This window comes from Deltaproteobacteria bacterium (genome assembly GCA_009692615.1).
GTDB lineage: Bacteria > Desulfobacterota > Binatia > UBA9968 > UBA9968 > DP-20.
Genome location: SHYW01000036.1, coordinates 1 through 43,130 on the forward strand (window position 1 = coordinate 1; position 43,130 = coordinate 43,130).

43 protein-coding genes and 1 pseudogene are annotated in these 43,130 nt (G+C 55.4%); 29 read left to right on the top strand and 15 right to left on the bottom strand.

Going from position 1 to position 43,130, the window contains the following annotated elements; translation table 11 throughout:
• The first annotated feature begins 735 nt into the window (after positions 1–735).
• The 3 genes from EXR70_10720 to EXR70_10730 all read left to right on the top strand — a co-directional run bounded on the left by EXR70_10720 (position 736) and on the right by EXR70_10730 (position 4,651).
• Positions 736–2,844, top strand: a complete 2,109-nt coding sequence (locus tag EXR70_10720; GenBank protein ID MSP38951.1) for a hypothetical protein — start codon at positions 736–738, stop codon at positions 2,842–2,844.
• Positions 2,845–2,873: 29 nt separating this feature from the next.
• Positions 2,874–3,272 (top strand): response regulator, encoded by a 399-nt coding sequence (locus tag EXR70_10725; GenBank protein MSP38952.1) that lies wholly within the window; start codon positions 2,874–2,876, stop codon positions 3,270–3,272.
• Positions 3,273–3,352: 80 nt separating this feature from the next.
• The gene (locus EXR70_10730) at positions 3,353–4,651 is read left to right on the top strand and encodes a nucleotide sugar dehydrogenase (protein ID MSP38953.1); all 1,299 of its coding nucleotides are present in this window, start codon (positions 3,353–3,355) and stop codon (positions 4,649–4,651) included.
• A 137-nt stretch (positions 4,652–4,788) separates the two neighbouring features.
• Here EXR70_10730 and secA read toward each other — a convergent pair whose 3' ends face one another.
• From secA to EXR70_10760, 6 genes are all read right to left on the bottom strand, one after another.
• A complete protein-coding gene (secA, locus tag EXR70_10735) occupies positions 4,789–8,376 on the bottom strand; it encodes a preprotein translocase subunit SecA (protein MSP38954.1) in 3,588 nt (1,195 codons plus the stop codon).
• A 142-nt stretch (positions 8,377–8,518) separates the two neighbouring features.
• Positions 8,519–9,319, bottom strand: coding sequence for a glutamate racemase (locus EXR70_10740; protein MSP38955.1), 801 nt, complete (start codon positions 9,317–9,319; stop codon positions 8,519–8,521).
• The gene (locus EXR70_10745) at positions 9,316–10,419 is read right to left on the bottom strand and encodes a radical SAM protein (GenBank protein MSP38956.1); all 1,104 of its coding nucleotides are present in this window, start codon (positions 10,417–10,419) and stop codon (positions 9,316–9,318) included. Before EXR70_10745 ends, EXR70_10740 begins: the two co-directional genes overlap by 4 nt.
• Before the next feature lie 12 nt (positions 10,420–10,431).
• Positions 10,432–10,971: a hypothetical protein gene (locus tag EXR70_10750; GenBank protein ID MSP38957.1), complete on the bottom strand. Its 540-nt coding sequence runs from the start codon at positions 10,969–10,971 to the stop codon at positions 10,432–10,434.
• Positions 10,910–11,875: a glycosyltransferase family 2 protein gene (locus EXR70_10755; protein MSP38958.1), complete on the bottom strand. Its 966-nt coding sequence runs from the start codon at positions 11,873–11,875 to the stop codon at positions 10,910–10,912. Before EXR70_10755 ends, EXR70_10750 begins: the two co-directional genes overlap by 62 nt.
• Positions 11,876–11,937: 62 nt before the next feature.
• A complete protein-coding gene (locus EXR70_10760) occupies positions 11,938–12,402 on the bottom strand; it encodes a carbon monoxide dehydrogenase (protein MSP38959.1) in 465 nt (154 codons plus the stop codon).
• Between the two features lie 111 nt (positions 12,403–12,513).
• On the opposite strand from EXR70_10760, the gene EXR70_10765 reads away from it, so the two are divergent.
• From EXR70_10765 to EXR70_10800, 8 genes are all read left to right on the top strand, one after another.
• Complete coding sequence (locus EXR70_10765) at positions 12,514–14,568, top strand: tetratricopeptide repeat protein (protein MSP38960.1); 2,055 nt, start codon at positions 12,514–12,516, stop codon at positions 14,566–14,568.
• The gene (locus EXR70_10770; GenBank protein MSP38961.1) at positions 14,565–15,308 is read left to right on the top strand and encodes a gamma-glutamyl-gamma-aminobutyrate hydrolase family protein; all 744 of its coding nucleotides are present in this window, start codon (positions 14,565–14,567) and stop codon (positions 15,306–15,308) included. Before EXR70_10765 ends, EXR70_10770 begins: the two co-directional genes overlap by 4 nt.
• A 161-nt stretch (positions 15,309–15,469) precedes the next feature.
• Positions 15,470–16,606, top strand: coding sequence for an alpha/beta hydrolase (locus EXR70_10775; protein MSP38962.1), 1,137 nt, complete (start codon positions 15,470–15,472; stop codon positions 16,604–16,606).
• Between the two features lie 47 nt (positions 16,607–16,653).
• Positions 16,654–17,484, top strand: a complete 831-nt coding sequence (locus EXR70_10780; GenBank protein MSP38963.1) for a hypothetical protein — start codon at positions 16,654–16,656, stop codon at positions 17,482–17,484.
• A gap of 9 nt (positions 17,485–17,493) precedes the next feature.
• Positions 17,494–18,330, top strand: coding sequence for a hypothetical protein (locus EXR70_10785; GenBank protein ID MSP38964.1), 837 nt, complete (start codon positions 17,494–17,496; stop codon positions 18,328–18,330).
• 18 nt (positions 18,331–18,348) lie between these two features.
• Positions 18,349–18,849: a flavin reductase family protein gene (locus EXR70_10790; protein ID MSP38965.1), complete on the top strand. Its 501-nt coding sequence runs from the start codon at positions 18,349–18,351 to the stop codon at positions 18,847–18,849.
• 27 nt (positions 18,850–18,876) lie between these two features.
• On the top strand, positions 18,877–20,091 hold the full coding sequence (locus tag EXR70_10795) for an extracellular solute-binding protein (protein ID MSP38966.1): 1,215 nt from the start codon (positions 18,877–18,879) through the stop codon (positions 20,089–20,091).
• Positions 20,092–20,289: 198 nt separating this feature from the next.
• The gene (locus tag EXR70_10800) at positions 20,290–20,652 is read left to right on the top strand and encodes a hypothetical protein (protein MSP38967.1); all 363 of its coding nucleotides are present in this window, start codon (positions 20,290–20,292) and stop codon (positions 20,650–20,652) included.
• Positions 20,653–20,723: 71 nt separating this feature from the next.
• Here EXR70_10800 and EXR70_10805 read toward each other — a convergent pair whose 3' ends face one another.
• Positions 20,724–21,020 (bottom strand): hypothetical protein, encoded by a 297-nt coding sequence (locus EXR70_10805; protein MSP38968.1) that lies wholly within the window; start codon positions 21,018–21,020, stop codon positions 20,724–20,726.
• Positions 21,021–21,058: 38 nt separating this feature from the next.
• On the bottom strand, positions 21,059–21,325 hold the full coding sequence (locus EXR70_10810; protein ID MSP38969.1) for a hypothetical protein: 267 nt from the start codon (positions 21,323–21,325) through the stop codon (positions 21,059–21,061).
• 420 nt (positions 21,326–21,745) lie between these two features.
• Here EXR70_10810 and EXR70_10815 point away from each other — a divergent pair, with 420 nt between their 5' ends.
• The 5 genes from EXR70_10815 to EXR70_10835 all read left to right on the top strand — a co-directional run bounded on the left by EXR70_10815 (position 21,746) and on the right by EXR70_10835 (position 26,727).
• The gene (locus EXR70_10815) at positions 21,746–22,804 is read left to right on the top strand and encodes a hypothetical protein (GenBank protein ID MSP38970.1); all 1,059 of its coding nucleotides are present in this window, start codon (positions 21,746–21,748) and stop codon (positions 22,802–22,804) included.
• Between the two features lie 57 nt (positions 22,805–22,861).
• Positions 22,862–24,070, top strand: coding sequence for a hypothetical protein (locus tag EXR70_10820; GenBank protein ID MSP38971.1), 1,209 nt, complete (start codon positions 22,862–22,864; stop codon positions 24,068–24,070).
• 872 nt (positions 24,071–24,942) lie between these two features.
• Positions 24,943–25,206 (top strand): AbrB/MazE/SpoVT family DNA-binding domain-containing protein, encoded by a 264-nt coding sequence (locus EXR70_10825; GenBank protein MSP38972.1) that lies wholly within the window; start codon positions 24,943–24,945, stop codon positions 25,204–25,206.
• Positions 25,193–25,573, top strand: a complete 381-nt coding sequence (locus tag EXR70_10830; protein ID MSP38973.1) for a PIN domain-containing protein — start codon at positions 25,193–25,195, stop codon at positions 25,571–25,573. Before EXR70_10825 ends, EXR70_10830 begins: the two co-directional genes overlap by 14 nt.
• A gap of 326 nt (positions 25,574–25,899) precedes the next feature.
• Complete coding sequence (locus EXR70_10835) at positions 25,900–26,727, top strand: hypothetical protein (GenBank protein ID MSP38974.1); 828 nt, start codon at positions 25,900–25,902, stop codon at positions 26,725–26,727.
• A gap of 76 nt (positions 26,728–26,803) precedes the next feature.
• Here EXR70_10835 and EXR70_10840 read toward each other — a convergent pair whose 3' ends face one another.
• Entirely contained in the window at positions 26,804–27,823 is a 1,020-nt protein-coding gene (locus EXR70_10840; GenBank protein ID MSP38975.1) for a hypothetical protein, read from the bottom strand.
• Between EXR70_10840 and EXR70_10845 the strand changes: the two genes are divergently transcribed.
• Positions 27,801–28,934 (top strand): transporter substrate-binding domain-containing protein, encoded by a 1,134-nt coding sequence (locus EXR70_10845; GenBank protein ID MSP38976.1) that lies wholly within the window; start codon positions 27,801–27,803, stop codon positions 28,932–28,934. The two genes, EXR70_10840 and EXR70_10845, sit on opposite strands and share 23 nt — an antisense overlap.
• Positions 28,935–29,118: 184 nt before the next feature.
• Here the strand turns inward: EXR70_10845 and EXR70_10850 are convergent, their stop codons facing one another.
• From EXR70_10850 to EXR70_10870, 5 genes are all read right to left on the bottom strand, one after another.
• Positions 29,119–30,192, bottom strand: coding sequence for a HAMP domain-containing protein (locus EXR70_10850; GenBank protein ID MSP38977.1), 1,074 nt, complete (start codon positions 30,190–30,192; stop codon positions 29,119–29,121).
• Between the two features lie 204 nt (positions 30,193–30,396).
• Positions 30,397–30,606, bottom strand: a complete 210-nt coding sequence (locus EXR70_10855; GenBank protein MSP38978.1) for a hypothetical protein — start codon at positions 30,604–30,606, stop codon at positions 30,397–30,399.
• Positions 30,607–30,633: 27 nt separating this feature from the next.
• Positions 30,634–31,674: a glycine/betaine/sarcosine/D-proline family reductase selenoprotein B gene (locus EXR70_10860; protein MSP38979.1), complete on the bottom strand. Its 1,041-nt coding sequence runs from the start codon at positions 31,672–31,674 to the stop codon at positions 30,634–30,636.
• A gap of 87 nt (positions 31,675–31,761) precedes the next feature.
• Positions 31,762–33,036, bottom strand: a complete 1,275-nt coding sequence (locus EXR70_10865; GenBank protein MSP38980.1) for a hypothetical protein — start codon at positions 33,034–33,036, stop codon at positions 31,762–31,764.
• Positions 33,037–33,212: 176 nt separating this feature from the next.
• Positions 33,213–34,199: a hypothetical protein gene (locus EXR70_10870; protein ID MSP38981.1), complete on the bottom strand. Its 987-nt coding sequence runs from the start codon at positions 34,197–34,199 to the stop codon at positions 33,213–33,215.
• Between the two features lie 331 nt (positions 34,200–34,530).
• Here EXR70_10870 and EXR70_10875 point away from each other — a divergent pair, with 331 nt between their 5' ends.
• From EXR70_10875 to EXR70_10930, 12 genes and pseudogenes are all read left to right on the top strand, one after another.
• Complete coding sequence (locus EXR70_10875) at positions 34,531–34,899, top strand: hypothetical protein (GenBank protein MSP38982.1); 369 nt, start codon at positions 34,531–34,533, stop codon at positions 34,897–34,899.
• Between the two features lie 11 nt (positions 34,900–34,910).
• Positions 34,911–35,018, top strand: a pseudogene (locus EXR70_10880) (cold shock domain-containing protein).
• A 129-nt stretch (positions 35,019–35,147) separates the two neighbouring features.
• Complete coding sequence (locus EXR70_10885; GenBank protein MSP38983.1) at positions 35,148–35,642, top strand: hypothetical protein; 495 nt, start codon at positions 35,148–35,150, stop codon at positions 35,640–35,642.
• A 53-nt stretch (positions 35,643–35,695) separates the two neighbouring features.
• Positions 35,696–35,923 (top strand): hypothetical protein, encoded by a 228-nt coding sequence (locus EXR70_10890; GenBank protein MSP38984.1) that lies wholly within the window; start codon positions 35,696–35,698, stop codon positions 35,921–35,923.
• A 70-nt stretch (positions 35,924–35,993) separates the two neighbouring features.
• On the top strand, positions 35,994–36,677 hold the full coding sequence (locus tag EXR70_10895) for a Crp/Fnr family transcriptional regulator (protein MSP38985.1): 684 nt from the start codon (positions 35,994–35,996) through the stop codon (positions 36,675–36,677).
• Positions 36,678–36,913: 236 nt separating this feature from the next.
• Complete coding sequence (locus tag EXR70_10900; GenBank protein MSP38986.1) at positions 36,914–37,804, top strand: fatty acid desaturase; 891 nt, start codon at positions 36,914–36,916, stop codon at positions 37,802–37,804.
• Positions 37,805–38,151: 347 nt separating this feature from the next.
• Entirely contained in the window at positions 38,152–38,379 is a 228-nt protein-coding gene (locus EXR70_10905; protein MSP38987.1) for a hypothetical protein, read from the top strand.
• A 275-nt stretch (positions 38,380–38,654) separates the two neighbouring features.
• Entirely contained in the window at positions 38,655–38,855 is a 201-nt protein-coding gene (locus EXR70_10910) for a hypothetical protein (GenBank protein MSP38988.1), read from the top strand.
• Positions 38,856–38,900: 45 nt separating this feature from the next.
• Positions 38,901–40,559: a phosphomannomutase gene (locus tag EXR70_10915; GenBank protein ID MSP38989.1), complete on the top strand. Its 1,659-nt coding sequence runs from the start codon at positions 38,901–38,903 to the stop codon at positions 40,557–40,559.
• Between the two features lie 169 nt (positions 40,560–40,728).
• Positions 40,729–41,049, top strand: a complete 321-nt coding sequence (locus tag EXR70_10920; GenBank protein ID MSP38990.1) for a hypothetical protein — start codon at positions 40,729–40,731, stop codon at positions 41,047–41,049.
• A 357-nt stretch (positions 41,050–41,406) separates the two neighbouring features.
• Complete coding sequence (locus tag EXR70_10925) at positions 41,407–41,757, top strand: hypothetical protein (GenBank protein MSP38991.1); 351 nt, start codon at positions 41,407–41,409, stop codon at positions 41,755–41,757.
• 198 nt (positions 41,758–41,955) lie between these two features.
• Entirely contained in the window at positions 41,956–42,309 is a 354-nt protein-coding gene (locus EXR70_10930; protein ID MSP38992.1) for a hypothetical protein, read from the top strand.
• A gap of 111 nt (positions 42,310–42,420) precedes the next feature.
• Here the strand turns inward: EXR70_10930 and EXR70_10935 are convergent, their stop codons facing one another.
• A complete protein-coding gene (locus EXR70_10935) occupies positions 42,421–42,738 on the bottom strand; it encodes an RNA-binding protein (GenBank protein ID MSP38993.1) in 318 nt (105 codons plus the stop codon).
• Positions 42,739–43,130: the final 392 nt, after the last annotated feature.

Consider the following 43,130-nt stretch of genomic DNA (forward strand, 5'->3'; position numbering starts at 1 on the left):
TTGCTCTGCTTTTTCTTTCTCGCCCACGCCAAACTCGCAAACGTTGTCTGCTCCCCCACGCTCTTTCCTCCCGCCTCACCTTGTCGGTCTTTCTGCTCTTCGTTATTAGACGACTTGCTAGATGACTTGTTCAGAGATTCCTAAAATGTCACAAGCAATTTTTGCTTAAAGAGTCTGCGGGAAATTAATAGCACAAAGCCGGCAGGCTGGAAACTTTGGGCGAGTTTTTGGCAACGATTGGTCGGCAGGCTTCCGCCATGGCTGCATCAGCAGCTACCAGCACCGGCCAATTTTGCTGAATCAATCCCACTCACACTGTACCTAACAGCGCACATGCCTGACGGCTCGTGACACTATTTGGCAGACCACCACGGCTGCATGGCGGTAACGCCTACCAATTCGCGGTAAAACAGACCCAAACTACCTTTGCTCATGCAGCCAAGGACAACCCTAAGACTTGATAGAATGGAGAAATAAGCTAAGATATCAAGATTAAAGGATAAAGCTAAAAAATTCCTTCCTATGCCAAAAAATGCCCAAGGATTACTGTAAACTCTGTTTACAGAGTGAAGTGAAGTGAACGCTAGGATGATCGCAGCTGTGTGGATTTTATTCAATCGGGCAAAGTTACCGGGAGAACGTAGACGACCGTATTGGAATTACGAGAGCATTTACGATTTATCCCCATGTAATAACAATTGCTTCCAATTTCTCACTTTCGCCTTCTAAATTCACATGGTCCAGCTAGTCACACCACAAGTCTTAATCGGGTTTAATCTGGCGCTCCTGCTTGGCCTACTCGTCTATTTGACAGCCAAAGCCAAACAGCATCCCAATATAATCCATTTAGAACTCGGCCTCACGCCACTAATCCTTTTTCAATCCGGCGCCTATATATTTGGCCAGTCAACGGGATCGGTCTCTGCCGCAGCGTTGATTGCTTGTGGTATTCTGCTCACACCCTTAGCCTTTGTTCCACTGAGCCGCTGCCTCAGCCGCGCCAACGCCCTGCCCAGAGAACCTCTTTGGATTTTTTTCTACGCCGTTCAGTTGGTCCTGCTAGCGTTCGCATGTCGCGAAATTTTTGCAGGGCGAATGATCGAATGGGTCACAGGAATTCTAGACCAGCCAATCATTATGATTGGCAGCAACTGGCGCTATTACTTTGCGAACGTCGTGGGCTCGAACGTTCTCGCCCTGCTACTTTTTGACCGGACAATTCAGCAAGCGGGAAATTCTGAAAAGGAAAAACTCAAATATCTTTTCATCGCAATTCTCGGCCTCACAGCTTACTTTAGCTACTTGTCAGCCAACATTTTCCTGAGCTCTTATTTATCGCAATCGATGCTCAATAGCGGCGCGGCGGTAATCTTCTGCGCCCTCGTCCTACTCGCGTACAGCTTTTTTAGGTATCCATTATGGCATGTCAAGGTTGGCATCTCGCGCAACCTGGTGTTTGGGATGCTTTCTCTTAGTGCCGGCTTGTTTTACCTAGTGGTCTCCGGAAGCATCTTCGATGTTTTGCGAGTGACGCATCCGGTGGGATCTCCGGCGCTGCTACCTCTGATTGCTTTTGTCTTGGTGGGGCTTTTTCTAATTTTTTGGCTGTCGGCAGAAATTCGCATTAAGGTCCGCAGTTTCATCGCCAAGAACCTCTTTCGAAACAAGTATGACTATCGCGACCTGTGGATGAAGTTTTCCGACAAGTCGGGGGCTTCGCTAAATTTGCACGAGGCGCTGCCACGAGTTGCCGAACTGATCGCCGAGGCGATGTTCGTCAGACAAGTGGCGATTTGGCTTCGTTCACCGGCAACTGGCAATTTCCACCTAACCTACTGTCTCGATCCGGCCACGTCAGCGGAAGCAGACGCATCCACTCTCAAATTGGACAACTCGAAATTGGCCGACGACGAGAGCCAAATCTTTGCAATCGTTCATCCAGAAAATGCCGGCAAGGCCCAGCCAAGTCCGGTGGACAAAGCTGCGCAACTCGGTTTCCTTGGGATTGAGCACATGGCGCGCATCGAAAAAGGCCACGAGGTCCTGGCCCTCCTGGGAATTGGCCGAGAGCTGCGCGACGAGAAATTTTCCGCCGAAGATGAACAGCTGCTCACTAGCATCAGCAACCAGCTCGGCAATTTCCTTTCAACCCACAAGCTTTCCGAAGAGCTCCTGCGATCGCGTGAATGGGATTCATTTAACCGCTTTGCCTCCTTCATTCTGCACGATTTGAAAAACTTGGCGACACTGCAGGGCATGACGTTGGAGAACGCCAAGCATCTTAGCCACAACCCCAAATTCATGGAAGACGCATTCGCGACCTTTCACCAGACCACCGACAAGATGATCAATCTTATCGCCAGCCTGTCGGTTCAACGGGGCCAGCTGTCGCTCAAACAACAGCCGGTGAACATTCTCCAAGTGCTGTCGCAAACCTTCGACGACCTCAAAATCAACCAGCGCAACGGCGTGAAAATCAGCACTTCGTTTCCGGCGAACAAAACACCGATGATCTCCGGCGACCCGGAACTGCTCCAAAAAGCATTTACCAACTTGCTGCTCAATGCGATTCAAAGCCTACCCCAAGGTAAAGGCGCCGTGGAGGTGACCGTATCGGACGGTATGAGCGGCAGAGTCACCGCTGCCATTCGCGACACAAGCTGCGGCATCTCGCCCGAGAGGCTACAAAACCTATTTCGTCCATTTCAAACCACCAAGGAAAAAGGCCTGGGCATTGGACTATGCCACACTCGTTCGATCATTGAAGTCCATGGCGGCCAGATTCGCATTGAAAGCGAAGTCGATGCCGGAACCAAAGTCGAAGTCGATTTGCCGGTTGCGTAACGATTGCACATGAGAAAGGGAAGATAGCCGTGAAATCAAAAATCCTGTTGGTCGATGATGAGGAAAACATCCTCAAACAAATGCGCTGGGCTCTCGAGCCGGACTACGAAGTCTTCACCACTTCCGACGAGGGCGAAGCCATGACCATATTCGAGCAAGAGAAGCCGCCCGTCGTTACCCTGGACCTTTCGTTGAACCCGCAAAACCCCGCGGATCTGGGCGGTATGCGCTTGCTCGATCAAATGCTCTCCATGGCGCCGGTCACCCGCGCCATCGTCATCACCGGCAACAGTGACGATGTCAACGCCATGAACGCCGTGCGTCTCGGCGCTCTGGATTATTACGCCAAGCCGATTCGCCTGGAAGAACTAAAGGTAATGATCAGCCGGAAAATTACAACTCAAACGACGGGAGGTTATTTAACTTGAACGCATTAAAAACCAAACTGGAGAACCGCCAGGCCACCGCCGCAGTCATCGGGCTCGGCTACGTCGGGCTGCCGTTGGCGATGGAAATCGCCGCGGCGGGATTTCAGGTCATTGGCATCGATCTCGACCACAATAAGATTAACACGCTGAAACAAGGCAAGTCCTACATTCAGGACGTGCCGGAAAAAACCATTGCCGAAACGGTGCGCAGCGGCAAGTTTACGCCGACCTCCGATTTCAGCGCGCTGGCCAACGCCGACACAGTGAGCATTTGCGTACCCACGCCGCTGAGCAAGAGCCGCGATCCCGACATCTCGTTCATCCTTTCGGCCACCGAAGAGATTCGCAAATATCTTCACGCCGGCCAATTGATCGTCTTGGAGAGCACGACGTATCCAGGCACCACCGACGAGCTGATCGTGCCGGAACTCGAGACCACGGGACTGAAAGTCGGCAGCGACTTCTTCGTCGCCTTCTCACCGGAACGGATCGATCCTGGCAACGTCTCCTTCAACACCCACAATACGCCGAAGATCGTCGGCGGTATCACCGCCGACTGCACCGAGATCGCTAGACTGTTTTACTCGGCGTTCATCCAAAAGGTGATCCCGGTGAGCAGCACCAAGTGCGCCGAAATGGTCAAGCTGCTGGAAAACACTTTTCGCAGCGTCAACATCGGCATGGTCAATGAGTTGGCGATGATGTGCGATTTGCTTGGCGTCGACGTTTACGAAGTCATCGATGCCGCGGCGACCAAACCTTTCGGTTTCAGCGCCTTCTATCCGGGTCCGGGACTGGGCGGCCATTGCATTCCCATCGATCCCCATTACTTGGCGTGGAAACTCAAAGCGCTCAACTTTCAGGCCCGCTTCATCGGCCTCGCCGCCGAGATCAACGGCATGATGCCGTCGGTGGTCGCCACCATGGTGGCCGACGGTCTGAACCGCAACTCGAAAAGCATCCGCGGCTCGAAGATCATGATCCTCGGCGTCGCCTACAAGAGAGACGTCAGCGACTGCCGTGAGTCTCCTGCTCTCGACGTCATGCGCTTGCTCAGCGACAAAGGCGCGCTGCTTTCCTATAACGATCCGATGGTGCCAACACTGCGGCTTGGCGGCAGCGTGCTCAACTCCGTCGAGGCATCCGCGGCGGAGATCGCCAAACAAGACTGCGTGATCATCATCACCGATCACACGGTTTACAACGTCGAGCAGATCGTCGAAGCGGCGAAGCTAGTGATCGACACGAGAAATTCGACGAAACATTTGCATGGCTATAAAGATCGCATTATCAAATTGGGCGCCGGCAATAATGTGCCGTCGAGTTCCGCCCATGACGATGAGCATGACGTCATGCCGGCCCGTGCCGTCGCGCGTTGAACGCGATCATTGACATGAATTGATCGGCTCAAGTTGGACAATGCAAAAGGCCGGTTATCGCCATCCCAGGATGCAGCGATAGCCAGCCTTTTTGTTATTGAAGAATTAAAACCGATTGAAAGAATTAACCCGCGGCGTCACTTGCCGTGACAGCGTTTGTACTTCTTACCGCTGCCGCAGGGGCACGAATCGTTGCGGCCAACCTTTTCGTTGTCGCGCTTTTGCGGCGCCGTGGCGGCCGACGCGATGGGATCGCTACCATGGCTGAGTACCACTCGTTGCGGCCGCGGCTGTTCTACTTGAAGTTCGGGCGCGGCGCCCTCTCTGGCGATTTCAACGGTGAATAGCTTTTGTACGACGTCTTCTTGAACCCGCTGGTTCATCTCCTCGAACATGTCGTACCCTTCCTTCTGGTACTCTTGCAGCGGATTTTTTTGGCCGTAACCGCGCAGGCCGATGCCTTCTTTCAAATGATCCATATTGAGCAAGTGGTCTTTCCACAGGGTATCGATGGTCTGGAGCAAAATAATCTTTTCCAGCTGGCGCAGCATCGGCGCGCCGAAGCGCCGCTCCTTGTCGTCGTAGACCGCCACCGCGCGCTCAAGCGCCAGATCCGACAGCCCTTCCGGTCGCATCCCTTCGAGTTCCTCGCTCTTCAAATCCAAGCGCAAATTGAACTGGTGATTGAAACCTTCGCCGAGGCCCGCCAGATCCCAATCGCTCGGATGGCTTTCCTTGTCGGCGTAGCGGGCGACGACTTCTTCGACCAGCTGGGCGGTCATGTCGAACACTTCTTCTTTTAAATTTTCACCTTTGAGAAATTCGCGCCGCTTGCTGTAGATTACTTCGCGCTGCTTGTTGAGCACGTCGTCATATTCGAGCAAATGTTTGCGGATGTCGAAGTTGTGGCCTTCGACTTTCTTCTGGGCGTTTTCAATCGCCCGGGTAACCAAGCCGTGCTCGATGGGCTCGCCGTCCTCCATGCCGAGGCGCGCCATGATGCCTTGAATCCGGTCGGCGCCAAAGATGCGCATCAAATCGTCTTCCAGCGACAGATAAAAGCGCGACGAGCCGGGATCGCCCTGACGGCCTGCGCGGCCGCGCAACTGGTTATCGATGCGCCGGCTTTCGTGCCGCTCGGTGCCGAGAATATGCAGGCCGCCGGCGGCCACGACTTTTTCTTTTTCCTCGGCGCAAACCCGATTGTAGTTGGCCAAGATTTCGTCGAAGCGCTGGCGGTATTCGTCGGGAGCCTTGTCCAGTTGCTCGCGGATATCTTCGACCATGCGCAAATATTCTTGGCGCTTGGTTTCGTAAGTTTGCTGCGCCTGCTGAATCGCTTCTTCGTAGGGCGCGCGCACTTCCTCGCAGCGCAACTCGGCTTCATTGAAAGCCGCATGGGCCGCATCGTATTCGCGCACCATCGCAGCGTGCTCGCCATTGGCGAGCGCCTCGAGAGTGCTGGTGAATTCGAAATCGAGTAAACGCTGTTCATAGGAGCGGCGCTTCTCGTCGAGGACTTCCATCAAACCCTCGCGCTCGCCGCGCTGCTCTTGCCAGCGTTCCAGCGTCGCGCTGAAATCTTCCTTGGCTTCGGCGAACTCCGCGCCATTGCCATTTTGGGAATGGAACAGCGCGGTTTCAAAATCTTCCTTGGCGCGTAGATAGCCCATGGGTAGCGGCCGCAGATTGTGCAAAGCTTCGATTAGTTCGGTGGCGGAGATATCTTCATAGCGTTCCCGCGCCGCGAGAAAAGGCGAGACCGCGCGAAGTTCCCGTTGCAAGTCGGTGGTCCGTTTGAGCGCGTCGCCGCGCTGCCGCTCGAACGCTTCGCCGTCCTTGAGTCGTTTCTTCTCGGCGCGCTGCACCTCTTCGTCGTACTTCTCGCGCAACTCGCGTAGCGCGTCTTCGTAGCGCGCCGCGCCTTGGATCGGCAGCTTGGAGGCGCGGTTGATCCACTCATTCTCCATGTCCGAGCGCGAGAGAAACTCGGGATTGCCGCCGAGTAAAATATCCGTGCCGCGGCCCGCCATATTGGTGGCAATAGTGACCGCGTTAAATCGGCCCGCTTGGGCGATGATGCTCGCCTCAGCCTCGTGATTGACGGCGTTCAAAACGTTGTGCTTGACGTTCTTCTGCTTGAGTAGTCTCGATAGTTTTTCCGATTTGGCGACCGAAGTCGTGCCGACAAGAATCGGCTGGCCCTTCTTCGTTCTCTCTTCTATCTCCTGCACCACCGCCGCGTATTTTTCATTGTCGCTACGATAAACCACATCGGCCAGATCGTCGCGCACCATGCCGGCATTGGTCGGGATCACCGTGACATCCAGTTTGTAGATTTTTTTAAACTCCGGCGCTTCGGTATCGGCGGTGCCGGTCATGCCCGCCAACTTTTTGTACATGCGGAAATAATTTTGAATCGTGATCGTCGCCAGGGTCTGGTTTTCCTCGCGAATATGAACGCGCTCCTTGGCCTCCACCGCTTGATGCAGACCGTCGGACCAACGCCGCCCCGACATCAATCGGCCGGTGAACTCGTCGACGATGATCACCTCGCCTTCTTTGACGACGTAATCGACGTCGCGCTTGAAGATCGCATGGGCCTTAAGCGCCTGCTGCACATGGTGCAGCGTGTCGATCTGACGCGGATCGTAGAGATTGTGCACGCCGAGCAAACGCTCGACTTTGGCGACGCCGCCTTCGGTGAGCGTCACCGAACGGCTCTTCTCGTCGACGGTGTAATCGCCCTTGGCGTCGATGGCGGCGCGGTCTTCCTGGGACGGATCGCCTTGAATCACCGCGCCGCGCTGCAGTTTGGGAATGATCCGGTCGATGTTGTAATACTTGTCCGTCGATTCTTCCGCCGGGCCGGAGATGATCAGCGGCGTGCGCGCTTCGTCGATCAGAATGTTATCGACTTCGTCGACCACCGCGTAATTGAGTTCGCGCTGGACGTATTCTTCCAGCGAGTATTTCATATTGTCGCGCAGGTAATCGAAGCCGAATTCGTTGTTGGTGCCGTAGGTGATATCGGCGAGATAGGCTTCCTGGCGCGTGATCGGCCGCAGATTGAGAAAGCGATAATCCTTGGTCAGATAGGTCGGATCGAAGAGAAAACTGGTCTCATGAACGATCGACGCCGTGCGCAGTCCGAGCTTATGAAAGATCGGCCCCATCCACTGCACGTCGCGCCGGGCGAGATAATCGTTGACCGTGATCAAATGCACGCCGCGGCCGGTAAGCGCGTTCAAATAAAGCGGCAAAGTCGCGACTAAAGTTTTTCCCTCGCCGGTTTTCATCTCGGCGATCTTGCCTTCATGGAGCACCGCGCCGCCGATCATCTGCACGTCGAAATGACGCAGTCCGATCGACCGCCGCGAAGCCTCGCGCACCGCCGCGAACGCTTCCGGCAACAGTTCCTGTAGCGCCTGCTCCTCGGCCTCGCGCAGCTGCTTATCCAACTCTTCGCTTTGGGCCTTTTGGGTCTCGCGCTGTTCGGGGTCGGCAATGACCGCTTCGCCGTTGGCCGCTTCTAACTCACCGCGCAACGTCGCCGTCGCTTCGGCGATGCGGTTTTTAAACTCTTCGGTTTTAGCACGCAGCTGGTCGTCGGTGAGACCTTTGAACTCATCTTCCCATTTGTTGATTTCTTCAACATAGGGACGAATCCGCTTAATCTCGCGTTCGTTCTTAGTTCCGATAATGCCTTTGATAAAATCCCACATGCTTTTAATGAAATCCCACGCCCTGTGAAGTATCTCCGGCTTAGGCGGAGACGAAGACGTGATCCAGCGAAGTTTAGATAACGCTAAAATACACGATTTTTGCCGCAACTTAAAGGTGCAGGAAGGGTGAAGTGAGGACTATTTAGCGTTCGATCCGCACCGCCGATTCGACTTTCTCGCCTAAAAAGCGCCGGCCGACTTTGATGAAACGGTCCGGGGCGTCGGTGACGAAGAAGCTATGCGTCCCCTTCCCTGCTTTTCTTACAAGCGTGGCATTCTTCAACGCCGACTCCACCTCTTTAGCGGTCTCCTCGGCGGAGTCGACCAGACGAACCGTGGCGCCCATGAATTTGCGGATCGCCTTCTTGAGCAAAGGATAGTGCGTGCAGCCGAGGATCAATGTATCGATGCCGCTTTGCTTGAAGCTGGCGAGATAGGCTTTCACGGTCATCTCCACCACCGCGTTGTCGGTCCAGCCTTCTTCGACTAGTGGCACGAATAGCGGGCAGGCCCGGCTGTAAACCTCGATTTTCGAATCCGCTGCTTTGAGCGCGTGCGTATAAGCGCCGCTTTGAATCGTCGCTTCGGTGCCAATGACGCCGACTTTTTTATTCTTCGTGCTCTTGAGCGCCCGCCTGACACCGGGCTCGATGACGCCGATGACTGGAATCGATAAACTTTCTTGCAATCGCTTCAGCGCGATCGCCGTCGAGGTGTTGCAAGCGACGACGACGATTTTAACGCCCTTCTCGACGAGGAATTGGCTGTTCTCGAAGGAGTAGCGCAGCACGGTTTCCACCGACTTGGTGCCGTAGGGCGACCGCGCGGTGTCGCCCAAGTAAACGGTATTTTCTTTGGGCAAGGTTTCGATGATCTGATGCAGCACCGTCAAGCCGCCGATGCCGGAATCGAACACGCCGATGGCGCTGTCTTTGTTGCTCATACCCAACTGGACTCGGCGCCCGGCGCCATTTCATTGCCGAGATCTTTTTCGCACGCCGGCGCGAAACCGAAGACCTGTTGCCAAACTTCTTTAGACTCCATGCACAGATAAATTTTCACCGTCGGCGCTGCGCGGCGAATCCAGCCGACCATCTTGCGGTACATCTCGACGCGCAGCGGTTGAAAATAACGCAGCTTGCCGTCGGGGCAAATCACTTGCTCGCCGGTCAACAAGCGCGTGCGCGGAAATCTTTCGCGCATGGCGCGCTTCAACCCCGGCGTATTGCGCAGCACGCCCAAACTCAACCAGGACAGCTTGCGCCAGTCGATGGTCGCGAATAGCTCTTCGAGCATGTTTTTGTAGTCCGCTTCCCAGCCGGGATACTCGATCATCGGATCGAAATGAAATCCCAAGCGGTAGCCCACCTCCTGGCAACGGCGCGCAGCGATGAGCCGCTCTGAGAATGACGCCGTATCGGCTTCGTCCAAATCGATCACCCGCTGCGGATTCATCGACCAGGCAACCACGACACGGCCTTTGGGATCGAGCTTGAGTAAACTATCGACGCAATCGCTCTTGGTCTTCAGTTCGAGCAAGACGTTTGGCTGTTCGGCAAAGTATGGAATCAGCTCGCTGACCATGCCGGTGTACGGTTCCAGCGCCAAGCTGTCGGTGATCTCGCCGGTGCCGACGCGAAAAAACATGCCGCGATGTTTTTTTAAAACTTGATCCGCTTCGTCGATCAGCGCGCCGACGTTGCTGAAAACTTTGAGCTGGGAATTGTCGGCCAAGTATTCTTGTAAATAGCAGTAGCTGCAATCCATCGGGCAGTTGCTGGCGAAGTTGATGACGAAATAATTGCAGCACACTTGGCCGTCGCTGCCAGGACATTTTTTAAAAAACTCGCCTTTGTGTTCGGCGAGGAATAATTTTTTTTTGGCAGCACCGAAGCGATCCGCAGCAACGTTCGAACCGGCGGAAGCGATTTCGTCGACCACCGTAAACGGCACATCGGCCAGCGATTGGCGCAGGTTGCGATAGATCGGACTGCCGAGCGAACTGCGCTCGACGATCACTTCTTCAGGTTGATAGAGTTTCATAGAAACTTGTCGTTACTTCTTTGCCTGCCCTGCCAACAGCGAAAAAATTTCCGCCGGCAGTGTCTTCTCCGCGGCTTGAGATAATTTCTCCGCCAAACGTTTGAACTCGGTAACATTGACCGCGCTAAACTCGACGCGCAGATTGCCGCCTTCCAATCCCGGCGCCACGCTCAAGCGAATTTCCGGCGCCAGTTTTAACTCCTGAATCTTGGCGCGAATCGCATCTTCGGTCTCCGCCAAGCGCGGGTAGCGCAAGCGCCGAATATGCTCTTTGATGCGCTTGAGCCTGTCCGCGCGGCCCAGCCGCGGATCGGTCGCGATATCGTCGACGACTTTCGCGTTCAAGAGCGATTGAATGCTCACGCCATCGCGCAAAGCCACTTCTTCAAGCCAGTCCATCAAATCGCGCAGATGATTCTCGCCGATCTTGAGGGCTAAAGCGAGCCGTTCGAGAGCTTCGCCATCGGCGCTGCCCCAGCCCAGCCAACGCTCAAGCGTCTGCGGGTGAAAGCTCTTGGCCGCCGCGTAGCCGCGTATTGCCGATTCCGCCATCGTGATTAAGCAGGCTCTCCGTTAAAATATTTTCGTAGTCCTGGGCTTCAGCGAGTTTGCCGCGCTTGCGCGCGCCGTCGGCCAAGACCGCCACTTTGCGCCGTAGAACATCCAACGTCGCAATCCGTCGCCCATCGTCGAGTCCCGAACGCAAAAGTTTTTGCAGCGCCAGAACCCGGTAGCGATCCATGCCCCAAATTGAATGCGACAATTGATCGGCGTGGCCGCCGCGCTTGACCACTAGCGGCTCGTCGATCATCGCCACGGGATAATCCCGCGCGATGCGCAGCCACAAGTCATAGTCTTCACAGACCGGAAACGTTTCGTCGAACCCGCCGACCTGCTCAAATAGTTCGCGCGTGAGCAGCACCGCCGACGGGCTCACCAAGCAAAGCTCCAAGCTCGACAAAAAAATATCGCCGGAGGGTTTGCGATGTTTAGCCTTGGGATTGACCCTGACGCCGTTACGAATCCAGATTTCTTCGTTCTGGCAGATTTGCACGCTCGGATTACGCTCCATGAACGCGGTTTGGATCGCCAATTTGTTCGCTAGCCAAAGATCGTCCGAGTCGAGAAATGCCAGATAACGTCCGCGCGCCTGGCGAACAGCCAAATTGCGCGCCGCCGACACACCGCGATTGGCCTGAGTCAACAAAAGCAATCGTGATCCGAAGCGCGCTAACTGCGTCGCAGTATCGTCGGTCGAACCGTCATCGACGACGATTAGCTCATAGTCGGAAAAGCTCTGGGCCAAGACGGATTCGATCGCCGCCCCGACCATTGGCCAACGGTTAAAAGTCGGAATGATAACGCTTACGATTGGCGACACGAGAAAGCTCAAAGCATATCCATATGCAAGTTCCGTCACTCCCGCGACGACGGGAATCCAGGGACGGACGGACATCCTTCGATCGACTCAGGACAGGCTTCGGTCCACCCCTACCGGGAATGACGATTCACCACGTATTAAATAAAAGATTCCACTTTTTTGAAAAACTGCTCGGCCATCATCTTCGCCACGCCGTTAAGCATGCGCTGGCCGACGCTGGCGATCAGCCCGCCGATCTTCGGTTCGGTGCTGTATTTAAGCAGCGTCTGGCCGTTGCTCTCTTCGAGATCGATGGCGACATCGCCCTGCATGAAGCCCGGCCCACCGGAACCTTCACCACTCAAGACATAATGAGCCGGCGCCTGTTTGTCTTTGATCGCGACTTTTCCTTTGTACGTTCCTTTGACCGAAGCGACGCCGACCTTCATCACCGTTTCATATTTGTCCGGCGCTACCTCGTTCATACTTTCGCAGCCCGGCATGCATTGCGCCATGATCTTGGGATCGAGTAAAACCTGCCAAACCCGCTCCCGGCTCGCGTTAAAAGTATAACTGCCTTCGATCTTCAAGAAAATCTGCCTCCCGTTTTGTCGACTCGGAATTGGCGAAAACCATAACGTTCATCCAGTGAAAAAACAACTAGCTAATTTTCACCGCAATTTCGCTTTTGCCATTGAATCCCCACCGGCGCGTAGCTAAACTCCAGCCAACCAATGGTTTCTTCTACTCGTTTAGTCGCGCTGCTCGCCTTCTTATTCGGATTCGTACAATCCCCGTTCGCCCAGAACGGCCAGAGCAACGACGCGCGCGAACTTTTCGCCAAAGCTTATCAACTTTACGCCAATGGCAAACCGGCCCGGGCTAAAGAGCTACTGCAAAAAACCGTCGAGACAAGCTATCGCCTCGCCGACTACAGTCTCTACTATTTGGCGCGCATCGCCGTCGACGAAAAAAACGCCGCCCAAGCGCGCGAATATTTAACCCAGCTGCGCCAGCGTTTTCCGCATAGCATTTGGCACCACCCGGCAACGCTGCTACGGGCGAAAAGCGACATCGCGGAAAAAAATTTCGCCGCCGCCACGGAAACACTGCGCCAACTGCGCGCCAACAAGTCGGTGTCCCGCGACATTATTGACGAAGCGCACTTTCTCCAAGGACAAATTCACGAAGCCCAAGGAGACTTCGACCGCGCCTTCGCGCGCTACCGGGAACTTCGAAACAGCTCGCCGGGCTCGCGCTGGGCGACGGCGGCGCGCAAAGAGCAGACGCGGCTGCGCGGGCAATTCGCCGAGCGCTTCGCGCTCAATACGGTCGAAGCCCAAGCCGATGAAGCCGATCGGCTGGCGCGCGAGCGGCAAACTCACGACGCCCAAGAGTTTTATAAAAAAATTCTCGACCGCGTCAGCGATCCCAACGAGCGCTTAAGTTATCTCGTCAAGCTGGCCGCGCTCCATCTTTCCAGCGGCGGCAGAAACGAAGCGCTGCCAACCTTGGAACAGATCGCCAGGGATTATCCCGACCACGCCGAAGCGCCCAAAGCGCTCTATCAGATCGGCCAGATTTACTGGAACCGCCACGACAACGCGCGCGCCTTCGACTATTTTCACAGTCTCTTGGAAAAATATCCGGCCAGCGGCTTCGTCGACCGGGCGCAGTACGCCAGCGCCGACATCCATGAATACTTCGGCCGCAATGACGACGCGGTGAAACTTTACCGCAACGTGCTCAAGCAGTTTCCCCATAGCCAAGTGCGCGACGACGCTACCTGGCGGCTCGCCTGGCTTTACTACCGAAGCGGCGAACTACCAATGGCCCAAGAAACTTTTCGCGCTTTGATGGCGCAATCGCGCAACGGCCCCTTCTTCACCGCATCCATATACTGGCAAGCGCGCATCGCCGAGAAACTGAACGATGGCGAATCGGCCAAACAGCTGCTGCTGCGCATCGTCAACGGCGGTGAAGAGTCCTACTATCAAGCGCTGTCACTGCGCGGCCTGGAACGACTCGGCACGCCCATGGCGGAAAGCAAGATAGCCCGGCCGCAGAGCAACAAAGAACCCGACCCGAGCCTCGATGCCGAAGCGAGCTTTCATCTGAGCCGCGCGCGCGAACTCGGCGAGCTGTCGTTGCATAACCTGGCGCTGGCCGAGTTGGACGCCATCAGCCGGCGCGCCAACGCTAAGAATCGCTGGCAGCCGTTGCTCATGCGCGAATATTTTCTCAACCAAGCCTACGGCCGCAGCCTATCGCTGGCGAGCCAGCTGCCGGTGATCCAAGGCGAACGCAATTACTATCGCTATCCCCTCGCCTATTGGGATTCGGTGCGGGGCAAAACTCAAGAGCGCGGCGTCGATCCCTACTTAGTTTTGGCATTGATCCGTCAGGAGAGTTTGTTCAACACCCGCGCCCGCTCGCCGGCCGCGGCCTTTGGTTTGATGCAGCTGATTCTGCCGACCGCGAGCCGAGTCGCCCAGCAAATCGGCCTGCCGGCGCCGAGTCCGGAAAAACTCTTCGATCCGGAGCTGAATCTCACGCTGGGCACCCAGTATTTGAAAGATCTGCTCGATCGCTACGGCAACAACTGGTTCAAAGCGATCGCCGCTTACAACGCCGGCGAAACCGCGGTGGACCGCTGGGAAAAAGAAATCGTCACCGATGACATCGAAGAATTCGTCGAACGCATTCCCTATGTCGAAACCCGCGGCTACGTAAAACTAGTCCTGCGCAATCACCGCATTTACAAACGGCTCTACGAACCGACCCAATGAAAAAAAACCATTTACCTATCATCGGCATCAGCGCCGACTTCGCCGAAGGCGATCGCAAAACTAAACTTGAACCGACGCTGTTCTTAGCCCAACGCTACTACCGCGCCGTCGAACAAGCCGGCGCTTTGCCAATCATCCTGCCGCAACTAAGTTCGGCCACGATGATCCGCCAAGCGCTGGATCGACTCGACGGCCTGATCGTCAGCGGCGGCGGCTTTGACATTCACCCGAGCTACTACGGCGAAAAGCCACTCAAGCAACTCGGCATGATTAAAACCGAGCGCACCGAGTTCGAATTGACGATTGCCGCCGCGGCGCTCAAACAAGACTTGCCGCTGCTCGGCATCTGCGGCGGCGAACAAGCGTTGAACGTCGTGCTCGGCGGCTCGCTCTACCAAGACATCGGAGCGCAAGTAGCGAATGCCATGAATCATGAGCAAAGCGAGAAAAAATCCTACGGCGGTCACTCGGTAACAATCGCCAGCGGCACGCGGCTCAGTGCCATCGTTCAGCACCGACGCATCGAGGTCAACACTACCCATCATCAAGCGGTCAAACGTCTCGGCAAAGGCCTGATCGCCAACGCTGTGGCTGACGACGGCATCGTCGAAGCGATCGAAAGCACCCGCCACCGTTTCGCCATCGGCGTGCAATGGCATCCCGAAGTTCTCGCGCCAAGGCGAATCGATCAACGACGCATCTTCGCCGCTTTCGTCACGGCTGCCAAACGAACGGTTTGATTTACCACGAAGGCACGAAGGGCACGAAGATTTCGAGAATTACATTCCTAACTTCGTGATCTTTGCGCCTTCGTGGTGAAAATAATTTTCCAACCAAGCATCTGCGATTGAAATTTCCCGCCCACTGGGGCAAAAGCAATCTGGATCAGGAGGCAATCAACATGGTTAACAAAACCGGCGGCGATGTATTCGATCCACAACAATCCGAAAGCTTGCTTTATCCCGCCAAGGGCTTGCCGGGCGGCGGACAGCTGGAAGTACGCATGGAAGTGTCGGCGGATCATCCCGATCCCGACGTCCGCGGCGTGGCGCGCAGGGTCAAGTTTTTCAATCTCGAAAGCTGGCACAAAGAGTGGACCGAAGTGGCGCAGAAAAACCAAGAGCTGGCGGCCGGCTTCGAGCAGGACAATCGCAAACAGACCGCCCATGAATTTTACCTGCGCGCCGCCGACTTCTACCGCCGCGCCGTAGTGTACATGGCTGAAACCGATCCGCGCATGTTACCGACCTACAAAAAATTAGAAGAAAACTTCACCAAAGCTTGGAGCCAAGTCACACCGCCGTTTGAACAAGTGGAAATCCCCTACGAAGGCCACAAACTCCCAGCGCTGTTCTGGCCCGGGCGCGGCAAAGCCGGCAGCAAATTGCCAGTTGCTTACAATTACGGCGGCGCCGACGGCATCCTGCTGCGCGGCGAAGATGGCGGCGCGGGACAATACACGCGGCGCGGCATGCACTTCATCGACGTCGACGGCCCCGGCCACGGCGGCACGCTGCGCCATCACAAACTCTACGCGCCGCCCGACTCCGATCGCGTCGCCAAGGCGGTGATCGATTATCTGATCTCCCGCATCGATGTCGATGCCAGTAGAATCGGCCTGCACGGCTCGAGCATGGGCGGCTACTCCGGCCCGCGCGCTGCCACGGTGGAGAAAAGAATCAAAGCCGTCGCGGTGTGGAGCGGCGCGTACAATCTGGTCGATGACATCTTCGACTATTATCCGCCGATCCAAGACCGCTTGCGCTGGCTCATGGGTGCCAAAGATCTCAATGCGGCACGGGAACGAATGAAAGAGTTCAGCCTCATCGGTCGCGCCGACAAGATCGAATGCCCGCTGCTGGTCGGCTACAGCATCGACGACCGCGTCATGGACCCGCGCGGCGCGCTCAATCTCTACAACAACGCCGTCAACTCCCCCGACCGCACCATGCTCGACGGCGTCGGCCACGGGCAGAAAAAATTCGAGCGTCGGACCTACATCGCTGATTGGTTTATGAAGCAATTGCAGGCAGGATGAGACGATGAAAATAGGCAGCAGGCAGCATGCAATAGGCGGAGGTAATCATGGCCATCGCACAATCCCTCGATCATTTTGTCGTTCCGGTCGACGATTTGATCGTCGCCGAGGAGTTCTACGTAAAGGTTTTTGACGGCGATATCACCAAGCGCAACGGTTTGAACGTGCGCCAGCGCAAACGCGGCGCGGTGCCGCATACTTTTATTCAAATCGGCGGCAAGCGCATGGGCGTGTACTTGCAAAGCGATCTTAGGCCGGTGCCAAGCGGCCCACGCGGGTTGCCGACCTACTCGTTCACGACCACCGATCGCGGCCTCGAAGAAGCCGCCTCGGCGTTACGAGAGATCGGCACGCCCTTCGAAGGACCGGTGCGCGACGCCAACGACTTCGCCAAGCTGTCGCTCTATTTTGCCGATCCCGCCGGCAATCATTATTCGGTTTACACGCCGAAAAATTCCCACGCCGTCGTCAATCCCACTTCCGGGCGAATGATCGCCGTCGGCTACATCGAACTGGAAGCGCCCGACGTCGACGCGTCGGTAAAATTCTACCAAGACGTGCTCGGCTTCGAGCTGCAAAGCCGCAATGAGAGACCCAAACAGGCGACCTTGAAAATGGCCAGCGGCCAGACTTTTATTTTGACCGAAGCACCGTTTGCTTCCAAAGGTCTGGTGATGAGCCGCAAAGTGCCGGGGCCGCACATTGCGTTCTACATTCCCACGGCGAACTGGTCGGCGGCCATCGCGCTTTTGGATCAGCTTGGAATTGAGAACGGCGACCGTGGCGCCGCCAAAGAACCCAGCGCCGACCGCGGCGGCACGTATATGGACGATCCGGCCGGTTACGTAATTCAATACATCACCGACGGCATGGAGTAGCGCGAATAAATGAACGACCAACAAAAACGCGCGCGGCTGCGCGAACTGCTGAGCGACGCAAGCGGCGCCATTGCGCCCGGCGTCACCGATGCGCTGTTCGCGCGGCTGGTGCAAGATTGCGGTTATTCCGCGGCGCATCTTTCCGGTAACGCCATTCACAAAAATTTTTGCTTGCCCGATCGCAATCTTCTGACGACGACGCAAATCGCCCAACGCATCGGCCAAATCTCCGAGGCGACCGACATCCCGCTGATCGTCGACGGCGGCTCGATCTGCGCCGAAACCGTCGCTCTGACCAGAGCGGTGAAGTTGTACGAACGCGCCGGCGCGGCGGCGATCCGCTTCGAAGACGCGCTGGTAAATGAATACGGCGCCGCTGCCGAAGATCTCGCCATCGCGCCGACATCCGTAGTCGTCGAGCGCATCAAAGCCGCCGTCGAAGCCCGTCGCGATCCCACGTTGGTTCTCATCGCCCGCTGCGATTCGCGCCCCAAGGAATCGTTGAACCAAGTGCGCGATCGTCTCGCCGCCTACGCCGAAGCCGGCGCCGATGCCGTCGGCGTGCAGCTCACCGGTGTCGAAGACTTCCGCCATATCGGCGCCAGCGCGCCGGCGCCGTTAGTCACGCTGTGGCCCAAGACGCAGATGAGCGCATTGGAGTTTTTTCACTTAGGATTTCGCATCGCGCTGATCCCGTCGAGCCTGCCTCTAGCCGCTGTCATCGGCGCAAGAGAAATGCTGCTCGCATTGAAACAAACCGGCAACGACCGCGAATACTTCGCCAGACAAAAAGAATTCTCCGCCGCCGAAGGCTGGTACAAGAAACTCGGCAGCGGCCGGAAATAAAACTGAATTGGAGCGACCATGCTAAAAGAACTCGCCCTCGCCAACGCCTACCGAGTCACGCCCACCGGACTCTACCTGATCTCCACCGCCTACCAAGGCAAACGCAACGTCCAGTTCGCCTTTCGCGCGCTCGGCATCAGCGACGACCCGCCGCTGCTGGTGATCGGCATTCAGGATAAAAATTTCAGCCGCGAAGTGATTCAAAAGAGCGGCGAGTTTGTCGTCAACGTCTGCTCGCAAAATCAATTGCACGCCGTCGACAAGAGCCGCGACATGTCCGGACGCAACGTCGAAGATAAATTCGTCGCCCTCGGCCTAGACACTTTGCCGGCGAAGATCGTCCAAGCGCCATTAGTCATAGGCTGCCACGCCAACGTCGAATGCAAGTTGGTCAACACGATGGAAGTCGAAGGTCTATACTTATTCGTCGGTCAAGCCGTCGCCGCCCATGGCGACGATCAAGTGCCGCCGATCGCGCGCTTGATGGGCAAGTCTTGGCGCCTCGACGGACCTATTTGATCGAACGCATCACGTAGGAGGAGCGCCATGCTAAGCCGCTTACTGACTTCCTTACTTTGCCAAGGGCACAGTGTTCGACCGGTTCGAGCACACAAATTCGAAGATATTTTCTCGCAAAGGCGCAAAGACGCAAAGGTAAGAAAAAAAATATTCCGAACTTTGCGTCTTTGCGCCTTTGCGGGAGATATTCCGAACGTATTTCTCGCAGTCATACTGCTACTCGGCGCAGCCGCGACAAATCTTCAAGCCGCCACACCGGAAGAAACTCTCGCCAAAATCAATCAGCTACCGCCGGCCGAACGCCAAGCGACATTGGTGCGCGAAGCCAAGAACGAACGCATTGTCGTCTGGTACGCGCCGATGAACCGCGAAGATCTGCGCCAGTTCACGAACGGGTTCGAAGCCGAATATCCATTTCTCAAAGTCGAAGTCTTAACCGGCGGTCCGCAAAGCTTGATCAACCGCATCATGACCGAGCAGCGCGCCGCCAAGTACAACTACGACACCATGAACGTGCGCAGCTCGGCGCTCTACACGTTGAAGAAGGCCGGCGCCATGATGCGTTACGACACGCCCAACCGGCGCGCGTTGCGCGCTGGCTTCACCGACAAAGACGGATATTTTAACGGCATGTGGGCTTCACTCTTGGTTTATCTTTACAACGCCAAACAGGTGACCCGCGCACAAGCGCCGAAGTCCATCGACGATCTGTTGCAGCCGCGCTGGAAAGGCAAGCTCGGCATGGACAAAGACGCCGACGACTGGCTCGCCGCGATCATGGACTACTACGGCGACGAACGCGGCAAACAAATCGCGCGAGGTCTCGGCGCGCAGCAATTGAACATCCGCAAAGGCCGCAGTTTAGTTTCTCAACTGGTCGCCGCCGGCGAATTCCCCGTGCAGATCGACGCGCACCATCACGAGGCGGTGGCATTAAAAAAAGCCGGCGCGCCGATCGATTATGTTTTCCCAGAACCGTTCGTGCCGGTCAAAGCGGTTTCAGCCTTCGTGTTGGCGTCGCGCCCGCCGCACCCGCACGCGGCAGCTTTGCTGGTCGACTTCATGCTGTCGAGAAAAGGCCAAGAAATCGCCTACCGCCAAACCCGCTGGCCCGCCCACAAAGACCTCGCCACCGGCGCCACAGACGAAGTCGGCAACCGCAAAACCGTGGTGCCGGACGGCGACAAATGGGGCGCGCGGTTTGAAGAGTTGGTGCAGTTGACGGGGTTGTTGGAGCGGTAGAGGCTCGCAGGAAAATGCGTATCCGTAGTGCTGAGAATTTCAGCAATCGTGGGGTGAGACTCCTCGCCTTATTAATTATAGTCCTTCTGGCAACACAGTCTTCAGCCGGCGAGACACCAACTTATCTATCGCCGGATCGAACGTTGACCGCTTTAGTAATTCCGGTCGGCAATTCCAAAATCGACCAGAGAGAAAATCGTGTTGAGATTCAAACTTCTAGAGGCACAACTATACTTAAGCAAAAATTTCAGTTCGGAGGACGGCGAACACAATTTTTTTGTGTCTCATGCGGCTTGGACCCCGAATTCCCAATTTTTTGTCTTTTCGATTTATAGTTCTGGCGGGCATCAACCGTGGCATTGGCCGACTTATTTTTTCTGCCAATGCGATCGTCAGCTAAGACTCCTTGATGACTATTTGGGGCCGCTCACAAAGCCGAATTTTGAGTTAAGCGCTCCTGATATCATTCATACGACCAAGCTAAAAGCTTATGACAACCTGGTTTCTGTTGCAGCAGAAGCGAAACTCAGTACTTTAATTAAGCAACAATCCAAGCGCTGACCCCTGACATTGGACTGCAAGTGGCGCGGACAACTTGCCCAACACTGTTCACGTCTTATTCACGCGTCAACTCACGGCCGCCACCCACTCGCCTTCAATTGCTCCCGCGCTTTGCGTAAAAAACTGAAGTCGAAAAAATCCACGGTGCGAATTTCTTTTTTCGCGCCGGCTGAGCGTTGGGCGTCTTCGACGACGGCTTGCAAAACTTTTTCTTCGACGGTGCCGTCCCTCGTCATTACTTTCACGCTGGCGTCGTAGATCGCGCTGATCGCATCGCGGTCTTTCGATTTGAGAAATTGCATCATGTAGTTGATCGATGCTTCGCGGCGGCTGGTGAAAAATAGATAACCTTTGAACGCGGCGGTCATGAAGCGCGCAACCTTGTCGGGCGACTGTTTGATTCGCTCTAAGGAGGTGACGATACCGCCGCTGAAATATTCGCTGACATAATCTCCAGCTGTTGCGCCGGTCCAAGCCGTATGTGGCGGACGTTTAAGAACGGGTATTTGTCCTTGATCACTTTGTTCAGCTCATTGAAAGCGCCGACGGTGATCGTGGAATAGAGCACGACTTCGCCTTCCTTGCGCGCCTGGTCCAGACTCGGCGCTTGCGCGTTCGTGACAGCGGGGAGAAGTAGTAAAGCCAGAAACATCCCCATTAGTGGTGATTTCATAAAACAACTCCTTTTTGTGTTTTACTTCTACTAAAATTCTCACGCATTTGAATGCAAGAAAAGAGAAAAAGCCCTTTTCTTGTTTTAAAATTTTGTCTCATGCGAAGAAAAATGCCTTGGCTATCTTCCCCTGAACGATCCTCATTCGCTTGTCAGATTAACAAGGTTATGTGGCTCATAACAATCATTTCAAATTTTACAACGGTGGCCGAGCATTGATAATCGCAGTCTATGGCGCGGCGTCCAATGGTGTTTGTAGCGTGTCCTCCTCCGTCCGCAGTGGATGCCTGGCGGCTCTGGTTCGGTGGGCGCTGTTGCACTCTCGTTATGATACAGATGGGGGAGAAGTAACCGTTTGTATCTTGAGCAATTTGACTGATGCCAGTAAAAAATGCATTAATTTTAGTTTTAGAAAATTGAATGAAGACTTCGCTTATTTGTTGTCGCCCGTTGGTTTTCATTTTGAAGATCAATCAATGGAAATGGTTAATGGCCCCAATGCCATCTAGGTTTACGATGTTTTTAATTCTCGTCGGTGTTTTATGGCTTACGCAAATTGCCGAAGCGGCCGACTCCAAGGTCAGGGTGGCCATACCGAGTGAAAGCATGGCCCAAATCGCATTTTATGTGGGTATGGAGAAAGGTTATTACAAACAAGAGGGCCTCGACGTCGAGCTCATCTTGATGAGAGCCCCGGTTGCCAACCTTTCTTTGATCAGCGGGGATGTCAATTTTTCGACAGTCCCGGCGGCAGCTCTCAACGCGGCTTTGCGTGGCGCTCCACTCCGCGTGATTTACAGTACTTTTTACCGTCCTATGCATTGGCTGTACTCCAAGCCGCAAATTCGTAACGTCAAGGATCTCAAGGATAAGCGAATCGGCATCGATGGTCGTGGCGGAGCCATGGAGATGCTGATGCGAGAGATACTGGAGAAGAACGGAATTAAGAACGAGAAAAACACGCCGCTGCTTGCGCTAGGGGTTCAGTCCAACCGATTTACTGCTCTTGAAAGTGGTGTCGTGGATGCGACGATTCTAACTTTTCCTTTGAGCTTTACCGCTGAGGCCGCCGGATTTCATCAGCTCGCATCGTTCCTCGAACAGGACGATATGGTGCAACTTGCGGGTACACTCGTGTTGCGCGAACCAGTGTCCGATCCGTCCTTGGTGGAAAAATTTCTTAGGGGAACCATGAAAGGGTTTCTTTTTGCTCGCGCCAATCGTACCGAGACGGCAGCGATTCTCGGACAGCGGATAAAGATCACAAATGACCTTGCACTCCGGATTTACGATTTGGCTAGGCCGGGTATGAGTATGGACGGCACGGTGAGAGACGATTTACAGAAAAAGGTGCTCGAACAGACCGTCGAGCTGGTAGGCTTGAAACAATCCCCGCCGATACAAAAGTTTTTTGATTTTTCCATGGTAAAAAAGGTGCGGGCTGAACTTGAAACTACAAAATGGACACCAGGAAAGTGATCTAGTTTTTCCAACAAGAGATTAAAAAGTTCAGGTAAATAAAAAATAGGAGGCGTCATGCTTAAGGCTTCTGACAATGCGATTTTCGCTCAGGTCGGGCCGGATACCCCCGGCGGTCAATGGCTTCGCCGATACTGGCACCCAATCGCAATCTCCGATCAATGGAGCGGCATCAAAACACTGTGGAACTGCGACGAACAGTTCCAATTTAAAGGCCGGTTCGGAACGGTCGCTGAGTTCGGCGAACGAGCCGGCACATTCAAGGGAACTCCGACCGCGGTGAGGATTTTGGGTGAAGACCTGGTTCTCTTCCGCGATGGTAGTGGCAGGCTCGGGTTGCTCGGACTGCATTGCCCGCATCGCGGTACATCACTTGAATTAGGCAGAATCCGGCAAGACGGAATCGAGTGTTGCTACCACGGGTGGAAGTTTGACGTTAATGGCAATTGCCTTGCCCAGCCTGCGGAGCCAACCGAGAGCACGCTAAAAAGCAAAGTTCACCACAAAGCCTACCAAGTCAAAGAATTGGGGGGATTAATCTGGGCCTATCTCGGTCCCGACGAAGCGCCGGTCCTGCCGAAAGTCGACGTGGTCGCCCGAGAGGATGGCATTCGTGCCGTGGAAAATTACGGGCTTTGGCCGGCGAATTATTTCCAGCTCATTGAAAATGCTCCGGACGCAACGCACACGGGCATTTTACACGCCGGGAAGGGTGGCGAACGGAGCGATATCTGGGGACACGAGATCCCACAAGCAAGCTGGGAAGAAAATGAATACGGACTAAAGACAACTTCCAAGCGATCCAATCTCACTCGCTACGCGCAATTTATTTTGCCTACCGCTTACCGTTTGGCGCAGCCGTGGCCGGGTGGAAACATTAAATGGCCACGCGCCTCGGCAATTTGGAAAACTCCGGTGGACGATACCCACACGTTAATGCTCAGCGTGGTATTCACACCCTTCAAGGACGGCAAAGCGCCTGACTTGCCGCCAGGTTTTACCTTTGACATTACAGACGCGCTGCGTGTGCATAGGTTGCAGGACTATCAAGCCATCATCAGTCAAGGCGAAGTTGCCGATCGGACCGCTGAAGTCCTCGGAACATCGGACGGCGGGATTATATTACTGCGAAAGATAATTATGGACGGCATCAGAGCCGTGCAAGATGGCCGAGATCCGAAAGGTGTGTGGCACGATCCTGCAATGGACCGGCTTCTCGAATTCGGTGCCGCCGTAACCGATAGCCAGATGACAAAGGTGGCCTGAGTCGACAAAAGGCAGTAGCGAGCGATTCGAACGAAACCGAACTAGGATTTTTTTAAATTCCTAGTTCGTCACGGGTCGGGAGCGTATTTCCACGAGTCGGGTTTGCGTCCTGCCTATGTGCCATCGCTTATGGAATCGACTCGATGAGGGACGAGATCTGCTTCAGTTGGCCGTAATGCTTCTGGAGTTACGGTCCAAACAGATCGGAATACCCACACCGATCCGTTGGGTCTCCCTTACGAAGCTCACCGTTGGTAGAGTTTTTAGGTAGGGATGTCTTGGAGAAATTGGTGGATGTCTAGCGACTGTCCTAGGCCACGAGCTGAAGCCAATTCATAGGCCTTCCCCGCTATTGACGCGATCTGAAGCCCCTTGATGTCAGCGCTCGACCATCCAGCCGGGGAATTACCCGCTGACAGCTCTAAAAGAAGTGAAATGTCGTCGTTTGACTCCCTGCCCAGCGGACTCTCCGTATCCCAGTTTATGCAGGGAACCCAACGAGCATTACGCATTACCACCGCACTTTGCCTGCCGGTGGGGATACGTTGTCGTTCATCGGGTTGACCGGCTATATAGGCCATGGGCGAAAGGGGACGCTGTTGACTAAATGGACAAACTCCAGGAATGGGAGACCGTCGTCGAGCTAGTCCAGCTAGTCAACAGCGTCGCTGCTCTCTGGTCCGACAAATGGGCGCAAGGTTTGAAGAGCTGGTGCAGTTGACTGCGCTTTTGGAACGTTAGTCCGTAGCCTGGATACAGCGAGGCGATATCCTGGATTCTTCGATGGCGCCGGATTGTTTGGTCTTCATCTCTCGCCTGTGAACTCTTATTTGAATTTGTCGACCGTCCATTACCGTGGTAATGTGCCTTTTATGGCACTCGCGCAATCCAAAGTCACCGCACAAGGCCAAATTTCCGTTCCTGCTCAAGTGAGACGGAAACTTGGCATCGGCCCAGGCTCCGTTTTGGAATGGGGTGAAGAAGGCGATATGGTCGTAGTCCGCAAAGCTGGACGGTATTCGTCAAAGAACATCCATCAAGCGCTCTTTCCGAAGCAACCGCCCAAAGCAAAAAAAGTCAAAGAATTTGACGAAGGCATCCAGCGCTTCATGAAAGCAAAGCATGCGCGCCGTTGACAACAACGTCCTCGTACGACTCTTGACCCGCGACGATGCCAAGCAGGTCGCCGCGGCCGAGGACTTCGTCAGCAAAAGCGCTTGGGTATCACACTTAGTGCTAATCGAAACCACTTGGGTTCTTAAGGCTGTCTACAATCTCGGCCATCGCGACATTGCAACGGCCATCGAAATGCTCCTGCATCACAGAGACCTTACGATTCAAGATCCCGACGCCGTCACCGCCGCGCTAGAGAATTATCGTCGCCGTCCCGTCCTGGGATTTAGCGATTGCTTGATCCTTGAGGTAGCCAGAAAAACCGGCCACCTTCCTCTAGGAACCTTCGACCGGAAGCTCGGCAAACTCGATGGAGCTGAGACACTGTAAGCGGAAGACGAAATTCCCATTCATCGTGAGCAATATCGGCGCCACCGACGAAGTCGGCAACCGCAAAACGCCGGTGCCGGACGGCGACAAATGGAGCGCGAGGTTTGAAGAGTTGGTGCAGTTGACGGGGTTGTTGGAAAAGTGATGCAAGAAAAGCGCGTGGCCTGAATGCAGTAAAGCAAAATCCAGGGTTCTTCTCTTCAGTTAAGATGCTACCAAAGTAACTTCCTGAAGAACCACGGGTAGACTCGAAATTTGGGAGCTTCAAGAACCATCCTATGAACTTCAGACACTCTTCCCTCTCTGTAGCTTTTACAATCTGGGGCATGCTGCAAGGCAACCTCTTCGCTGATGAGCCGACTTACACAAAAACAGCCTCGCTCCCGCCTCTGCGAATTACCTATCAGGAACTCCAAACAGTTCTCGACAAATGTGCCAAGTTGATGTTGAGCGCGAACAGCGCATCGACACCAGGCCCGTACTCCGCAACACTACGCCTGAAGTTTGGAGACGCCGAGATAAAGATCCCCGGTCACCAATTGGAAAATTCTGGGGTAAAATTACCGAAACTCGCAACCGAGATCTCGTACACCGCATCCGCGGTAATCCGCAACACCGCTCCTGTAGCGACCGTTTCGATATTGTTTTACGACTGGGATCGGAGGCTTACCGTTGAGGGGCAATCTCCTGAGCAGGTTGATGCGCTTTTTGCCTCGGTAAAGAGCGATCTTCTTGCAATTTCATCTCCGATGGGGGGATCAATGTTCCGAGGGATTGTGGGATTCATCATCTTTACTATCTGTTTTCTCGTAGCGTGGTACGGGTTCTTCACCTGGCTGGTTACTAGACAGCCACGACTAATCATTCCTGTACTACTGGCTTGCCTGGGGATCGCGATGCTTTTTGTCCTTCCCTTCGATCAGTTTCTGGCAGGGTTTTCCGTATCTCACTTCGACCCATCCTTCGCTAGTCGCTACGGATCGGAGCTTTCACTGCTGGGAGTTCTCTTGACCGTCGCGGGAATACCGCTATCCTACTTTCTCCCTAACCGACTTTCAGCGCCCGCAACCAGTCCAATGGCTGCAGCTGTGCCGCGTACCGAATCCTTAAGGCGGACGCGTCGGAAACAGCACGCCCCTGAAGACAAAGATTAAATGATCAAATACAGAAACTCAAATCCAATATCTAACGGGCGATATTACGGTAACTTGAACAACCTTAACGCCTTCCTCACGGCCGCCACCCACTCGCCTTCAATTGCTCCCTCGCCTTGCGTAAAAAACTAAAATCGAAATAGTCCACAGTGCGAATTTCCTTTTTCACGCCGGCTGAGCGTTGGGCGTCTTCGATGACCGCTTGCAAAACTTTTTCTTCAACGGTGCCGTCCCTCGTCATCACTTTCACGCTGGCGTCGTAGATCGCGCTGATCGCATCACGGTCTTTCGATTTGAGAAACTGCATCATGTAGTTGATCGATGGTTCACGGCGCGTGGTGAAGAACAGATAGCCTTTGAGTGCCGCGGTTATGAAGCGGGCGATTTTCTCCGGCGCTTGCTTGATGCGGTCCACTGACGTGACAATCCCGCCGCTAAAATATTCGGTGACATAATCTCCAGCGGCTGCGAGTTTGGTGAAGCCTTCCTTCTGCGCGCGATAACTATTGGCCGCGTCCAGGAGCGTCGCCTGGATCACTTTGCCCTTGAGCGAGATGAAGCGCATGTCGTTGCCGCCCATCACCATGAGGTTCACGTCTTTCGCCGGGTCCAAATTGTTTTTGCGCAGTATCTCCCGCGTCACCACCGCGACGGTGCCGCCGATGGAAAGAATGCCGATGGCGGCGCCTTTCAGTTGCACGAAGGACTTAATCTGCGGTTGGGTGATGAAATCCCAATCCGGCTTCTCGTCGGCGACCATGAGAATCTTGAGCGGAATGCCGCGCACTGCGGCGCCGAGGCCGCTAAATCCTTGAGTGAAAAAATCTATTTCACCGACGGACGTGATCTTGGCTGCCAGCTCGCCGCGGATGTTAAGGATCTCGACGTTAAGCCCTTCGTTTTTGAAGTAGCCCTCTTTCTGCGCGACGAGGAGATAAAGCACCGAAGGCGAAGTCAGCGACGCGCTCGCAACGCGCACGTTGTCTGCGGCGTGAGTCGAACCTGGAACAAAGACTAAGAGATTGGCCGCAAAGAACGCAAAGGACACAAAAAAGCTTTTTGCGGCCTTCGAGATGTGTAGGATGCTACGTACCATGGCGATTTCCACCAATACTCCAGAGCTGCACAATCCGACAAGACCTTTGTCGGCTGGTCGAATTCCTGCTAAACATGGCTCGTTTGCAGCGCTGAACAACGGAAGGGAATTAACAAAGATGATTTCAACGAAGCTCGTCGCGACTTTTTTATTTGCGTACTTTGCGTTCTTTGCGGCCAATCCTCTTCACGCCGCCGCGGCGCCGACGACGATTCGTGTCGGCTATCCGCAGTTGAACGGCGCGGTGATTCCACTCTGGACGATTCAAGCCGGCAAGCTCGATCAGCCTTACGGCGTCGACTTAAATTCGATTTACATTCCGGGCGGCGCGCGGCTCACCCAGACCGCGGTTTCCGGCGACATCGATATCGCGCTCACCGGCGGCGCGGTGATCAACGCGATCTTGAGCGGAGCGGAATTGGTTTGTGTCGCGCTGCAAGTTCCCACCTATGCCTTTTCGCTCTACGGCAGGACGGAATTCAAAGAGGTAGCGGATCTGCGCGGCAAAACCCTCGGCGTTATCACCAAGGGCGCCGCCTCCGACCACGCTTCCATCGCGCTCTTGAAGCAATACAAGATGACCCAGAAAGACATGAAAGTTTTGTACTTCTCGCGTCAAGGCGATGCGCTGGCCGCCCTCGACAAGGGCATCGTCAACGCCGCGGTGCTGTCGGCGCCGACCACGCTGATGGCGCGGCGCTTGGGCTACAAACAAATCGTCAACATCGGCGCGCTCAAGTTGCCCTATACTTTCATCGGCGCCGCCGTCCACCGTTCGCTGACCAAACAGAATCCGGAGTTGATCAAGTCATTTCTAAAGGCATTCATGGCGGGATTGAAAGTCTCCAAAGAACAGCCCGCCTTCGCCAAACAAGCGAGCGCGCGCCACTTCGGCAGCACCGACGCGGAAATCGCTGAAGAAGCCTACAACAGCTTCGTGCCGCTGTTCCCCCAGGTGCCCTACGTCACCGAAGAATCGGTGCGCGGAACGCTCGCCGCGACCAATCATCCAAAAGCGGCGACCGCGAACCCGAAAGATTTTTTCGACAATCGTTTCCTGCAGGAGTTGGAGAGCAGCGGCTTCGTCAAAGAGCTGTACGCCAGCCGGTAAACTCAGCTTTCGTTTCCCCTCTTTGAAAAAGAGGGGCGAGGGGAGATTTTCTTGGCTCATTGGATTGCAGCCTGCTACAAGAACGTCCCAACAACCAAATCTCCCTCGATCCCCCTTTTCCAAAGGGGGAAGTTCAAAACTATCAGACTGGTTGCGGTTTCAGGATAAGAAAGATTTTCGCCGGCTAAGGGGCGGTCTTTTGATTGGGTCGTTCTGGCACTGCCGGTTTGGATGGATCGAATCGGCGCATGGCGGCGCCCAAGCTTGAACGCATGCGATCGATGGAGCGCGCCAACTCACCGATTTCATCCTCGCGTTTGAGATCGAGGATCGCAGCAAAGTCGCCGCGGCTGATTTTCTCCGCCGGCTCGATCAAATCGCGCAACGGTCGGCACAAGCCGCGCAAGCGCAGGACGAAGAGAACCGTGATCCCGAGCAGCGCAACCAAAATCGAGCCGGCGACCGGCGCCACGGCGAGACGCGCATCCTCGGCAATGGCAGCGCGCCAAATCGCTAAATGAACGTATCCACTTTTGCCCTCGTCGATCGGCTTGGCGATTTCGAAAACTTCGGCGCCGGCAAATTTCAGATTCACCCCTTTGAGCGCGCGCTCCGCCGATTTTGGAAAATCCCGCTGACCAGTCAGCTCTAGCCCGGCCGGCGTTCTGGCGACGATCCGGCCGCTCGCCTCTTCGACAAAAACGTAAGCCACCGCCTTGGCCGACCCATAACGCTCGACTTCGGCAGCGATCTGTTTCTCACCATTCGCCGCCAAATGTTGGGCGATTAGTTCGCTCAGACCCAAGGCGACAACTTCGGCACGCCGCTTGATCTCATGCTCGAAGGGCACCAGGTAAAAACCATTGACGATGCGCCAAGTGCCGACGACAAACAGCAAACCAACGGCACAAAATTTGAGCGATAACTTGGTCGCTAACCCAAACCGACGGCGGCTGGGAGCGCGATCCGATGGCGTCGCGGCTTCGCCGCCCAACTTGCCGGCAAGCAGCGCACTGCGCCACAACAAAACGCCGCCCAATATCACCAAGCAAATAGCGAATACGGATTGCTGCACCACATTGGAATTCGCCGGCTCGCCAATGGCTGAAAAAAAGACCGCCACCAGACCGACGACCTCTTGGCTCACGAAGCGACTCGCGCTCCAGGGCTCATCGCTGAAAAACAAGTAGTCGAGCAATAAACAGCTAGGAACCAGCGCAATCAGAATCGCGGTAAAGGATTTTCGTTTGGCGTTCATGGTCGGTTAAAAAATATCGCCCCGGCAGCGCCATCGCGGCGCCGCCACCGGCGGGATCGAAAATTCGTATGGAGCTATTCTAAACCGCTTTGACGAGAAAGTAACCTGTGAAGTTATTAGTTGTGGCTCGCGGGTCGAAAAGCACTTCGAAAGAAATTCGCGGCAACTGGCGCAGTAATCAGCCTTGCTGCGCAAACTCGCCGGCTACTCGTTGCGTTGCAGCGCCGCCAATGCCTGCTCGACCAAACGGCGGCGGACTTTCTTTTCATCTTCGGCGCTCACGCTGGCGTCGCCGACAACGTGAACGATGCCGTTGCCGAGCACGGTGCGGTTGGCGCCGACCATTTTCGCGATCGGCAGCGCGGCGGTGATCTGGACCGTCGGTATGCCGGCTTTTTCTAATTCCGTGGTGATCGCAGCGCCGCTGCGAGTGCTGGTGCCTCACGTGGACGTGAGGATGATCGCGTCGATGCCGAGCCGTTTCGCCTTCTCGGCCATCTCGCGCCCCATGCGCCGGGTGTTCGACAGCGGATTGGCCAAACCGGAAGTCGAGAGAAACTCGTCGTGCAGTTCGCCGATGCAGCCCTCTTTTTGCATCTCGCGCAAGACGTCCAACGGCACCAAGCGGTCGGGGTCCTGGCGAACAAACTGCGGATCGTAACCGCCGTGGGAAATCTCGTAGTCCTCGCCGCGCAAATCTTGGCAGCCTTTAATATTGTATGAACCCCAGCGCGTCGCCGCCGAACCTTGAATCTTGTCGGGATTGCCCTTGGGCACCAAACCGCCGTCAGTGATGAGCATGAGCTTGGCATGCTTGATATCTTTCACGCCGGGCGGCATGGGAATCGGCGCAAATGTCGTCGGCAACATTTCCGACTCGAACGGTTCGCTTTTCACTTTCGCCAAAACCATATCGACCAAACGCTCCCCCGCCGTGCGCTCGACGAATTGATCGCGAATCAAACCGCGCGCGATGTAGCCCTCGTCTTTGGGCGCGCCGATATTGTCATGGCGGGCCAATTTAATCGCCAGCGCCGCCATGCGCGCGAGCACATCGCGCATCTTCGCCGCATTGTCGCCGGAATCGATGATGTACAGGAACTCGCGATAGAGATCGGCGCCGGGATTCTCTCGCGCCATGCCCGTGATCACTGGGATATTTAATTTCGATTGCACCGCGGCGCACAGCGCGCCCGCGGCCATGCCGTAGCGCCCGGCAAGAAAACACGGACCGGCAAGAAACAAATCCGCCTTCGCTTCGCGAACCTTGTCCAAAGCGAGAGCGATCACAGAATCTTGATTCTCGACAGCGAAATTATCGCCACAGATGAGCGACGCGACAATCTGCGATCCATCGCCAAGCAGCTGCTCGAACAATTTCCCCGGCCCGACAGCGCCATCGCGAACTTCCAACCCAGCGCCAGCCTGCTCTTCGCCGCCGAGCCCGCCAAAAAACTGATTCAGGTAATGAACGATTCGCATCTTGAACTCCTTGGGCAACAGGCATCAGGCAACAGTAAAAACAATCGCTTCTTCACTATTGTCTGTTGCCTACTGCCTATTGCCTTCTTAATACACCATCGACCTCAAGCGAGACGCGCCCTGTTGATTAGCCACGCCGACGACGTTGAGCGATTCGATCTCGAACGGTCCGGCGAGCAGCTCGGCCAAGCCGCTGTTGGCGGCAATCACGCGCTTGACCTGCGGCAGCTTCCAGTGCGTGCCGTTGCCGCCGACGCAGACGATGGCGTCGACTTCGGGGAAATTAAACAACAGCGCCGACTCGACCCGTTGATCGCGCGCCTGGTCGGTCACCTGCACCGCGGTTCTGACGCCCATGGTTTCCAACAATCTGGCGGTCTCGGACAAATCGGTGTGCGGCACGCCTCCGCCGAATTTGGTCAGCACCGCAGCGTCGGCGCGCAGCGCCCACTTGGTCAAATTGGCTGCGAAGCGGCAATTGCGCTCCCGGTCAAAATTATTCGCCGACGCGATGGTCGCCACGGTGCCGGCGAAATTCAACTCGCCGGCCCGATGGCGCCGATATAATTCCGTAATCACCGGATGATTCTGGTAAAAATAAGTTTCAGCGCCGCCCAACGACGCGTGATAGGACGGCACCAGCGCGCCGTCGAGCCATTCGTTGGGATGGAGCAACGTCGGCAACATGCCGTCAGTGTCCGCGCCGTAAAGTATATGTTCTTCAGCTTCGGGTTTTCTCTGCCGCGAAAAAATCTGTCCGACGTAGGCGACCCGCGGCAGGCCGGAACGATTTTCACCGGCGGAAATGTCGAGAACCTCACTGCGCGCTGGTGTCGAATCGAAAGCCGCGCGCGCCAAGTGCACCGCCACTTTGAGTTGCGCCAAGCGATAGCTCCGTTGCCGCGCGGCCGCCGGCATTTTTGCTTTAGTGCGCGGCACAACAATCAAATGATGCAGCGACGAATAGCGCGAGCCCGCCGCCGCCGCGCCGCTCATTTCCAAAACGTAGCCGGTGGCGCCGCGCGAGTCGCCGGAAGAATCTTCGCGCAGCATGGTCACCGCCGCGCCGGCGAGCACATGCGTCGTGCCGCTGCCCGCCGTCAACGGCGCGCCGAGAATGCCCGGCCAATCGGAACTGCCGCCCGGCGCCTTGGCGCGCGGCTCGACGATGTCGAACACCGGTCCAGCGCGCAGACTTTCGCCGGGCTGAGCGATTTCGAAACTAACCGTTTCAATCAACCCGTCTTCAAGCACGAGACTCCGTAACTCGTCCTGATTAACCCGCAACGTGGTCCCATCTAAGCGAAACTCAGCGCCAAATTGAATTGCCGTGATTGGATGAATTGTCAGTGTCAGTTGCATAAATTAGTCTCGCCTTGGACTCTAGCAGGTTACTAAAAAAAAGTGGAACATGCTTCGACAAGCTCAGCATGAACGGAATTATTTCAAGCCATTCAAGCTTCTCTCCGTTCGTCCTGAGCTTGTCGAAGGACTCCGAGAGACGAGTTCAGCAATCTTGCGCTGTGGTTATTATCAACTCACGATCCCGGCTGCCAGCCCTTCGCGTGCAGCGCCGCATTAGCTTTACGCAGCACGGAAAAATCGAAAACCTTTTCCGCCGCCACAACTTCTTTGAGCACCGCGGTCTTGGCGACAAACGCCGCCATGCGCTTCTGCGCCTCTTCGTTCACCGTACCGTCAGCGGTCATGGTCGGCCGCGAAGCGTCGTAAACTTTGGTCGCGATCTGCTCGTCGATCTTGAGAGCTTTGGTCAGAACGCGAATCGCGCCGCTGCGATTGTCGCGCGAATGGATAAAGCCCATCGCCGAAGCGCGCACGAAGTGCTCCACTAGCGCCGGCTCGGCGCGTAGGGTTTCGTCGCGGGCGACGATGCCGCCGCTCGCCAAGAGAATCCCCTGGTCTTTGAAGACTACCAGCTCGCGAAAGCCGGCGTCTTTGGCCGCAAACGTAAACGGCGCGATGATCATCGCGCCATCCACCGCGCCGGTGATCAAACTGGTCACACGGGTATCCGCCGCGCCCAACGTAAGGATGGTCAAATCTTTGCCGGCGTCGATGCCGTTGGCGCTCAGCACTTCGCGCAGCAACAAATCGTCGATCACGCCGGGCCCGGACACGGCGATCTTTTTGCCGCGCAATAATTTTAGATTTTGCAGCTCGTTCTTGACGAAAAGCACATGCTGCGGCTTGTCGAAGTGCATCATCAAGACTTTCAGCGCGCCACCGCGCAAAGCCGTGTTCATGCCGACCAGCGGCACCCTGGAAAATTCTACACTGCCGCTGAGCACCGCCAGATTCGCCGTCGCCGCGCGCATGGCGATCAGCTCGACGTCCAACCCCTCGCTTGCGTAGCAACCATTCAACTTCGCCGTCAGAAACGACAGCCCGGCAATCGTGTAGCCTGGCATGGCGACACGTACCTTACGGGTTTGCGCCTCAGCGGTGCTTGCCGCAATCGCGGTAACAAGGATCGAATAGACAATTGTCCGAAACGTTCTGTTCACCAAATGCCTCCATAACTCTAAATATACTTTTATCAGACCGATAGTAAAAAAGCTTTCGTCTGAAATTGTCGACGCGTCAGGACTATCTTTGCGCGCCGCGTCTGCTATAGTGCCTCTAACGATTGCTAACCTAACGTCCAAATAGAAAACACTCGGTCCAAAATCCCGAGTTTCAAAGAGGCGGTTCCTTAGGGTAACCGCCTCTTTGCGTTTCTAGTCTAGCAATCTGTTTGAAACCCGGACGCGGGCAACGACGCTGCTTCATGAAACCAAACTTGAATCCATCGACGATCAAACGGATCGCCTTCATCGGTAACTATCTGCCGGGCCAGTGCGGCATCGCGACGTTTACCACCGACCTGTGCAGGGCTGGCTGGTGATTTACCACGGTGTGCGCCAAACCGCCGCCGGGGCGATTTACCGCTTAGGCCTGGCGCTCTTCGATTTAGCGCGGCCGGAAGTCTGTCTCAAACGCAGCAACCAATGGGCATTCGCCCCGGAGACGCCCTACGAGTTGCACGGCGACGTCGACAGTGTGGTCTTTCCCTGCGGCACGACGGTGGTTGCCGACAGCGACACGCTCGATGTCTATTACGGCGCCGCCGACACTAGCATTGCGATGGCCACCGGCAGCATACGGCAAATCCTTGAGTGGCTTGAAAAAGATGGCGATCAACCAGCGACAACTCTCAACCCTTGAAAGGAACAGTCATGGCTACTGAGACATTTAAGAAACGGCAAAAAGAAACCGCCCGCAAGGAAAAGAAAATGCTAAAGCTCGCGCGCCGCCAGGAACGCAAGAATGAGAAAGTGCCGGGCGTCAACAGCTTGGATGAAGATATTTTGTTACTGGAGCAAGCCCAGGCTCAACCCGAGCCGACAAACTAAGGAATCGGCACGCGCCATTTTTCAGCATCGCGTGGCCCCTAACCTGAAGAGGAGAATCGGATGACATTGAGCGTTGGCGAAAAAGTGATCTATCCCAGTCACGGCCCCTGTTTGATCGGCGCCGTAGTCAACAAATCGGTGGGCGGCACCTCGACCGCTTTCTACCGCCTGGCGCCCCTTGAAGATTCCGGCGGCGAGCTGTTCATCCCGGTCGACAAAATCAAAGCGGTTGGCGTCCGCCAGCTGTTGCAGCGCTCGGAGATACCCAAATTGCTCCATCACTTGAAGAGCGAAATCGTAAAAACGCGGAACTGGAAGCAACGCGCTAGCGACAACGCTAAATTGATGGCTTCCGGCTCGGCTTTCGATCTCGCCGAGATTATCGAATCGCTCACCGAGTTGAACGAGACCAAAGCGCTGGCGCCCCACGATCGGCAAACTTTGGAACGCGCCAAGAAACTACTGGTCTGCGAGATCGCCGAAGTCCTGGGCGAGACCAAAATCCAGGCCGAACAACATGTCGACAAGGCGCTCCAAGTGCGCAAAGCCGAATAACGCTGCGCGCTGCGGGAACTCAGATTGCGAAGCGCGGTTAACGGAGTGAACAAATGAAAACCAGCATCGCCTACAAGAACTGTCTGATTCGCGGCGAGTCGTTTCAACGGGAAAAGAACGGCAAATGGATCTCGCAATACAACTGCACGCGGCAGAACAACGGTATCAAAGGCCAAGACTTTCCCTCCCAGCAGTTTCAACTCAGTGAGGTTTTTGCCACCGAAGACGAGGCCGATGACTTTGCCATGAAAAAGGCGATGGAGCGAATCGATCAAAATTAACCGCGCCAGCAGTCAACGGTTTTAGGCTGCGGGCGACCCTGGGGTAGCCCCGGCCTAAACCAAAGATTTGATGATGATTCAACAGAAGCCCCAAGCCGATCAGTTCAAAGAGCAATTACGCGACTCGTTGCAGCGCGCCACCGCCAACGCCCACGCCATCAAGATTGCTCGTCACGCCAACGTTTACACCTGCGGCGAGCAAGACGAGATGGTTTACTTCATCGAGAGCGGCCAGATCAAACTGCTGATGCTCTCCGCCGAAGGCAGAGAGTGTCTGCTGGCGATCCACAGCGGCGGCGACATCTTCGGCGAGCTCTGCCTTTCCGGCTTGGGCGCGCGGCTGGAAACCGCCACGGCGATGAAATCGACGACGGTCAAACAGATTCCCTGCGGATTATTTTTTGCCCGTCTGAACCACGAGTCGTTGATGGAAGGTTTCGTGCGCTACCTGGCGGTACGGGTTGCCGACCAGCAACAGGTGATCGCCAATCTGGTCACGGTGGATAGCGAACAGCGCTTGGGCCAGACATTGTTACAGTTGGCGCGCACCATGGGCAAGAAAGATCCGCACAGCATCCGCATCGAGCTCAAGATCACCCATGAAGAACTATCTGCGATGGTCGGCACCACCCGGCCGCGGATCAGCTTATTCATGCAGCGCTTTCACAATCTCGGCCTGATCGAGACCAATGAAGATCGCTTCCTCATCATCAAAGAAAAAAAACTTACCGCTTACTTGGCACAGATCGCATAGCATCCCTGCCGTCCCTGAGTTCTACCAATGAATCGATCAGCGCCGCGGCGAGCCAACTTAAATAGGCTTTTCACTTCATGAGGTGTGCAGTGTTAGACCAGCAAAATGAATCTATCCCTAATACAACCAAGACCGGATGGTATGAGATCACTGGCAAGTTTGGCCGCTCCCATCTCGGCAAATCCTTATGGCAAGTTCTCAACACCATGGTTCCTTATATCGCACTATGGGCGGCGATGGCGTATCTGGTGCAGCATGGTTTCCCCTATTGGCTGACCCTCGCGGTGGCGCTGGTTGCGGGCGGCTTCCTAGTGCGAGTATTCATCCTGTTCCATGATTGTTGTCATGGTTCGTTCTTCGCGTCGCGCCAGGCCAATACGATCCTCGGCTACATCACCGGCGTGCTCGCCTTCACGCCGTTTGAAGATTGGCGCCGCGCCCACAACACCCATCACGCCACGGCGGCCAACTTGGACCGGCGCGGCATCGGCGACGTGTGGACCATGACCGTCGAAGAGTATCTGACGGCATCGAAATGGCGCCGCATCGCCTACCGCTTCTACCGCCACCCATTTATCGCTCTCGGTTTGGCGTCGCCGCTGCTCTTTTTGTTCCTCCATCGATTTCCCACCCGAGGCGCAGGGAAACGCGAACGCCGCAGCGTGTTTCGCACCAATCTGGCGCTCGTGATCATTGCCGCGCTGGCCAACGAAACCATCGGTTTGCGTACCTATCTGCTGGTGCAACTGCCAATCATTCTGATCGCCGGCAGTCTGGGCCTCTGGCTGTTCTACATTCAGCATCAATTTGAGGACGTTTACTGGATCCGCCATGAAGCTTGGGATCCGCTCAAAGTGGCGCTCGAAGGCAGCTCCTATTTCAAGTTGCCGAAAGTCCTCCAATGGTTCACCGGCAACATCGGCTTTCATCACGTTCATCACGTGCGCCCGAGCATTCCCAATTACAACTTGCAACCATGCCACGACCACATTCCGGCGTTTCAGGAAGTCAAAATCATGACCCTGCGAAGCAGCTTGAAGACTCTGCAACTGCGGCTATGCGATGAAAAGCGCAAAAAGCTGGTGAGCTTTCGCGCGTTGAAGACGCTGCGCGAACAGCATCCTTAAACCTGGCGCTAGGAAGTTTTAAATCTCCACAACTCGGCTTGCTATCACCGGTCAATTTACCTAGGCTCGGGACTCCTCACCAGCGACATAGGGTTCCCCTCAGAGGTTACCTGAAATCCATCAAGTAAGCCTTCGCCTCACCCTCCCCACCGCCGCGCACCGTCGACGGCGACAAAAGGAGTCATGGAATGAGTCCATTGTTGGCCATCGCCATCCCTGTGGCGTTAACCATGATCGGTATCATCTTGCATCGCCTGCAGACCCGCCGCGATGGACCCCAGTATTGTTTTAGCGAAAGCAAAAAACTCAGTCATCGGCGCTAAGGCGAAGGGGCCAAGGAGCGATTTATGAAAAACGAGCTGACCTACAAAAACTGCCTGATTCACAGTGAGTCGTTTGAGCTCGGCCAACGCGGCAGCTGGGTGCCGCGCTTTAGATTGACGCAGCAAAACAGTAACGGTCCCTCAAACCGTGCGCTCGCATCTCACGATCGACTCGATAAAGTTTGCCGCACCGAAGCGGAGGCCGACGCCTTCGCGATAAAAGAGGCCATACGCTGGGTCGATAACAAGTGACCGTGGTTGGCGCCAGGCGGGCGATCCGCGCGGTGCCTCTCTCGATCGCGGTCAAGCGCCAATAGCCGAGCGATGACGACGAAAGGAAGGGACTAGAATGTTATGGTTTATTTTGGCAATGATTGTGGTCACCGGACTGCTGGGATTTTTTGGCACGCTCACGCTGGTTAGCGGCATTATTCAACTAGTCGTGATTTGTGCTTTCGTGGTGCTCGGGATTCTGCGCATTCGGCGTAACTACAAGGATAATGATTCCTATTGATGCCGGTCGCCCGATGAAGACTAAATCGATCATCCAATTCGGCATCGCGCTGATCTTCTTGGCCATCACGGCGTTTATCTACCCGTTGGTGACTCACACCAGTCGCGAGCAGCGCGTCGCCCTTGGCCCGCTGCATGCTATCCCGAGATTCATGATATCTTATTGCTGTCGCCGCTCCTCGGCGGCTTGGTGTTGGCCGGCGGCATTGTCCTAGTCGTTATCGGGGTGAAGCATTCATCATAAGCACGAATACTCGAGAATGGCTGAAACTAACTTAGAAAACTCAGCTTCGTTTCTTAACTACGCGCCGATACCGCTGGAATTCGGCACCAGTGGACTACGCGGTCTGGTCAAAGATATCACCGACCTCGAAGCTTACATCAACGTCAAAGCGACGCTCCAGTATTTATTGAACTGCCACGACATCGCCGCCGGCAGCATCGTCGTCATCGCCGGCGATTTACGGCCGAGCAGCGATCGCATCATGGCCGCCTGCGCTCAAGCGGTAATCGATGCCGGCTGTCGCGTGGAGAACGCCGGGAAAATCCCGACGCCGGCACTGGTCGCCCACGCCATCGCCGATCGCCGCGCCGGAGTGATGGTGACAGGCAGCCACATCCCCTTCGACCGTAACGGCATCAAACTCAATAAAAGCGCCGGTGAGCTGCTCAAGTCGGACGAACCGGCGATCCTGCGGGAAGTCGCGCGCGTGCGCGCCGAAGAGTATCGCCGCAGCTCGACGGAATCACAGTTCAACACAAGCGGCATGCTCAAGATCGCGCCGGTGCTACCGGTGCTCGATGTTACGGCGCAAGAAAATTATCTCCACCGCTATCTGAATTGCTTTAAGCGCAATGGCCTCGCCGGCCGGCACGTGCTCGTCTATCAGCATTCCGCGGTGGGGCGCGACTTGTTGGTGCGTATCCTGCGCGAACTCGGCGCCGCTGTCATCAGTGCCGGCCGCAGCGACACTTTTATTCCCATCGACACCGAGAACATCACCGACGAACAATTGAAGCGCTTGGAAGCCTTGGCGCTCAACGCGGAATCTGCCGAAGGAGCGATCGACGCCATTGTGTCGACGGATGGCGATTCCGACCGGCCGTTGGTTTGTGCCGTGCTGCCGGCTAACCAAATTAAGCCTGGCGGCCGACGGGTGCGTTTTTTACCCGGCGATCTGCTCGGCATCGTCACCGCCGAATACCTGCGCGCCGATGCGGCGGCAGTACCGATCAGCGCCAACGACGCCGTCGAACGACGGCTGCACGAACGCAACATCTTGCTCAAGCATACCAAAATTGGCTCGCCCTACGTCGTCGCCGCTCTCGACGCATTGCGCGGCGCGGGAAACGACCAACGGATCGTCGGCTGGGAGGCCAACGGCGGATTTTTGACCGGCAGCGAGATAAGGTTGCATGCTGGCCAATTATTGCCGGCGCTGCCGACCCGCGACGCGCTGCTGCCGATCTTGGCCAATCTGTTCGCCGCCGCCGAGCAAGGCATTAGTTTATCGACTTTGTGGGATCGCTTACCGGCGCGCTTTGGCCGGGCCGGCTTGCTCGACAACTTCCCGGTAACCGCGAGCAAGACGATTCTGCAGCGACTGATTCCAGACAGTGACGTCGTCGACGTGAATTTCGCAATTGCCAATGAAAAATGGCAAGATTGTAAAGTGAGCTTAGCGCGCGTCTTTACCCCCGCGCTCGGATTCACGGACATCGAGCGCGTCAACACGCTTGACGGAGTGCGGATTTATTTTCGTAACGGCGACATCGCCCATATCCGGCCTTCGGGCAACGCGCCCCAGCTGCGCATTTACGCCAACGGCGATTCCCAAGCGCGCGCCGACGCCATCGTCGCCGGCGCCGTGCGCGAACCGGACGGCATCTTGCGCCAGCTGGAACGAGCGCTTTCCTGAGCGATCTCGCTTTTTTTTAGTAACCGTCCAAAACTAGACGGTAACCGCTCGACAGTGAGCGTAAAGTATTTAAGGCACTGGCATAGGGTTTCTCTTTACGACCACTTTGAAATTCTTCAAGGTCGCCGTCCGGCTCCACCCTCTAACCGATTCAATCCAGGAGGTTGATATGTATAGTCGCAACGTCAGTTTTAAGCTCAAGTCGAAATGCAGCGCTGAATTTACCAGCATTCTCGAAGGCCAGGTCATTCCCTTGCTGCGCCGGCAAAAAGGCTTCGAGGACGAGATCAGCTTCATCGCGCCGGAACGCAACGAAGCGGTGGCGATCAGCCTTTGGGAGACCAAGGCCGACGCTGAGGCCTACAGCCAAAAAACCTATCCGGATATCCTGCGTACCCTGTCCAATGTGATCGACGGCGCGCCCTTGGTGCAAGCTTTCGAGGTCGCCAACTCGACCTCGCACCAAATCGCCGCCAGTGCGGTCAGCTAGTTTGAGGCTCTGACCCGGCAACAATAGGGCCGGAATTATTTTTGCTATTGTTCAATATTAGACAGAACTCCGTTGACGAGCCGGATTATTGTTATCACCAAGTGCCGCAGCAGTGAGTAAACGGCGCGAGATATACCGGGAAGAAGGACGTTTACATGGCTTTTCGTTCACATTCGCCGCGCCAGTCCGGCGCTTCGATGAGCAGCAGCGATTGCGAATCCTGCAGCCATCGGTGTTGCACCACCTGCGAAGACAGCTCGCTGTCGAAACAGTACTCAGACTATTGGATTTGTCATCTGTGCGGTGCCTTGAGTCCGCGCTGGCAAAAATCGCAATTATTAAGGGAGGAAACGACTGATGGATTGGCAGAAAATTAAATTTGGTGTTTGGAGCGCTATCGGTGGCGCGATCTTGGCGATGATCGTCGGCTTCAACTGGGGCGGCTGGGTGACCGGTGGCACCGCGGAGGTACTGGCCAAGGATATTGCCGAGAACTCCGTCGCCAAACGCTTCACACCAAGCTGTGTCGCGCGCTTCAACCAGGATCCTAAGAAAGAGGCCAAGCTCAAAGAGATCAAGGCCAAGGATTCTTGGGACGGCCAGAAGTTCGTCGAAGAACAGGGCTGGGCCACCCTACCTGGCGAAGACAAGCCGGACAATAAAGTCGCCGAGGGTTGCGCCAAGCAACTGATGGAAAGCGCGAAATAGCGCGAGCTGCCCGAGTTCTTAGCACCGACGGCGGCAAAAAAAATCGAGCCGGTTAGACGAGTTCAACGACGGGGAGGTTTGCAATGGGCGATCGAGGTAAGAAGGACAAGGAAAAGAGCCAGAAACAGAAACAAACAAAACACACCCAGGCGGCTAAAAGCGCGCTTGGTAAGCAACAACCGAAGAAGCTCGCGTGAAATGAACACACGTAATAATTCGAAAATCTTGCAGGTCATCGCGGCCCAACCTGGGTGGAAAGCGATTTATTGTCAGGAAGCGGACAGCCAGCAAATAAAGATTTCCAGTCAGGTGGTGATTTGCTGGGCGCTGGTCGAAGCTAGCGGCACTGACTACGGGATGCAATCGGAAGTTAAGGGGATCGTCCAGGACTTAAACCATCTGGGGATCGCCGGCGACTTGATCGGCGCCGGAGAAAAGTTGGCTAACCAATACTTACTCGGCTACAACGACCCCGACGCCCACAAAGAGTCCGATTATTGGCTGGAGCAAGCTAAAGCGCGCTTACGCCGCGAACTGGATAAAGCCGCGTAGAAAATTTTTTTCTGCTGGGGCAAACTCACGACTGCAATTCTCAGCCACCCAAAAAAAAGAGGCGCAACCCGACCAGGTGCGCCTCTTTTGGTATTAGCCTAAAAGACTATTCTACCAGCGGTTGTTGCCACCGCCCCGGTTGTCTCTGTCTCTGCCGCCACCGCCGCCTTCGCTGCGGTTGGTTTGCGGTTTCGCCTCGTTGACCACTAGGCTGCGGCCCGAATGCTGGGTGCCGTTCAAGGCGCTGATCGCAGCTTGCGCTTCGATGCCCGAGCTCATCTCGACGAAGCCAAAGCCGCGCGATTGACCGGTAAACTTATCGGCGATCACGCGGGCTGATTCGACGGCGCCATGGGCGGCAAAAAGTTCTTGTAATTGGCCATCGGTCACGGAATATGACAGACCGCCAACGTATAATTTATTATTCATGTTCTCCTCCTAAATAGAGAGAAAGTTAGTGTCTCAGCCTTGAGAAGCTGACGGCTAATGGGAGCAGAACATGGGAAACAAAAATTGGAACCACGCCCTGGTCGGATGTCCTATAGAAATCTTTTCGCTTGGTGAGACTTGGTAGGCCTTCGCATCGGTATGCCTTATTCAGAAGGCCATTTACTGAAGTAGGTAAAAACATTCTACGTTGTTTGTACCTGGGTGTCAATGACCGCGATCCGTACATGTTGTAGCAAAGTGATTATGTCAGGGGTTAACGGCAACGTAATTATGTCAGGGTGGAAGGATGACAACCCTGACAATGAAAGACGAGAAACGACTAGACGTAATTCAACGAGTATATCGCAGCGAGATCACCGTGGTTGAGGCCG

Excerpts from the sequence above, each read along its gene's own strand:
- EXR70_10935 (MSP38993.1), bottom strand. The coding sequence starts at position 42,738 with ATGAATAATAAATTATACGTTGGCGGTCTGTCATATTCCGTGACCGAT.
- EXR70_10805 (MSP38968.1), bottom strand. The coding sequence starts at position 21,020 with ATGACCGCCGCGTTCAAAGGTTATCTATTTTTCACCAGCCGCCGCGAA.
- EXR70_10795 (MSP38966.1), top strand. The coding sequence starts at position 18,877 with ATGCTAAGCCGCTTACTGACTTCCTTACTTTGCCAAGGGCACAGTGTT.
- EXR70_10815 (MSP38970.1), top strand. The coding sequence starts at position 21,746 with ATGAAGACTTCGCTTATTTGTTGTCGCCCGTTGGTTTTCATTTTGAAG.
- EXR70_10910 (MSP38988.1), top strand. The coding sequence starts at position 38,655 with ATGAAGACTAAATCGATCATCCAATTCGGCATCGCGCTGATCTTCTTG.
- EXR70_10915 (MSP38989.1), top strand. The coding sequence starts at position 38,901 with ATGGCTGAAACTAACTTAGAAAACTCAGCTTCGTTTCTTAACTACGCG.
- EXR70_10850 (MSP38977.1), bottom strand. The coding sequence starts at position 30,192 with ATGAACGCCAAACGAAAATCCTTTACCGCGATTCTGATTGCGCTGGTT.
- EXR70_10845 (MSP38976.1), top strand. The coding sequence starts at position 27,801 with ATGTGTAGGATGCTACGTACCATGGCGATTTCCACCAATACTCCAGAG.
- EXR70_10780 (MSP38963.1), top strand. The coding sequence starts at position 16,654 with ATGGCCATCGCACAATCCCTCGATCATTTTGTCGTTCCGGTCGACGAT.
- EXR70_10810 (MSP38969.1), bottom strand. The coding sequence starts at position 21,325 with ATGAAATCACCACTAATGGGGATGTTTCTGGCTTTACTACTTCTCCCC.
- EXR70_10765 (MSP38960.1), top strand. The coding sequence starts at position 12,514 with ATGGTTTCTTCTACTCGTTTAGTCGCGCTGCTCGCCTTCTTATTCGGA.
- EXR70_10750 (MSP38957.1), bottom strand. The coding sequence starts at position 10,971 with ATGGCGGAATCGGCAATACGCGGCTACGCGGCGGCCAAGAGCTTTCAC.
- EXR70_10930 (MSP38992.1), top strand. The coding sequence starts at position 41,956 with ATGAACACACGTAATAATTCGAAAATCTTGCAGGTCATCGCGGCCCAA.
- EXR70_10770 (MSP38961.1), top strand. The coding sequence starts at position 14,565 with ATGAAAAAAAACCATTTACCTATCATCGGCATCAGCGCCGACTTCGCC.
- EXR70_10755 (MSP38958.1), bottom strand. The coding sequence starts at position 11,875 with ATGTCCGTCCGTCCCTGGATTCCCGTCGTCGCGGGAGTGACGGAACTT.
- EXR70_10730 (MSP38953.1), top strand. The coding sequence starts at position 3,353 with ATGGAAATCGCCGCGGCGGGATTTCAGGTCATTGGCATCGATCTCGAC.
- EXR70_10790 (MSP38965.1), top strand. The coding sequence starts at position 18,349 with ATGCTAAAAGAACTCGCCCTCGCCAACGCCTACCGAGTCACGCCCACC.
- EXR70_10835 (MSP38974.1), top strand. The coding sequence starts at position 25,900 with ATGCTGCAAGGCAACCTCTTCGCTGATGAGCCGACTTACACAAAAACA.
- EXR70_10900 (MSP38986.1), top strand. The coding sequence starts at position 36,914 with ATGGCGTATCTGGTGCAGCATGGTTTCCCCTATTGGCTGACCCTCGCG.
- secA (MSP38954.1), bottom strand. The coding sequence starts at position 8,376 with ATGTGGGATTTTATCAAAGGCATTATCGGAACTAAGAACGAACGCGAG.
- EXR70_10745 (MSP38956.1), bottom strand. The coding sequence starts at position 10,419 with ATGAAACTCTATCAACCTGAAGAAGTGATCGTCGAGCGCAGTTCGCTC.
- EXR70_10865 (MSP38980.1), bottom strand. The coding sequence starts at position 33,036 with ATGCAACTGACACTGACAATTCATCCAATCACGGCAATTCAATTTGGC.
- EXR70_10840 (MSP38975.1), bottom strand. The coding sequence starts at position 27,823 with ATGGTACGTAGCATCCTACACATCTCGAAGGCCGCAAAAAGCTTTTTT.
- EXR70_10775 (MSP38962.1), top strand. The coding sequence starts at position 15,470 with ATGGTTAACAAAACCGGCGGCGATGTATTCGATCCACAACAATCCGAA.
- EXR70_10820 (MSP38971.1), top strand. The coding sequence starts at position 22,862 with ATGCTTAAGGCTTCTGACAATGCGATTTTCGCTCAGGTCGGGCCGGAT.
- EXR70_10740 (MSP38955.1), bottom strand. The coding sequence starts at position 9,319 with ATGAGCAACAAAGACAGCGCCATCGGCGTGTTCGATTCCGGCATCGGC.
- EXR70_10830 (MSP38973.1), top strand. The coding sequence starts at position 25,193 with ATGCGCGCCGTTGACAACAACGTCCTCGTACGACTCTTGACCCGCGAC.
- EXR70_10905 (MSP38987.1), top strand. The coding sequence starts at position 38,152 with ATGAAAAACGAGCTGACCTACAAAAACTGCCTGATTCACAGTGAGTCG.
- EXR70_10860 (MSP38979.1), bottom strand. The coding sequence starts at position 31,674 with ATGCGAATCGTTCATTACCTGAATCAGTTTTTTGGCGGGCTCGGCGGC.
- EXR70_10785 (MSP38964.1), top strand. The coding sequence starts at position 17,494 with ATGAACGACCAACAAAAACGCGCGCGGCTGCGCGAACTGCTGAGCGAC.
- EXR70_10890 (MSP38984.1), top strand. The coding sequence starts at position 35,696 with ATGAAAACCAGCATCGCCTACAAGAACTGTCTGATTCGCGGCGAGTCG.
- EXR70_10885 (MSP38983.1), top strand. The coding sequence starts at position 35,148 with ATGACATTGAGCGTTGGCGAAAAAGTGATCTATCCCAGTCACGGCCCC.
- EXR70_10720 (MSP38951.1), top strand. The coding sequence starts at position 736 with ATGGTCCAGCTAGTCACACCACAAGTCTTAATCGGGTTTAATCTGGCG.
- EXR70_10925 (MSP38991.1), top strand. The coding sequence starts at position 41,407 with ATGGATTGGCAGAAAATTAAATTTGGTGTTTGGAGCGCTATCGGTGGC.
- EXR70_10920 (MSP38990.1), top strand. The coding sequence starts at position 40,729 with ATGTATAGTCGCAACGTCAGTTTTAAGCTCAAGTCGAAATGCAGCGCT.
- EXR70_10895 (MSP38985.1), top strand. The coding sequence starts at position 35,994 with ATGATGATTCAACAGAAGCCCCAAGCCGATCAGTTCAAAGAGCAATTA.
- EXR70_10825 (MSP38972.1), top strand. The coding sequence starts at position 24,943 with ATGGCACTCGCGCAATCCAAAGTCACCGCACAAGGCCAAATTTCCGTT.